The organism is Sinorhizobium garamanticum (assembly GCF_029892065.1).
Lineage (GTDB): Bacteria > Pseudomonadota > Alphaproteobacteria > Rhizobiales > Rhizobiaceae > Sinorhizobium > Sinorhizobium garamanticum.
In genome coordinates this window covers 517,494-574,119 of the sequence record NZ_CP120375.1, presented here as the reverse complement: position 1 = coordinate 574,119, position 56,626 = coordinate 517,494, and the positions used below count along the sequence as shown (strand labels likewise).

52 protein-coding genes and 9 pseudogenes (2 of these 61 only partly in view) are annotated in these 56,626 nt (G+C 58.6%); 30 read left to right on the top strand and 31 right to left on the bottom strand.

Annotated elements, in window-relative coordinates; all coding sequences use genetic code 11:
* The 3 genes in view from PZN02_RS31915 to PZN02_RS31905 are tightly spaced (at most 37 nt apart) and all read right to left on the bottom strand, a layout consistent with a single transcriptional unit that may run on beyond the window.
* On the bottom strand, positions 1-842 hold the beginning of the coding sequence (locus tag PZN02_RS31915) for an ABC transporter permease (protein ID WP_280663518.1). 865 nt of this gene lie to the left of the window's left edge; only the first 842 of its 1,707 coding nucleotides appear in the window; it begins with the start codon at positions 840-842; the stop codon falls past the left edge of the window.
* A complete protein-coding gene (locus tag PZN02_RS31910) occupies positions 839-1,843 on the bottom strand; it encodes an ABC transporter ATP-binding protein (protein ID WP_280663517.1) in 1,005 nt (334 codons plus the stop codon). Before PZN02_RS31910 ends, PZN02_RS31915 begins: the two co-directional genes overlap by 4 nt.
* A 37-nt stretch (positions 1,844-1,880) precedes the next feature.
* On the bottom strand, positions 1,881-2,882 hold the full coding sequence (locus PZN02_RS31905; protein ID WP_280663516.1) for an extracellular solute-binding protein: 1,002 nt from the start codon (positions 2,880-2,882) through the stop codon (positions 1,881-1,883).
* Between the two features lie 125 nt (positions 2,883-3,007).
* On the opposite strand from PZN02_RS31905, the gene PZN02_RS31900 reads away from it, so the two are divergent.
* A complete protein-coding gene (locus PZN02_RS31900; RefSeq protein WP_280663515.1) occupies positions 3,008-4,165 on the top strand; it encodes an ROK family transcriptional regulator in 1,158 nt (385 codons plus the stop codon).
* A gap of 85 nt (positions 4,166-4,250) precedes the next feature.
* On the opposite strand, the gene PZN02_RS31895 is transcribed toward PZN02_RS31900, so the two are convergent.
* The gene (locus tag PZN02_RS31895; RefSeq protein ID WP_425336378.1) at positions 4,251-5,321 is read right to left on the bottom strand and encodes a hypothetical protein; all 1,071 of its coding nucleotides are present in this window, start codon (positions 5,319-5,321) and stop codon (positions 4,251-4,253) included.
* 29 nt (positions 5,322-5,350) lie between these two features.
* A complete protein-coding gene (locus tag PZN02_RS31890; protein ID WP_280663514.1) occupies positions 5,351-6,478 on the bottom strand; it encodes a glycerophosphodiester phosphodiesterase family protein in 1,128 nt (375 codons plus the stop codon).
* Between the two features lie 820 nt (positions 6,479-7,298).
* On the opposite strand from PZN02_RS31890, the gene icmT reads away from it, so the two are divergent.
* The 7 genes from icmT to PZN02_RS31855 all read left to right on the top strand — a co-directional run bounded on the left by icmT (position 7,299) and on the right by PZN02_RS31855 (position 9,940).
* Positions 7,299-7,649, top strand: a complete 351-nt coding sequence (icmT, locus tag PZN02_RS31885; protein WP_280663513.1) for an IcmT/TraK family protein — start codon at positions 7,299-7,301, stop codon at positions 7,647-7,649.
* Complete coding sequence (locus PZN02_RS31880) at positions 7,631-8,080, top strand: ParA family protein (RefSeq protein ID WP_342394744.1); 450 nt, start codon at positions 7,631-7,633, stop codon at positions 8,078-8,080. The genes icmT and PZN02_RS31880 overlap by 19 nt, the downstream gene beginning before the upstream one ends.
* The gene (locus PZN02_RS31875; protein WP_280663512.1) at positions 8,035-8,289 is read left to right on the top strand and encodes a hypothetical protein; all 255 of its coding nucleotides are present in this window, start codon (positions 8,035-8,037) and stop codon (positions 8,287-8,289) included. Before PZN02_RS31880 ends, PZN02_RS31875 begins: the two co-directional genes overlap by 46 nt.
* A complete protein-coding gene (locus PZN02_RS31870; protein ID WP_280663511.1) occupies positions 8,286-8,714 on the top strand; it encodes a hypothetical protein in 429 nt (142 codons plus the stop codon). Before PZN02_RS31875 ends, PZN02_RS31870 begins: the two co-directional genes overlap by 4 nt.
* Before the next feature lie 110 nt (positions 8,715-8,824).
* On the top strand, positions 8,825-8,977 hold the full coding sequence (locus tag PZN02_RS31865) for a hypothetical protein (RefSeq protein ID WP_280663510.1): 153 nt from the start codon (positions 8,825-8,827) through the stop codon (positions 8,975-8,977).
* 439 nt (positions 8,978-9,416) lie between these two features.
* Entirely contained in the window at positions 9,417-9,665 is a 249-nt protein-coding gene (locus PZN02_RS31860; RefSeq protein WP_280663509.1) for a hypothetical protein, read from the top strand.
* 74 nt (positions 9,666-9,739) lie between these two features.
* Positions 9,740-9,940 (top strand): hypothetical protein, encoded by a 201-nt coding sequence (locus PZN02_RS31855; RefSeq protein ID WP_280663508.1) that lies wholly within the window; start codon positions 9,740-9,742, stop codon positions 9,938-9,940.
* 991 nt (positions 9,941-10,931) lie between these two features.
* On the opposite strand, the pseudogene PZN02_RS31840 reads toward PZN02_RS31855, so the two are convergent.
* From PZN02_RS31840 to PZN02_RS31830, 3 genes and pseudogenes are all read right to left on the bottom strand, one after another.
* Positions 10,932-11,170 (bottom strand): annotated as a pseudogene (locus PZN02_RS31840) (restriction endonuclease); the annotation flags it as partial.
* Between the two features lie 63 nt (positions 11,171-11,233).
* Positions 11,234-12,271: a nucleotidyl transferase AbiEii/AbiGii toxin family protein gene (locus PZN02_RS31835; protein WP_280663507.1), complete on the bottom strand. Its 1,038-nt coding sequence runs from the start codon at positions 12,269-12,271 to the stop codon at positions 11,234-11,236.
* Complete coding sequence (locus PZN02_RS31830) at positions 12,264-12,857, bottom strand: DUF6088 family protein (protein WP_280663506.1); 594 nt, start codon at positions 12,855-12,857, stop codon at positions 12,264-12,266. The genes PZN02_RS31835 and PZN02_RS31830 overlap by 8 nt, the downstream gene beginning before the upstream one ends.
* A 368-nt stretch (positions 12,858-13,225) precedes the next feature.
* Between PZN02_RS31830 and PZN02_RS31825 the strand changes: the two genes are divergently transcribed.
* From PZN02_RS31825 to PZN02_RS31795, 7 genes are all read left to right on the top strand, one after another.
* Positions 13,226-13,570 carry a WGR domain-containing protein gene (locus tag PZN02_RS31825; protein ID WP_342394743.1) on the top strand — a complete coding sequence of 115 codons (345 nt, stop codon included), beginning with the start codon at positions 13,226-13,228 and terminating at the stop codon, positions 13,568-13,570.
* 500 nt (positions 13,571-14,070) lie between these two features.
* Entirely contained in the window at positions 14,071-14,715 is a 645-nt protein-coding gene (locus PZN02_RS31820) for a hypothetical protein (protein ID WP_280663505.1), read from the top strand.
* Positions 14,716-14,728: 13 nt separating this feature from the next.
* Positions 14,729-16,078, top strand: coding sequence for an adenine nucleotide alpha hydrolase family protein (locus tag PZN02_RS31815; RefSeq protein ID WP_280663504.1), 1,350 nt, complete (start codon positions 14,729-14,731; stop codon positions 16,076-16,078).
* A complete protein-coding gene (locus PZN02_RS31810) occupies positions 16,062-17,252 on the top strand; it encodes a helix-turn-helix domain-containing protein (protein WP_280663503.1) in 1,191 nt (396 codons plus the stop codon). Before PZN02_RS31815 ends, PZN02_RS31810 begins: the two co-directional genes overlap by 17 nt.
* A complete protein-coding gene (locus PZN02_RS31805; protein ID WP_483414602.1) occupies positions 17,227-17,871 on the top strand; it encodes a PIN domain-containing protein in 645 nt (214 codons plus the stop codon). Before PZN02_RS31810 ends, PZN02_RS31805 begins: the two co-directional genes overlap by 26 nt.
* 186 nt (positions 17,872-18,057) lie before the next feature.
* Entirely contained in the window at positions 18,058-18,495 is a 438-nt protein-coding gene (locus PZN02_RS31800; protein ID WP_280663501.1) for an ASCH domain-containing protein, read from the top strand.
* A 1-nt stretch (position 18,496) separates the two neighbouring features.
* Positions 18,497-19,999: a GNAT family N-acetyltransferase gene (locus tag PZN02_RS31795; protein ID WP_280663500.1), complete on the top strand. Its 1,503-nt coding sequence runs from the start codon at positions 18,497-18,499 to the stop codon at positions 19,997-19,999.
* Positions 20,000-20,016: 17 nt separating this feature from the next.
* Here PZN02_RS31795 and PZN02_RS31790 read toward each other — a convergent pair whose 3' ends face one another.
* Positions 20,017-20,511, bottom strand: a complete 495-nt coding sequence (locus PZN02_RS31790) for an ASCH domain-containing protein (protein ID WP_280663792.1) — start codon at positions 20,509-20,511, stop codon at positions 20,017-20,019.
* A gap of 5 nt (positions 20,512-20,516) precedes the next feature.
* Between PZN02_RS31790 and PZN02_RS31785 the strand changes: the two genes are divergently transcribed.
* Positions 20,517-21,185: an ATP-binding protein gene (locus PZN02_RS31785; RefSeq protein ID WP_280663499.1), complete on the top strand. Its 669-nt coding sequence runs from the start codon at positions 20,517-20,519 to the stop codon at positions 21,183-21,185.
* A gap of 22 nt (positions 21,186-21,207) precedes the next feature.
* Positions 21,208-21,705 (top strand): hypothetical protein, encoded by a 498-nt coding sequence (locus tag PZN02_RS31780; RefSeq protein ID WP_280663498.1) that lies wholly within the window; start codon positions 21,208-21,210, stop codon positions 21,703-21,705.
* A 254-nt stretch (positions 21,706-21,959) separates the two neighbouring features.
* On the opposite strand, the pseudogene PZN02_RS31775 reads toward PZN02_RS31780, so the two are convergent.
* A pseudogene (locus PZN02_RS31775) lies at positions 21,960-22,925 on the bottom strand (ISNCY family transposase); the annotation flags it as partial.
* A gap of 121 nt (positions 22,926-23,046) precedes the next feature.
* On the opposite strand from PZN02_RS31775, the gene PZN02_RS31770 reads away from it, so the two are divergent.
* The gene (locus PZN02_RS31770) at positions 23,047-24,078 is read left to right on the top strand and encodes an IS110 family RNA-guided transposase (protein WP_280663497.1); all 1,032 of its coding nucleotides are present in this window, start codon (positions 23,047-23,049) and stop codon (positions 24,076-24,078) included.
* Positions 24,079-24,377: 299 nt separating this feature from the next.
* On the opposite strand, the pseudogene PZN02_RS31765 reads toward PZN02_RS31770, so the two are convergent.
* The 4 genes and pseudogenes from PZN02_RS31765 to PZN02_RS31750 all read right to left on the bottom strand — a co-directional run.
* A pseudogene (locus PZN02_RS31765) lies at positions 24,378-24,872 on the bottom strand (helix-turn-helix domain-containing protein); the annotation flags it as partial.
* Positions 24,873-25,242: 370 nt separating this feature from the next.
* Positions 25,243-25,473: a hypothetical protein gene (locus tag PZN02_RS31760; RefSeq protein ID WP_280663496.1), complete on the bottom strand. Its 231-nt coding sequence runs from the start codon at positions 25,471-25,473 to the stop codon at positions 25,243-25,245.
* A gap of 90 nt (positions 25,474-25,563) precedes the next feature.
* The gene (locus PZN02_RS31755; RefSeq protein WP_280663495.1) at positions 25,564-26,937 is read right to left on the bottom strand and encodes an ISNCY family transposase; all 1,374 of its coding nucleotides are present in this window, start codon (positions 26,935-26,937) and stop codon (positions 25,564-25,566) included.
* Positions 26,938-27,063: 126 nt separating this feature from the next.
* Positions 27,064-28,065, bottom strand: a complete 1,002-nt coding sequence (locus PZN02_RS31750; RefSeq protein ID WP_013851102.1) for an IS30 family transposase — start codon at positions 28,063-28,065, stop codon at positions 27,064-27,066.
* A 372-nt stretch (positions 28,066-28,437) separates the two neighbouring features.
* On the opposite strand from PZN02_RS31750, the gene PZN02_RS31745 reads away from it, so the two are divergent.
* From PZN02_RS31745 to PZN02_RS31715, 7 genes and pseudogenes are all read left to right on the top strand, one after another.
* Positions 28,438-28,686, top strand: coding sequence for a type II toxin-antitoxin system VapB family antitoxin (locus tag PZN02_RS31745; RefSeq protein WP_280663494.1), 249 nt, complete (start codon positions 28,438-28,440; stop codon positions 28,684-28,686).
* Positions 28,686-29,123: a type II toxin-antitoxin system VapC family toxin gene (locus PZN02_RS31740; RefSeq protein WP_280663493.1), complete on the top strand. Its 438-nt coding sequence runs from the start codon at positions 28,686-28,688 to the stop codon at positions 29,121-29,123. The genes PZN02_RS31745 and PZN02_RS31740 overlap by 1 nt, the downstream gene beginning before the upstream one ends.
* Before the next feature lie 646 nt (positions 29,124-29,769).
* Complete coding sequence (locus tag PZN02_RS31735; protein ID WP_280663492.1) at positions 29,770-31,002, top strand: cytochrome P450 family protein; 1,233 nt, start codon at positions 29,770-29,772, stop codon at positions 31,000-31,002.
* Positions 30,969-31,233 (top strand): annotated as a pseudogene (locus PZN02_RS31730) (cytochrome P450); the annotation flags it as partial. The gene PZN02_RS31735 and the pseudogene PZN02_RS31730, both read left to right, overlap by 34 nt.
* Positions 31,234-31,235: 2 nt before the next feature.
* Positions 31,236-31,475, top strand: a complete 240-nt coding sequence (locus PZN02_RS31725; RefSeq protein WP_280663491.1) for a DUF4158 domain-containing protein — start codon at positions 31,236-31,238, stop codon at positions 31,473-31,475.
* Entirely contained in the window at positions 31,472-31,861 is a 390-nt protein-coding gene (locus PZN02_RS31720; protein ID WP_280663490.1) for a hypothetical protein, read from the top strand. Before PZN02_RS31725 ends, PZN02_RS31720 begins: the two co-directional genes overlap by 4 nt.
* Positions 31,862-32,363: 502 nt before the next feature.
* Positions 32,364-32,633, top strand: coding sequence for a hypothetical protein (locus PZN02_RS31715; protein ID WP_342394742.1), 270 nt, complete (start codon positions 32,364-32,366; stop codon positions 32,631-32,633).
* Between the two features lie 67 nt (positions 32,634-32,700).
* Here PZN02_RS31715 and PZN02_RS32195 read toward each other — a convergent pair.
* A pseudogene (locus PZN02_RS32195) lies at positions 32,701-32,913 on the bottom strand (hypothetical protein).
* A 282-nt stretch (positions 32,914-33,195) separates the two neighbouring features.
* Positions 33,196-35,310 (bottom strand): carbamoyltransferase family protein, encoded by a 2,115-nt coding sequence (locus PZN02_RS31710; RefSeq protein ID WP_280663489.1) that lies wholly within the window; start codon positions 35,308-35,310, stop codon positions 33,196-33,198.
* Between the two features lie 986 nt (positions 35,311-36,296).
* Here PZN02_RS31710 and PZN02_RS31705 point away from each other — a divergent pair.
* The 3 genes and pseudogenes from PZN02_RS31705 to PZN02_RS31690 form a co-directional block, all read left to right on the top strand.
* Positions 36,297-37,151: pseudogene (locus tag PZN02_RS31705) on the top strand (IS630 family transposase); the annotation flags it as partial.
* A gap of 433 nt (positions 37,152-37,584) precedes the next feature.
* Positions 37,585-38,379: a calcium-binding protein gene (locus tag PZN02_RS31695; protein WP_280663488.1), complete on the top strand. Its 795-nt coding sequence runs from the start codon at positions 37,585-37,587 to the stop codon at positions 38,377-38,379.
* A 225-nt stretch (positions 38,380-38,604) separates the two neighbouring features.
* A pseudogene (locus PZN02_RS31690) lies at positions 38,605-40,249 on the top strand (type I secretion system permease/ATPase).
* A gap of 111 nt (positions 40,250-40,360) precedes the next feature.
* On the opposite strand, the gene PZN02_RS32190 reads toward PZN02_RS31690, so the two are convergent.
* The gene (locus PZN02_RS32190; protein ID WP_342394741.1) at positions 40,361-40,828 is read right to left on the bottom strand and encodes a PLP-dependent transferase; all 468 of its coding nucleotides are present in this window, start codon (positions 40,826-40,828) and stop codon (positions 40,361-40,363) included.
* A gap of 754 nt (positions 40,829-41,582) precedes the next feature.
* Here PZN02_RS32190 and PZN02_RS31680 point away from each other — a divergent pair.
* The gene (locus tag PZN02_RS31680; RefSeq protein WP_280663487.1) at positions 41,583-41,789 is read left to right on the top strand and encodes a hypothetical protein; all 207 of its coding nucleotides are present in this window, start codon (positions 41,583-41,585) and stop codon (positions 41,787-41,789) included.
* Positions 41,790-41,938: 149 nt separating this feature from the next.
* Here PZN02_RS31680 and PZN02_RS31675 read toward each other — a convergent pair whose 3' ends face one another.
* From PZN02_RS31675 to PZN02_RS31640, 8 genes are all read right to left on the bottom strand, one after another.
* Positions 41,939-42,523: a hypothetical protein gene (locus PZN02_RS31675; protein ID WP_280663486.1), complete on the bottom strand. Its 585-nt coding sequence runs from the start codon at positions 42,521-42,523 to the stop codon at positions 41,939-41,941.
* Between the two features lie 387 nt (positions 42,524-42,910).
* Complete coding sequence (gene panD / locus PZN02_RS31670) at positions 42,911-43,363, bottom strand: aspartate 1-decarboxylase (RefSeq protein WP_280663485.1); 453 nt, start codon at positions 43,361-43,363, stop codon at positions 42,911-42,913.
* 221 nt (positions 43,364-43,584) lie between these two features.
* Positions 43,585-44,574 (bottom strand): beta-ketoacyl-ACP synthase III, encoded by a 990-nt coding sequence (locus PZN02_RS31665; RefSeq protein ID WP_280663484.1) that lies wholly within the window; start codon positions 44,572-44,574, stop codon positions 43,585-43,587.
* Positions 44,571-45,839: an adenosylmethionine--8-amino-7-oxononanoate transaminase gene (locus PZN02_RS31660; protein WP_280663483.1), complete on the bottom strand. Its 1,269-nt coding sequence runs from the start codon at positions 45,837-45,839 to the stop codon at positions 44,571-44,573. Before PZN02_RS31660 ends, PZN02_RS31665 begins: the two co-directional genes overlap by 4 nt.
* Complete coding sequence (gene bioD / locus PZN02_RS31655; protein ID WP_280663482.1) at positions 45,836-46,474, bottom strand: dethiobiotin synthase; 639 nt, start codon at positions 46,472-46,474, stop codon at positions 45,836-45,838. Before bioD ends, PZN02_RS31660 begins: the two co-directional genes overlap by 4 nt.
* A complete protein-coding gene (locus tag PZN02_RS31650; protein ID WP_280663481.1) occupies positions 46,471-47,616 on the bottom strand; it encodes an 8-amino-7-oxononanoate synthase in 1,146 nt (381 codons plus the stop codon). The genes bioD and PZN02_RS31650 overlap by 4 nt, the downstream gene beginning before the upstream one ends.
* Positions 47,613-48,629, bottom strand: a complete 1,017-nt coding sequence (bioB, locus tag PZN02_RS31645; RefSeq protein WP_280663480.1) for a biotin synthase BioB — start codon at positions 48,627-48,629, stop codon at positions 47,613-47,615. The genes PZN02_RS31650 and bioB overlap by 4 nt, the downstream gene beginning before the upstream one ends.
* Positions 48,630-48,839: 210 nt before the next feature.
* Positions 48,840-49,496: a GntR family transcriptional regulator gene (locus PZN02_RS31640; protein ID WP_280663479.1), complete on the bottom strand. Its 657-nt coding sequence runs from the start codon at positions 49,494-49,496 to the stop codon at positions 48,840-48,842.
* 407 nt (positions 49,497-49,903) lie between these two features.
* On the opposite strand from PZN02_RS31640, the gene PZN02_RS31635 reads away from it, so the two are divergent.
* Positions 49,904-52,222, top strand: a complete 2,319-nt coding sequence (locus PZN02_RS31635) for a PAS domain S-box protein (RefSeq protein WP_342394740.1) — start codon at positions 49,904-49,906, stop codon at positions 52,220-52,222.
* Positions 52,223-52,311: 89 nt separating this feature from the next.
* Here PZN02_RS31635 and PZN02_RS31630 read toward each other — a convergent pair whose 3' ends face one another.
* The 6 genes and pseudogenes from PZN02_RS31630 to PZN02_RS31610 form a co-directional block, all read right to left on the bottom strand.
* The gene (locus PZN02_RS31630; protein ID WP_280663478.1) at positions 52,312-53,463 is read right to left on the bottom strand and encodes an EAL domain-containing response regulator; all 1,152 of its coding nucleotides are present in this window, start codon (positions 53,461-53,463) and stop codon (positions 52,312-52,314) included.
* Positions 53,464-53,474: 11 nt separating this feature from the next.
* A complete protein-coding gene (locus PZN02_RS31625) occupies positions 53,475-54,209 on the bottom strand; it encodes a response regulator transcription factor (RefSeq protein ID WP_280663477.1) in 735 nt (244 codons plus the stop codon).
* A gap of 964 nt (positions 54,210-55,173) precedes the next feature.
* Entirely contained in the window at positions 55,174-55,389 is a 216-nt protein-coding gene (locus PZN02_RS31620) for a hypothetical protein (protein WP_280663476.1), read from the bottom strand.
* A gap of 699 nt (positions 55,390-56,088) precedes the next feature.
* Positions 56,089-56,253: pseudogene (locus PZN02_RS31615) on the bottom strand (hypothetical protein); the annotation flags it as partial.
* Positions 56,238-56,324, bottom strand: a pseudogene (locus tag PZN02_RS32400) (hypothetical protein); the annotation flags it as partial. The pseudogenes PZN02_RS32400 and PZN02_RS31615, both read right to left, overlap by 16 nt.
* A protein-coding gene (locus PZN02_RS31610; RefSeq protein ID WP_280663475.1) for a two-component system VirA-like sensor kinase crosses the window boundary here: on the bottom strand, positions 56,324-56,626 show its final stretch. It continues 1,470 nt past the right edge of the window; only the last 303 of its 1,773 coding nucleotides appear in the window; the start codon falls outside the window, past its right edge — the gene reads right to left on this strand; the stop codon is at positions 56,324-56,326. The gene PZN02_RS31610 and the pseudogene PZN02_RS32400, both read right to left, overlap by 1 nt.

Sequence of the window (56,626 nt, the reverse complement as noted above, 5' to 3'; positions counted from 1 at the left end):
TTGGCGCCGGCCGAGTAGAAGCCTTTGCCTTCGAAATGTTGCGAGAGCAGGATCAGTGCCATCAGCAGCAGCCCCATCAGTAGCGCCAGCAGCGCCGCCATGTCGGACCGCCGCAAGCTCTGCAGCGTCAGCACCATCTGGCTCAGCATATGAAAGTCGCGGCCGCCGAGTACTTGCGGAGCGGCGAAGGAGGCAATGGAGGTGTAAATCGTCAGCAGCGTCACCGCGAGTACCGTCGGCATGATGACCGGCAGCACGACGCGGCGCAGGACCGTGAGCTCGCTTGCGCCCATGCTGCGCGCCGCTTCGATCGTGGCATAGTCGACGCGGTGCATGGCTGCGCGGAGGAAAAGGAAATGGAAGCTGGTCAACAAGAAGGTGTGGACGACCAGCACGCCAAGCCATCCAATGAACCAGTCGCGCGGAAGGGTAGGAATCGCCCACGTGAGCGCCGCCGTCACAGCACCGCCGGGGCCATACGTGAAATTGTAGCCGGCGGCGGCGACAACCCCACCGAATATGAGTGGCGTGGCGTAGGCGATCTTGAGCAGCCAACGGCCGCGCACATGGAAATATTCGAGCACGGCGATCTGGAAGATACCGACAATGGTGACGGTGACAATCGAAGCAGCGGTCATCCATGTCGTGTTCCAGACGGCGGTTCTGACCCGTTTCGAGGCCGCGAGCTGGCCGATCGTTTCAGCGAGCGTCAATGCGCCATCCTTGAAGAGAGCGGTATGGATTGCCGCCGCCAACGGCGCGACAATGAAGCCAGCGACCGCCCAGACCACGACGGTCAAGGCCAAGCAGTAAAGCGCGCGCTCAATTCTGCCGCGGGTCATTGGCGGGCCCCGCCGAAGACATGAACCGCGCCGGGGCGAATGCTCACCCGGACCTCGCTGCCGACGTCGGGCAGACCGTCACCAAGCAGCATGGCGGAGATCGTGTCACCCTCGACGTTCAGGTCGATGCGGCTGTGCGAGCCGAGAAACTCGATATGGCTGACAGTGGCACGCGTCCCCTCGCGGCCATTTTCAGCAATAAGCACGTCCTCGAGGCGCACGAACGATCGGCCGTCGCCTTGCGCGCCGAGGAGCCGCCTCGCGACCGGCGGCGGAAGCTCGTTGGACGCGCCGATGAACTGGCAGATGAACGGTGTGGCCGGTTGGCGGTAGAGCGTGCGTCCATCGCCGATCTGCTCGACGCGGCCGCCATTCAAGACCACGATCCGGTCCGACATGGTCAGTGCATCTTCCTGGTCGTGGGTCACGAAAATCGCTGTGAAGCCGAGTTCCCGCTGCATCCGCTTGATCTCACGGCGCATCGTCACCCGAACCTTTGCGTCGAGATTGGAAAGCGGCTCGTCGAACAGAAGCACGCGCGATCCCGTGACCAGGGCGCGTGCGATGGCAACCCGCTGCTGCTGGCCGCCGGACATCTCGGCCGGGTTCTTGGTCAGTTGCTCGTCAATGCCCGACAGCATCGCCATATCGCGAACGCGTTTGTCGACCTCTGCTTGCGGTCGCTTCGCCACCCGCAAGGCGAAGGCAATGTTCTCGAAGGCGGTCATCGTCGGGAACAGCGCGTAGTTCTGGAAGACGATCCCGACATTGCGGCCCTCCGGCGTTTCGCCGGTGATGTCTCTACCTTCCAGGAGGATGCGCCCACGCATCGCCGGTAAAAAACCGGCGATGGCACGCAAAACGCTCGACTTGCCGCTGCCGGACGGGCCAAGCAACGAGACGAACTCGCCAGCGGCGACATCGAGGCTGAACTCTCGGACCACGGCCTTCCTGCCGTATCCTACTTCCAGCTTTTGTAACGACAGGACTGCGTTAGACATCTTGGATCTCCGGGCGCCCTGGGTCGCCAGCCGCGCTTTAGCGAATCTCAAGCTCAATCTTCTGCAGCCAGCCGTCCAGTTTCGGCGCGATCTCATCCCAGTCGAGCGGCTGCGCCTTCACCAGCTTGGCATTCTCCTGAACCTTGGCCGGCGACTTGGCAAGCGCCGCAGGATGCGCAGGCGTCTGGCCGAACTTCTCCGCATAAGCCGCCATCACTTCCGGCGATCCCCACCAGTCGACAAACGCCTTCGCCTGATCGATCTGATCGGTGTCAGCCATGATCGCAATGCCTTCGGCGATAACCGGCGTGCCGTCTTCGGTATCGATGATCTTGAAGTTCGCGCCGAGATCCTTGCTCATCTTGGCGACCCCACCAAACCAATCAGGACTGATCGACGCGCCGCCAGCCTTAAAGGCTTCGAGCCGCGCGTCCCCATCACTGACTACGGTGGCATTGGCAAAAAGCTTGCCCATGAAGTCCCAGCCTTCCTGGGTGACTTCGCCATTACCGTCGACGAAGCGCGCGAGGATCCCGGCGAGGTAGACGCGCGTGGTCTGCCAGGCAGTGCTACCGATCACATATTTGCCCTTGTACTCATCCCTGGTGAGGTCGAGCCAACCCTTCGGCGCCTGTGCGTCGGGCAGCTTGGCGGGATCATAGGAGAGCACGATCGGTGTCTGCCAGAATTTGTGAACGATGCCTTCCTTGTCCTTGTACTGAGCCGGCAAATCCGCCGCCCACGATGGCGAGTAGGCTTGGAACACCCCCTCCTTCTTCAGCAAGGCCATCGAGGAGTCGACGATGCCCAACACGACGTCGGCCTGGGGATTGTTCTTCTCGGCGATCAATCGGTCGAACAACTCACCGCCGCCTGCGTTCAAAAGCTTGATGTCGTGGCCGCCGGCTTTCGCCTGCTCGGCGATCCAGACTCCGCGCTCCTCACCCTGCGGCGAATAGACGGTCAGGCTCTCCGCCAAAGCCGATCCGGTCATGACGAGTGCGAGGGCCGCAGGTGCCAAAAAGCGCGTGGATTTCATGAGACGTTCTCCCAAACGGAAATTGCGATGCCGCTTCTTACGATGGCTTTGTGACGGGTTAATTACATTGCGCAATTTAATGCGCTTTGCAATAAGGCTTTCGAAGTCGCCTTGGAATCGAACCGATGATGTCTATCCCAACCCTTTCTCTCAACGAGCGACGACTGATCGAGATGATCTTCACGGGAGGCGAGATCGCACGGGTGGATCTGGCCCAGCGCTCCGGCATGGCCGGCGCGTCGGTCACGCGTCTGACGGCCGGCCTGATTGAGATGGGGCTTTTGTCGGAGGAACCCGAACGCACTGGTGCACAAGGCCAGCCTCGCCGGCTGTTACGGCTGCGGGCCGACCGCTTCATCGCTGCGGGCGTGACCTTTTCGCTGTCGCGCATGGAGGTCGCCGTCGTGAACCTAGCGGGCTCAGTGCTGGCGTCGAGCTCGCTCAGCGTCGACGCCGCGACAGCGTCAGGCGTGGCCACGGGCGCTCAGGCAGCGGTTCAATCGATGGTCGCCGATCTGTCGATCGACCAAAGCCGGCTGGTGGGTATCGGCTTCTCGGTGCCGGGGAATTTCGGTACAGTATCGCACCTCCTTAAGGCGCATCCGTTTTTCCCGGCGTTCGAAGACACTGGGGCTCTCGAGGCATTTCGTGGCTCGTTCGACATCCCCTGCTACGTCGAAAACGATGGCGCGGCGGCCGCTCTCGGCGAGTATGTATTCGGGCGCGGAGGCGAAGCCGACGACCCGCTCCTCTTCATTCATATCGGCCACGGTGTCGGCGGCGGCGTAATCATCGATGGCCGACTCTATAGGGGCGCACACGGGAATGCTTGCCTGCCGGGCGTTCTCTACCCCTACGACCTGCCGCGTCCCTCCGGACAGGATTTGCTCGCATGCCTTTCCCGAGCGGGATTTCCTGTCACTGATTTCGATGGGATCCCGGGATTGCCTGACGATGCCCGGCCGGATCTTGACGCTTGGGTCAAGCGTGCGGCCGCGCAATTGCGCCAAGCTGTCCGCGTTGCGACGGGATTTTTCGACCCTGCGCTGATTGTCATCGGTGGTCGCCTTCCGTTGGATCTGAACGAGCGGCTGGCCGCCGCTATCCTCGCTGAACCGATGGAAGGACCGTCGCGTGGACTGCCGGTGGCGCCGGTCGTCGCGTCACGGCTCGGCGTCCAGGCCGGCGCAATCGGTGCCGCCTGCATACCACTGTTCGCTACATTCTTCTCCGGGGCTGTCTCCGACGGCGGCAGCACCCACATCAACGGGCGGCGGCGATAAGTGCTATAGGCAATTTTCGGCATCAGCAAGAATACCGTCGCGGATGTTGTCCTTCCCGGCAGATCATAGCTCTCGTCCGCCCATCTTATTTGTTGGTGCTGTTGCCATCCTGAGCGACAGAGCTTACGTTCGACGGAGGATTGCCAGGACCAGCCGTACCGCAGGGAGTTCTAATCTGGTGGGAAAGATACTGGCCGCTGTTGCAGGGCAGCATACTGACGTCGAGAAAATTACTTCCCTTCAGAGACTTCTGATAAGCTACGACTTCTTTCATCGACAGTGGAGCCGAGAATATCGTCACTCCCTCAAAGCCGGGCAACGCCTCTATCGGCTCGAGCATCGACGACGTTTGCCCGGGCACATTGGCAGCGCCAATAAGCCATGGCCCGACCGATCCGAAAATGACGGACCTCGGCCGGTCTGTCGGCGTACCAGAATTGAAGGGAAAATGCGGAAAGCCACTGTCGAGCACTGCCTCATCCCACTGGTAGGCGGTAAACGCCAGAAGATAAGTATACGGCGCAAAACGGTCGATGCGAACCTTGCCGTCTGGACTGAAGGTATAATAGATCCACTCGGTTCCGGAGAAGTCGCCTGTTGGTCCCAGGAGTTTCATATCCCACGGCTTCTGCCAATAAGCTGATTGCGCCATCTTGCTTTGAAGCAAGCTTTTCACAACAGACCACTTTTGCCCACTCGGACTAGGCTTGGCTCCCAAAGCGAATGACAAGTAAGCGTCATTGGCATTGGAACTCAACAGCGATAATGCACTACCGCCATTGGGAGCGGTATTATCGCGGGTCTTTTCGACCAAAAGGACTGTGAAGCCAGTGGTCGGGCTGATCGATGCGATCTGCCTGGTCTCGATTGACGAGCTAGGTGGAAAGTTAAAAGACGTCTTATTGGTATAGAAGTCAAATGCCTGCTTGGTACCATCAGGCACCGGATAATCCGCCTCTGCCGCAGAGTCGTGTATATACAGCTTTGGGTAATCGCCGAAAACGGGCACGACCTTGGGGGTGAGTGTCTGAGACACCTTCGCCGACGCGCTTTTAAGGCAGTCAGCATGATTGGCGCATGACCCGGCGTGGCTTGCGCCAGCAAAGAGATACACTGTTATAAAGAATGGCAGGGACATTATTTTTGCAATTTTCATGGGACGATCCTTTGAAGCGCAGGTTTGCTTTAGCGGGTCAGTTCGCTGGTATTGCGGCGCCCTAACTCGCGCAGCATTTCGCCAACCACGTCGGGCCAGTCAGTGGTGATCAGATTGGTACGGTTGACGATCGCCATTTCCGGATCTCCGCGATAGTCCGGCACAATGCCTCCTGGAGCGGTCGATGTGGGATCGGTGTTGTGCCCGAAGCAGCATTTCCCAGCGCTGTTAGCTACGCCCTCCGGATAGTAGTTGCTTTCATGATAGGTGGCGAACCCCTGCTTTTGATCGGCATAGTCAAAATACGCCTGAAGACCGTCACCTTTGTAGAATTGGTTCATTTCGAACTGAACGGGGAACGGCGCCACATTCCACTGATCGTAGATCGTGTCCTGGTGAGGATCATGGCTTGAATCCTCAACGTCCTTGTCGTCCGGGTTTTCAACTATGATCAACCCGCCGATGATACTGGGATCGTAGGTGGTCCGGTTCAGAAACGTTCCAATATCCACCGCATCCTTCGCTTTCAGCTTGAATACCACAGCCTTGCTGAGCTGCGGATTTTGCTTGGCCGCGAGGATGTCAAGGCAGCGTTGCGTGAGTTCGATAGGATCAGTGGGATCCTGATCGTCCACCGCCCCTTTCACGTCGACGATCATCACATAACCATGCCCATCATCGGTGACATATCCGGCGAGCAGATCAAGCGCCGCGGAAAACGTCAGGAACTTGGCCAAGCGCCCTTGCGAGTCCTTGAACACGCGCCCATGACGGTCGCGTAGATTGGCCTGCTGTACTTGCGAATAGTTCTGATTGTACAACAAGCCGCGTCCAGTGGATTCCCGCTCAATCCTGTAATCGTGAGATAGAATGACTTCTTTGTCGGCGGTAAAGCGGACATCCACCTCCACGCTCTCGATCTGTGAATTCCAGGCATCTTGCAGGGCGTAGGCTGAATTCTCGGGATAGACCTCCCAAGATCCGCGATGGGCGGATAGTAGAACCAAGTCCTGGTCGGGTTTTGGCAATCTAAACATGTTTCTCGTGATGGCACCGACGAGATATGGTGAAGGCTTCACTGGAAGTACCGCCTCTGCCCCGGCATAGGATGAGCAACACAAGGCAAAAATGGAAGTATAAATAAGTGACGCACGCATATGCAATTTCCAGAACACGATGCCTAGAAGACAACCGAAACGCGAAGAACATTGTGAACTGATGATAACAAGTTTTCTACGCATAATCATACCTGTTTGGGTGACGGGATTGAACTAAGGCGAGGACGACTCGACGCTGGCGCTGCTGTAACAAGCGGCGCTTTAACGCTCGCCTGTACGTTCAGGGCGAATCGGGACCGGCAACAGCTCAGGTGCTGGCGAACGGTCCTAGTTTTGCGCATCCGCCGTCAGCGCCCCTGGCCGGGTTGGACGATTGCGGAATTGGCGTCCGTGCGAGGACAACCCCCGCAAAGCGCCCGTGCAGCTTCGGCTCGACTATCCTTGGCGGGTACGGCCTCTTCCTTCTTCTACATTTGGATCGTCCGCCTGTAGGACGACCGGACCTAGGCTCCGGTAGAGAGCATTGTGCTGAAACATTTCGACATCTCCGCGCGATCATCGTTGGCGTGACGCGTCTGCGAATGACCCAATGCAATATTCGCGCCAAAGGAAAACTCTTAATCGATACAACGCGATCGATCGAAGTGGTTGTGTCGCATGTCCAACATTTGTCGTAGATCAGCCAATGCCAAGCGACATTGACGTTGAGCTCGCCTTGGGAGCATGAACATCACCACCGTCGTCAATCGGAGGCAGAGCTAAAGGATGCCCTCTATGCCGGCGCCGGTCGTGTCGGCGACCAACTCGCCAGCGAGATCGAGATATGCCCCCCGCGGGCCGCTCGTGAAACTCGGAAGCGGCTACACGATCGGCGTCCTGTTCATGCAGGGCGTTCCAGCGCTGCAAGGCCCGCAAACCGATGACCGAGCCAGAAGCAGACGAAGGCAACCGCTTCAAGAAGAGGAACCATTGGCGCGAATCCATGCGTGGGCCGCGCCTTATGATCTTTGATGCCCGGTTGGTGTTCTTCTTCCTGCTGCTGACCGTTCATCTGGCGGTCTGGACTGCCCTCTTGCTGCTTGCGGCCATTGGCGTTTTCTGGCTAGCCGAACGAGCCGGATATCGCCTGCCGGGCGCATTGAGGACCGTACGGGCCACCATCGCAGGCGTCCGACGGCCGGCCTTCTACCAACGGCGCGCCTTCGGGATGGAATCCCAACCGATAATCCATTGCATACGAAAGCTGATTGAATGGCAGTCGTTTCGATGATGACCCCTAAAGGCGGCGCCGGCAAAACGACCGGTACGCTGATCCTGGGAATCGTTCTTGCCGAGCAGGGCGCCTCTGTCTGCCTGATAGACGCAGACCCCAATCAGCCGCTTATGAAGTGGGCCAAGGACGCCAACATCCCGCCATCAATGTCCATCATCGGTGACGTTACGGAGGAAAACATCATCGAGACGATCGGGGAGCAGTCGGCAAAAAACAGCTTCGTGATCGTGGATCTCGAAGGATCGGCGAACCTATCCACAGGCTACGCGATCACGTCCAGCGATCTCATTCTGATCCCGCCGCAACCGTCAAGCTCGATGCCGACGAGGCCGCCAAGACCCTCAAATTCATCGTCCGCCAAGGCAGGAGCAGCGGCAAGGAAATGCCCGCCCGCGTCTTCTGGTCGCGCGTTCCCGCGGCCTATGTGACGCGAAGCGCCCGCGATATCGGCACGCAGTTCGAAGAAGCCGGCATCCAGTTCCTCGGAGCGCGCATCGTCGAACGCGGGGCGTTCAACTTCGGTGAGACGCTCGGAAAGCTCGCGGACGATCAGGTTCCAAGCCTGGAAAACGCCCGGGCAAACGCCGCCACGTTCGTCGCCGAAGTCATCGCACTGTTGAAGGAGCTGCGCCAATGACCAAGGCGCGTCTGACCATCGACCTCGATGAGTTCAAGCCAGGCCCAAGAAGGTCGATCCGCAAACAAAGGCAGCCGTCGAAAAGGTCGCCGAAAATAACGGCTTCAAGACCCGCCATGCACCCGAACCGGCTGCGCGCAAGGCGCCAGCGGTTGCCAAACCTGCGCCAGCAAACGCGCCGGCCGAGACAGAAGGCGAGGGCGAGCCTCGCCGGCGCGGCCGCAAGCACCACCAATCGCAATACGCCATTCGCCGTAAAGCTCAAGGTCGAGACCAACAACATGATCTACGACTATGCCGATCGGCTCGAATGCTCCGCGATCGCCGAAGTCATCGAACTTGCTCTTGGCGCGCTGCAAAAGGAGCTCGATGAAGGTATCGACCCGCGCGCTCGCGCAGCCGCGCAAGTCGCCGCCAAGCGGTGATGGCGGCGTCAAGGGCAGGGGAGGGATGACAAACGCTGTACCGCGCTCTGATATCGCCCCCGCTTTCGCGGCGAATCTATGCCCGGCGCGCTGCGCTCGCCGAGCTCCTTATGGCCGCGACGCTGTTCTTTGTTCGCATTCAAGGTCATTTCGGCCGATCGCTCATCACGCCGATCGCGATCGCCATGCTCTGCTTTGCGGCGCTGTTCACCGGCCAAATCACAACCATCTTGGCCGCATGGATGCGAAAACCCTTCATCTGATCTAGGACAGGCTATTGCCTCATCTTTCCGCTCGCCCTTATCTTTTCCCCTCTGCTCGCCCCGGCAATCCTTTGCGGGTTCCGCCGTCCAATTCCTCCGAGCGTCGGGCTAGTGAGGAGGGTCGAAGGACAGTCGAACGAAAGCGGCGGAAAGCAGAAGGATGACAAAGCTGGCACAGGCAAGAGAGCAGGGGGGAGAAGTCATGAAGGCAAGGATTGCAGGGACTATCGGAGGGGCGCTGGTTGGTTTCTTGATCGGCGCAGGGACGGGGATAGTCGGTGGCATCTTCGGTGGTGTCGCAGGCGTGTCCATCTTTACGGTGGTCGGCGCAGCTTGGGGCTTTAGCGCCGGGCCTGACTTTGCCAACGCAATTCGCCGCTGGCGGACTGGGTAGGAAGCCCGGCCGCGCGGTTCCCGAAGAAACCGAGGTACAGTAGCGATGGATTCCACCACAATCAGAGAACTGCCGGCGATGACAACGGACGCGACTGAGCAGGCGCAAGAGGACATGGCTCTGATCGCACGCGGCGAAGAAATCGATCTTCCGTGGCGCAGGCTCCGCGTTCTTCTCGATCATCGCCTGGTGGAGATCACCAGCCGGGTTCTCCTCGGTGGCCCGCTCGCGGGAAGCCATACGTCCATCTCTTGGACCGATGAGGGAATGCGTTTCATGCGCCAAACCAGCTAAGGAACGGATATTGTGAAGACCCGGAGCGAGGCACGCGCACGTCAGAGCTCGAGGCGCCATGAGAGCGTGATCAAATGAAAAGCGTCTTTGCAGGCAATTTCGATCCAGAGAGGGCGATAGAGGTTGCAATTGAGCTCTATGGAAAGGACGCGACGACTGCCGTGGCGTATTGCGCGCTTGATGCGTATACCGATCGTCGAGAGGCCGACTACCGGTTCTGGTTCGCCATTTTCGCTCACCTAAGGGGCATTCCACTGTCCGACAGCAAGCATTGACGACCTCGGAACGCGGGCGGACGCACTTGCCTTGATGGCTCCATGCTCGCAACGGATCTGGCGGCAGCCTGATGTGCACTTCACAGCAATCGACAAAACAGCACGAAATGGCGTACGGTGCGATACTTCCCGAATTGCAAATAAGGAAGCAGACCGTCGTCTCTGAATTTGGAAATAGAAGACGGCGGCTCCTGGCGTTCTTTAGTGTCTGCTCTTGGCATCGCGTCCTAGCTGCAGGTTCAACCGGCTCCCCGCGACCTTGGCGGGATGCCTGGGTTCCTGAAATTCAAGTCCAGTTGGTAGAGGTGGCTCAGAACGCTAAGCTCGAACTTCCGGCCGCATTCGTCGCTCGGATGCCGGACCCCGGCAGCCTATGCCGGGACCATCGCCGCAACCGGCTCCAACGCTTCAGAGGATGAAGGCCACCGTTCCCGCCGGTTGCTCCCCGCCGCGCCAATTGGCGTAAACGAAAACCGCCGAGGCTCTATTCGCCGCTGCAATCGCGGCGAGCAGGAGCTACCTCGTCGCTTTTACCGCGTTGACCCTGAGGATGCAATGAAGCGATGTTACAGAGCTGCAGTGCCCGAACGGTTGGCCTTCAGCCCCGATGAGACCCGCCTTTATGTGGCTGATACCGGACGAATGTTTGGCTCCGAGCCGCAACATATTTGTGTCTTTGACATAGGCTCGAAGGGAAAATTGCCTGGCGGAGAGGTATTTCATGCCATCAACTCCGGCTGCGCCGACGCTTTCGCACAGATCGCGATGGCGAACCTATGGTCCTCGGCACATTTGTATTGCGCCTGATGGGCAAAATTTTGTTCCGGAACTCGTCACGAATCTCTGCTTCGGAGGGCGCGCAAAACATCGACTCTTCATCACCGCGACAACTAGCATCTACGCGCTCTCGCTCAATCGGCGCGGTATGCAACACCCGAGCTTTTGCTTTCGCTGCCAATCATCGAGATGAAGGCTCGACAAAAGGTTACTTGCCGGTGCGGGCCAGATATTCGGCACGATATTCCCACAGGGCTTGAAGGGTTCGCGTCGCCTTGGCGTCGTCGACCTTCTGGGAAGCAGCGACCGTTTGCCTTTCGAGCCGCCGTGCTCGGGATAGATCGGATCGTCAATGTCGACGTCCAGCTCAGATGCGAAGAATTCCGAGAAACTCGCATCCGAAAACTCCAGGACGTAACCACGCCCTCGAACGAAGTCGACGAGGTCGTCGATCAGGCGCAGGTCGATGGGTCGTAGTGAGCTAATGGCCTTTCCTCCCCAGCGGATCGCCTTGTACTATTTGTTCGTTGTTTCTTCGAGCGCCGCGATTGTCGCAAGTATCTCGTCGAACGATGGCGGCCTGTCATCGAACATCATGGGGGCCATCGCCCTGTAGTCAGCGCGGAGATCCTTGATCCGGTGCTCGCCCGGCAACAGCCGGAGCGTGCCGGGACAAGCGGTGTCGTAACTGGCCCAGCCGGAACGGAAGAACGTGGCCTTGTGCTTGGCGACCTGCGCAAGAAGCTCGAAATCGGCTTCGGCTGCTTTGCCTTCATCCGTGGCAATCAGCATGGCGAGATCATAATAGTGCCGCGAAAAATATTGTGGGGTCGGAGAGTCGGCAGGGCGATTGGCCTCCGCATGCAATGCCGTCGCCTTCTCCCAGAAGGTGCGGCGGGCGGAGAGGACGACGACGGTGGTATCGGGTTCCTCGAAGAAGCCAGGATAGTCGTCCGCCGCATAGGGCCGGATCACCCGTTTCTCTGTCGGCCAGGGGTCTCCGCGGGCGCCAAGTTCGAGTTTCACCCGTGGGGTGATGTACCCCATGCTCTCGTATTCGGCTGCGGGGAGCGCGGCGGGATAGTGGAAGTTCACCGTCTGCGCGTCAGCGGCATCGATTTCTAGCGACCACTCGCCTTTGGTCGGCTCGCCGAGTTGCTCGGCGATCGCTGATCGAAGAGCCGGAAACAGCTTCTCGGCAATATGCTGCTCGACATCGCTCACAAGGGCTTCGATGAGTTTGTTCGCCTGTTTCTTGCTGATGCCTTCTTTTTCGGGATCGCGGTCACCGGTGTAGCCGAGATCCGCTCGGTCGAAAGAGAGATCGATATCTTCGGAAAACCGGCGGATGGCGCCAAACGCCTTGGAGAGGGAGGTGCCACCCTTGAAGACAGGGGTAGCCGCATCTTTCTGCTGCAGTCCGAAAAGCCGCATCAATGTCCAGCAGACCCAGAAGTCCTTTTCGATGATCGTATTGGCGACTCCTCGGCCAGCCCCCGTTTCGCCAAACAGGGCCGCCCGGTCGCCGGCTGAAAGAAGAGCGACCTTATCCATCGATCTCACCCGACGCTGCGTTCGCGATCGAAACAAGCGTCGGCCGCATCCAGGCAGGCGCTTGGACCGCAGTGGATGCGAGTATCTTCTTGTCGCTGGCCGACAGACGAGGCGCCGCGATCCGAGCAACGTCGCGGGCACGAACCGCCCCCACGTGACGGAGGGCCTGAACGACTGTGCCAGCCGCGCTGCCCGGAGCTATCAGATGCTTGGGCGAGGCGTGACGCAGATCGACCACGCGCTTGCCCAACACGACACGGCGAGAGGGCCCATCGGTCAGATAGACGCTCTTTGCCGGAACTTGTGTTGAAAGACCGAGCGCGTTCGCTGCCCGCGCACCCGCAATCTGTACGTGGGATCCAGTCTCCCGCGCCAATGCCTGTGCGACGTCGTCGGGGGTTGGCGAAAGCGGACCCAACTGCGGATGGACCTTGGGGAAGTCGTAAAGGCCTCGCGCCAAGCGCCGGAGCTTGCCACCTTTGACTAGCCGCGAGAGTGCCTGGTCGACTGCCGCCCGTGCGGCGATGTCCAGGAAATCACTGGGCGTGAAAACGCCACCGCGTCCGCCAGCGCGGGCGCGCCTCATGATCTTATCCGGTACCGATGTCGCAACGTTAGTCATGCGTCAGAAAATAGTGTATCTTTTTCTGACATTCAAGACTGTCAGCGCAAGCTAGCAGGCAAAGCGATCTCGAGCTGCTACGAAATTGTTTGAGCTCGTCGTTCATGCACTCGGTACTGTGGCATGCGCGCCGGTTCGCGCGCCACTCCGGCGGAGAGGGCTGAACTGGAAGGTGGCCGCATTCGGCCTTGTTCTTCAGTGGCCGAAAAGCCGCTCCGGGCTGGCCGGGCCAGCGCGACGTCCGCAACACATCAAGCACGTGAATCGATCCTCTGCAAACGATTCACAAATGTCGTTGGACGATCAAGGCCAGATCTTCGAATGTGCGGGCTATGGTCTCGCAGCCTTACCATCTTTACGTCGAACGGAGTTACGCCTCGAAGAACATGGCGCGCTTTTACGCGCTGGAGATATCGAGCACCCTATTTGGGGAAACGTGCCTGACCAGGCGTTGGGGACGAATTGGCAGCCGCGGTCAGAGCAAGGCCCATCACTTTGCTATGGAGCGGACGCAGTCGAGCTCTTCCTCAAGCTCACGCGGAAAAAAAGACAACGAGGATACCGGGCGAGGGCGGTTCGTTGAGTGTCAGACCATGCCCGGCATCACATCACGGATCGAATGCCTGCAGAAAAAACCCGCATTCATCTTGCGGTCGCCGGCTTATAGCAGGAATTGAATGAGAACCTTTCTGCAGTTCCATCAATCCGGATACCCTCAGGTTTTCAGGGTTGTAACCTTCAAATCGGAAAAGACTGTCCGTGGGGGAGAGCTGGTCAGCCTACATCAGCCGAACGACCTGGTGCATCGTGATGCGGGATGTGCCTTCAACGGCAACGTCCGGCATTCCAAGCAGGCGGTAGTGGGCTTGAGAGAAGCTCTCCTTGTTCTGCTGTCTGGAATATGAGCGACGATACCAAGCCTCGGGTGATAGTGCAGGAGCTTCGGCCGTTGATCTAGTGTTCTACATCTAACACTTGGGTGCATGAGCGAAAGCGAGGCCGCCTGATTGCCGCCTTTCCGCCGCGCGATCCCGCAGATTTCTCCCCGAATCCGACGCCATCGCAGATAGCGGGTTAGCGGCCGAGTCACAGCTTTAAAATCACTCCCCCGCACGAAACCGAAAATACTCGGCGGCTGCCTGCCACCGTGCCAACCGCTCGCGCGATCGGCAATGTCATGTTTCTTTTGCTATTTATTGACTTTGTCAGCTTTTGCTTCTATCTATTCGAACATAAGGGGGCAATGATGACTGACGGGCCGTTCAGAAATGCACCATTGTCGAGCAGCTGGAAGAGGTACGGGCAAGATCTTGTCAGCGATGCCGTTTCAAACGACGACCGCGTCAAGCAGGCGTGCCACAGCATGCTGCAGGGCGCCGATGTGAACGCGTTCCACCGCCTATTTTCGGAACTCAACGAAAAGGTTTCGCGGGATCAGCTAGATCTCGATTGTTTAGCGTCGACCGAAGCGATCTTCGATAACCACAAAGGCTCGTGCCTCTCCGAGCCCCTGAAGGCGAATATGCTCTGTAACCTTCGAGAGGGCCAAACGGAGCGCGATGCGTTGAGTTCGGCACTTGCGAGCACTGTGCTCGATTGGATCGATACGACCAAGAACCGCTTGGATGAGGAGTGCATTCGAGCGAAGGCCGTCGGTGACATGAGCCACTCCGACTACAACAAAGGCATGAAGCGAAATGGTGAAACTTTCGCGTCGATAGACGCGGCGCAGCTCCATAACGCGCTCGCTGAGTCGAACAAAAACGCATTCAAGCCTAGAGCGCGAAGCAACGTGGACGAGGGCCCTGACGATGCGCCGTAACGACGATACGCCGATGACCTATGACAAACATCTTATCGTCGTCGAGAAAGGCAAAGGGGAGGGCACCGGCGGCGATATCGCAATTATTAACGAGCATATTCGGTTCAGGCCCGAGGTTTTGGACAGCTTCAACGTCAAGGGGTTTTCTCCGAAGCACTACGACTTGATGGTCCTGTGCGCTGCCATCGAGCTCGCAGACCGTCGATGGAAAAGACCCGCAGGTTGGCACCGCGATCTTCATGTCACAATTCCGGCCACCGACGTGGATACTTGGCTCCGGCCGGCTGTCTCTCAGAGTCTTCGAAGTGTCATGAATCATCTGACCGGAGATAGCTGGCATTTCTCCTTCGTTGGAGCGAGCAACGTAACTCCGATTGGGTCGAGGCAGCTCCCTCTGATCTTCGACCAGAATAAAACTTTCGCGATAGCCTACAGCGAGGGGTTGGATTCACGCGCAGTATCGGCCTTGAGCGGAACTAAGGACGAAGCCCTATGCATCCGGGTGGCCGGCAAGCGTCAGCGCCGGCGCGAAGGCGACAGCTTCTTCACTCAGATTCCATTCAAGGTGCGTGGGTTTAAGGCAAAAGAAAGTAGCTTTAGATCGCGCGGCTTCCAGTTCGCCGCAATGACGGCAATTGCCGCACATCTTTCTAGGATCACCCGCATCGTCGTACCGGAAAGCGGGCAGGGTGCCCTTGGACCGGCGCTGGCACCGCTGCACAATATCTATGTAGACTATCGCAATTTCCCGACCTTCTTTCGAAAGATGGAAAAGTTCATCCGCGCAATCTTCGATGTAAGCCTGCGCTATGAACAGCCCCGGCTGTGGTCGACGAAGGGGCAGACGCTTTCCGCCTACCTTGCATTGCCCGGGAAGGAACAGAAGCATCTCGCGAACACCAAATCGTGCTGGCAGTCGCGTCGCGTAGTGAACGACGGCAAACGCAGACAGTGCGGTTTGTGCGCTGCATGCCTGCTTCGTAGACAGAGCATGTTTGCTGCGGGGGTCGTCGAGCCGCCTGAGACGTATGTAGTATCAGACCTCTCCACAGGTAACCTGGATGTGGCCCTATCGCGCATTCGAGGCAAGGCCGACCGTGATATAATGATCGAATATGGGAGCGTCGGGGCTCGACATCTGCAGCATCTTGCTGATCTCGCTGCTTTGCCCGATACGGCGCTTCGAATACACGCTTCGCAGATCGGTGCAGCAACTGCGCAGAGTTATCATGACACGCTGCAGAAACTGAAAATGATGTTGATGACGCATGCACAGGAATGGCGGACTTTCTTGTCCGCGCAGGGAGAACAGAGCTTTCTGAGGGGTTGGATGGACGGAGGGCGCTATGGCCGCTTTGAATGAGCTCAGCGCCCAGGAAATTGGAAGACGGCTTCGGATCGCTCGCGAGAATGCCCGCGTCAGGCAAGCCGACGCCGCCCAGGTCATCGGCGTATCCAGGCCGACTTTGGTATCGATCGAGCAGGGCGTACGCCGGGTTCGGATCCAGGAGATCCAGATGCTCGCGCGCCACTATGGGGTCTCGGTGAACGGTCTGCTTCGTCGCGAGGCGGTTCATATCGACTTAGTACCGCGCTTCAGGAAGCTGCGTGAGACCGAAGACGAGCATACGCTCGAGGCGGTTCGCCTTCTTAACGATTTGATCAAAGCGGATGTCGAACTCGAAAACGTGCTCGGAATCCAGCGACGGCGCAATTACCCTCCTGAACGAGGCATCAACGAAGGCGATGTTACGGTCCTTGGTGAGGCGCATGCCACCGAATTGCGAGAATGGCTCGGGCTGGGGCAGGGGCCGATCAGCGATATCTTCTCGATTGTCGAGCATGGTTTGGGCATCAGGCTTTATCAACGGCGCCTCTCATCGCGGTCGCGGATCGCTGGTCTGTTTACCTACGACGAGAACGTTGGGGCCTGCATACTTTTGAATGCAAATCACCCGCTTCCAAGGCGCATTCAGACGGCCGCACATGAAACCGGCCATTTTTACAGCACCCGGCAAATGCCGGAAATTTTGGAAGTCGACGAGAGATTTTTGTCGCGTGACGAAAGATACGCAAATGCCTTCGGCAGAGCTTTTGTTGCGCCGGCAGAAAGTTTCACGCAGAGCTTTCTCGAACTAAAGGAAATCACTGGGAAGACGACGAGGCGACTTATCATTCTTCTTGCAGAAAGATACAATATTTCGCGGCAGGCGTGTGTCCTGAGACTGGAAGAGTTGGGGCTAGTAAAAAAGGGCACTTGGGCGTGGTTCGAAAACAATGGCGGCATTACTGATGAACATGTTCGGGAGGTTCTCGGCGGCCTGCCAGAACGACAGGATTCGGGAAAGGCCGATGCTGACCGGCTGGTATCCCATCGCATGAGCCTCATGGCCCACGCTGCATGGAAGCGGGAATTGATGTCTGAGGGCCAACTCGCTGAACTCTTGAAAGTCAGCCGGGTAGAGCTTCGCGGAATCATCGACCAGATCGAGCTTGGGGATAGAGAGACGGATGACCTGCTCAAGCTCGCTGAGTGACATCAAAGACGCTCTTGTGCTCGATACCAGCGTGCTGATCAATCTCCACGCGTGCCGGTACGGCGAGCAAATCCTTGCGGCAATTCCGAACGATATCATCGTCACGCAAATCGTGGCGGGTGAGCTCGAGCACGAAACGAGCCGTCGCAACGGCGAACATAGTTTTCTGGAATCGCTGGTTGCCTCCCGGGGAGTGACCTTGACCCAGTTAACTGACAGCGAGTTCGAGACTTTCTTCGAACTGACGTCATCTGTTCCTGTGCTGGATGATGGTGAGGCCGCCACTCTCGCTGTCGCGGCAGCGAGAGGCTGTTTTCCGATCATCGACGAGAAGCGAGGACGTGGGCGCGCGAGCACGCTCCTTCCGGGATGCCAGCCGGGCTGGTCGTTGGAGCTTTTTCGGCACCCGGCGACGCTAGACACGCTGGGCGACGACGTCGCCCGAGAGGCGCTGTTTCTTGCGCTGCGCGACGGGCGGATGCGAATTCCGGCGATGTCAATTGAGGACGTGATCGCCTTGATTGGCGAAGAGAGAGCTCGCGCCTGCACCTGCCTTCCCGGCTACAAGCTTCGCTTTGGCCCGCGAATCGAGGTCGGCGTCCGGGCCGACGTCGCCTAGATGTTTGTCGCGTCTGTGACTGACAGGAAGGGTCGGACTCGTTGGTTCCTCGTCACGAGGACGCCAGACCCGGGCCTTGCTTCGCACCAGAAATACTTGTTCGGCGACAGTATGGACCTAGGCAATTCAAGGTAGTATGAGCAAAGCGACGCTGCATCTCCGCGTGATTCTAAGTTCGATTATAGTATGACAAATCTGGATCTTTTCAAGCAGGACTTCGTCCTCAGCATCAAGCCTGAATATGCGACCCGGATCGTGGATGGACTGAAAAAGGTCGAACTGCGGCGTCGTTTCCCGTATGGGACCGCCACTGATGCCAAGCTGTTCATCTACGCGACCGTGCCCCTTCAAGCGGTCTTGGGGTATGCCACGATCGAGGAAGTGAAGAGATTGCCGGTCCACGAAATCTGGCGGCAGTATCATGAGGTCGCCTATATCGATAAGCCTGCATTTGATGAATATTACGGGGATCTCGGCGAAGGATATGTTCTCGTTCTGCGCGATCCGGTCAAACTTGACGTACCCGTGCCGCTCGACGAGCTAAAGGCAAAGCTGAAATTCACCCCGCCGCAGTCGTTCACTTATGCAGACGACGCTTTCCGCAAGATCATTTACGGTCACTAAGATGAAGTTTCTCATCGATACGAACGTCGTCATCCAGCTTGAAGATGACGGAGAAATCAAAGCGAATTTTGCCGATCTACTTCGTAGGTGCCATGAAAATGGCATCAAGGTTTTCGTTCACGAAGCTTCGATTGAGGACATCAATCGCGATGCCAACGAAGCCCGAAAAAAGGCTACGCTCAGCAAGCTTAACAAATTTCCGCAACTGAAAAAGATTGCATCTCCTTCTGTTGATGATTTGAAGGCTCGCTACGGTGAGCTTCCGAAACCTAACGACGTCGTCGACGCGAAGCTTTTGCATGCCGTATCGATTACAGTCGCGGATTTCCTGATCACCGAAGACGACGGCCTGCATCGCCGCGCTCGAAAGGCCCATTTGGCCGATCGCGTTATGACAGTTGCTGACGCTTTGGTCTGGTTGAAGCAGAGCTTCGAGCCAGACATCGTCTTCCTGCCAGCGGTAGAAGAAGTCAAAGCCCATGAGATTGACTTTGCAGATCCGATTTTCGAAGGGCTCCGCAGTGATTACGGCGCGTATTTCGACAAATGGACGGCCAAGTGCATTAATGAGCACCGTGATTGCTGGATCATAAAAGACGATGGTGCGCTCGCGGCGGTCGTTATTCGTAAGAATGAGACGCGCGCTGAAGCCGGGATCACCAAACCTGGCGAGCAGATCCTTAAAATTTGCACGTTCAAAGTCTCTGAGGATCACAGGGGACAAAAGCTTGGTGAGCAACTGCTCAAACAGATTTTCTGGCATGCACAGCGCAACGGTTACGATGTCATGTACCTTACCGCCAAGGCAAAGCAGGTCTCGCTGATCCGTCTTCTTGAAGAGTACGGTTTCGAGCAGACTGGCGATCAGGCAGACGGCGATGGCGTATTTGAAAAAGTCGTAGGAAAAGGGAAGGTCGCCCTTCCGGCTGGCGAAACCGCAATCGGCGTGGCGCGTAAAAACTATCCACGCTTCTATGACGGCCCCAAGGCGAACAAGTTCGTTATCCCGATCCGGCCGGCCTATCACGCGAAGCTCTTTCCGGAAGTGGAAATGCTCCCACAGAACGTGGCGACGACCCCTGGCGCCATCCCGGGAAACACCATCCGCAAAGTCTATATCTGTCATTCTCGCAACAACGCTATCGGCGCTGGCGATGTGATATTTTTCTATCAGACAAAGAAGCCCGGCTCTCCTCGTTCTCAGTCGATGACCTCGATTGGCATCGTTGAAAACGTGCGTCACACTCAGGACGTGGATGAGGTGAGACGTTGGACTGCAAAGCGATCCGTGTTTTCAGATGCGGAGTTGACATCCTGGGTAAGCGGCTCTTCGCCGCTGAAGGTTATCGACTTCCTGCTGATCGGTCACATCGTACCGCCGCTTCCGCTGGGTGCTCTAACGTCGAATAGCGTTCTTAGCAGCTGGCCACAATCCATCACACGGATTTCTGAACAGAGCTATCGTCGGCTCAAGCCAATGTTGAATCTCGGCTTTGTCTTTTGAAGCAAGTAGCAGGCAGCTTAGGCGGCCGGCGAATGCTCGTGTGCGGGCGTGAGCGAAGTGGGCCTTCGTCGATTGCTGAGCGTAAACTCGAAGACGGACAGGACGTCGCTGGACTGAATGTCGCCGTAAAACCTTTTCAGCGCGTCGACCAGATCCGCCTTGGATGCAAAACCGTCCTTATGCGCGTCGGTTTCATTCAGTTCGGCAAGCGTCTTGTAGCAGACGGCGCCAATGTGGAGCGCACCGATACAGGTTGGCGCGGCTTTCTCGCGATGATCGCCGACCACGAATAACGGCAACTCCTGTGCTGAAGGGTATTCGACCGCGCCCTTTGAAAAGCGAATCGTTGACGACTTTTTCGCGGAAAAGATCAGTTCTGCGAGGTCGGCAACCATCACAAACCGATGCCGCTCGACAGCATCAAGATCAGGAAACTCGCAGCTCAGGTGCGCCTTGAGGTCCGATGGGACAAGACTTCCTTGATTGATCGGCTTCGCGTGATGGAATGCCACCTTCAATGTTGTCTCTCCTTTCGGAACTTACCGTCGATATCCGGTATAACTCAGCCGTTGATAGTCCCCAAGCCTTGCTTGAAGCCGTCCCCAGAAAGCTGATAGGGATAACTATCGTGGGGTGGGCAATGAAAACAATACTCGTATTCGGCGTCTCGGGCGTAGGCAAATCCTGGCTTTGCCGCCAAGCTGCGGCATCCTTAGGATTGCGTCACGTGAGTGGCAGCGAACTGATCCGCGCCGAGAAAGAACGCCTGACGTCGCAAATCGTTTCGGCTGACGAGCTGCGGACCGACCGCGTGGTCGACAATCAGGAGCTCCTGCTCGCCGGGTTTCGCACCTATGCGGCGCAAGACAGCACATCGATACTGTTCGACGGACATAATGTCGTCGATACCAATGACGGCCTGGTGAGGATCCCGTTTGAGGTGATTGCTGGGTTGCGGCCGGCTGGTATCGCGATGGTTGTCGACGCTCCGGCCGCTATTGTCGCCCGGCGAACCGCCGATTCCACCCGTGGGCGACCACAACGGACCGCAGAAGCCTTGTCGACCTACCAAGACCTCTGTCTTGAGCTTGCGAGAGACCATGCGACGTCGCTCTCGATCCCGATGGAAACAATAACGTCGGGCGAAACCGATGCGTTTGTCGCCTTCCTGCGACCGTTGCTTTGAGGCGATTCGACCGGGAAAAACAATGGCGCAGACGGCTTGGAACATCGTGGTGGAAACTCTCGAAGCGGAAATGGACCAAGCCCCAATCCGGTTTTTTTCCACCTTCTCTCGTTTGGAATGGGCATTCGGGCAGGAGGGCGTGACATACACTCTCAAGCCGCCTCGTGTCGGTATCAACTGGGATCTCGTTGGCCAGGCATTCGGCGGCCAATTCTACAAGCGGATAAAAGAGGATCCAATTGCCCGACGGCTCATCGATGATCCGCCGCAGGTGATCACCAACGAGCCTGGCGTTGGCCTCCATTTCGATGCAGAGCCTCCAGAATGCGGCGACTCATCTGCAGTTTTCAATGCGCTTGCACGCATTCGAAACAACTTCTTCCATGGATGGAAGCGCGGTCTGGAGGCTGATGACCGTCGACATATCGACGATGGCAACGCTGTGCTGAGGATAGCATACGAGTTCTGCGACGGTCATCCCAAATTGGGCATCGTTGCTCACCGCTTAATCTATGCGTGACATCTAGTGGGTGGCCTATTGTAAATTAGTTGATAAAATCAATGGCTGTGTCACAGCTATTTAAAGAAGAGACAACGTAGTCAACTTAGAAATGCGACATCATCCTATTCCTTATTACTGCGTTTGCAAGTTGCTATATTTATAAAGTACGTAGACGCAAGCCGCCGGCCGGGTGGAGCTGGTCGGGGTTGCGCAGCCCGGGCGGCGACGGATGGCTCCAGCTGCGAGATAAACTTTAGCTTTGACACCCTCGATCACTCCGCCGCCTTCAGCTGCGCAAGGGCTTGCTGGCGGCGGGCGATGACCACCGGATCCTTGGTGAAATCCGTCTTCCGGCCAGGCTTCGTGCCGCGCTTTTGATAGCCATTGCTCTGACTGCCGTCGCGAATGCCGAACATATGATCCGTCTGGCCGGTGCGGCGCGGTCCGCCCTTGCTGCGCTGTTGCTCTCGTCCGGCCTGCATCTCGGCCACCACCGCCAGCATGTCATCAAGGCGCTTGTTCTCAACCACCTCGGAGCGGTGCACCGAGCGCAGCGTGTCGAAGGTTCTGTAGGGCAGGGACGTCCCCTCATGGGTGACCTCGAGGCGACCATCGGGATAGTCGCAGACAATGACCTTCTTGCCGGCCAGCGCCGTGGCGAAATCGGTCGGATCGAGGATGAACATCACCTTGTCATAGCGCAGCGTCAGCGACTGCGACAGCTTGCGGATCTCCTTGCGGCACATCGCGCCATCGAGGTTCTCATGCGCGGCAAACGGCCGGTGCATGTCCTTCGGATTGCGCGGCGCCTTGCCAAAGCGGCGATTGAAGTCGGCCATGAACTCCGGCGCATAGGCATTGGCGGCCGCGATCGTGTCGATGCCGCGCAGCCGCAGTTCCTTGACGAGGCGATCCTGCAGCGTCTGGTTGGCGCGCTCGACACGGCCCTTGGCCTGCGGGGTGTTGGCGCAGATGATGTCGATGTTGAGCTCATAAAGCGCCCGCCCGAACTGCGTCAGGCCGCTGGTCCTGTCCTTCTTGGAAGCATGGGTGGTGCGGAAGATGCCATGCTTGTCGCTGTAGAAGGCGATCGGCTTGCCCCAGTGCTGTAGATAGGCCTTCGTCGCGTGCAGATAGTCGAAGGTGTTCTCCGAGGCCGCAAAGCGTAAGTGCAACTGCTTGCCGGTGGCATCGTCGATATAGACGAGCAGGGCGCATTTGGGGCCGCGGTTCTCGAACATGGAGTAATCGCGGCGCGACCGTCTCTGGTTTTTGGGCTGGTGAGGGTGGTTGCCCCCGATAGGATGGAAAAACGGGCTCTCGATTGGAACCGGGGCCAAACATCGGATGGAGGCAACCTTGAACCAATATATTGGCCTTGATGTTTCATTGAAAGATACCGCAATTTCGATCCGGGAGGACGGGAAACGGATCTGGCGGGGGAAATGTCCTTCGGATCCCAATCTTCTCGCGCAGATGATCCGCAAAAAAGCTCCGCGCGCGCGGCGCGTCGTATTCGAAACGGGACCGCTGTCGACGTGGTTCTATCACGCGCTGACGAGCGAGGGGTTGCCGGCGGTCTGCATTGAAGCGCGGCACGCGCAAAAGGTATTGAACGAAACGCTCAACAAAACCGATGCCAACGATGCGGACGGTTTAGCTCAACTCGCTGAAGCAGGCTTTTACAAAGCGGTTCGCGTCAAGTCGTTTGACGCTATGATGGCCCGCACGTTGGTGGCTGCCCGCGAACAGCTTCTGAACATCTCAACACAACTTGGCAATCAAATCCGCGGTCTGATGAAGACCTTCGGTCTGATCATCCCAAAAGGGAAGGGTCGGGTGTTTGATGGCGATGTGCGGAAGCTTTTAGATGGGAACGTCGAGCTTGCGAAGATTATCTTGCCTCTTTTGGAGGCGTGGTACGATATCCGCAAGCGCGCAGCCGATCTTGGTCGCCAGCTGCTTATAGTGGCCCGTCGGAGCGAAGCCACGAAGCTATTGATGACGATTCCGGGAATCGGCGCGGTCACGGCGGTGTCCTACGTTACAGCAATTGAAAATCCAGAAAACTTTCGAACGTCGCGCTCGGTGGGCGCCTGGCTTGGGCTGACAACCCGGCGTTATCAGTCAGGCGAGGTCGACTATGACGGCCATATCTCGCGAAGGGGTGACAATCGTTTACGTGGGTTGCTTTATGAAGCAGCGACAGTGCTTCTGACGAGAACCAGTGCCAGGACGGAGAGCAGTCTCAAGCGTTGGGGACTTAAGCTGCGCGAGCGACTTGGCTTCAAACGGGCCGCCGTGGCCGTCGCCCGGAAACTCGCGGTCATCATGCACAGCATGCTCAAGACGGGAGAAGTGTTCAACGCATCGGCTGGCGCGACCATATAGGAGACGTTTAGCCTTCCTCCCTCAGCGCGCCATCTAACTTTGGGTGCTGAGCGTCCCTGCTGCGGACGTGGGCAGGATCATTCCGCTTCTGGTGGCTGCAGCTCGTTGAGACTGCGCCTCGAACATCAGGAAGATCCCACCTGCGAAAACCATTGTGCGGCGACATTTGTCGACCGCGGAGACAACCCTGCTCCCAGCATTGGATAGCTCCGAAGGACACGGCCGGTGAGGGCGGATCCAGCCAATCAGTTCAGCCGGTTTGCCTGTCCCGCAAGCCGGAAAGGGTCGCTGAATGCTCAAACCAGCTTGACGGATGGACTGCGATTAGACAACCACCAATGAAGCGACCCATCGATCTGGACGAGTTCGCCGAAACAATCGCGCCGGCCGCGCGGCTGGAAGACCCGCTTCTTGCGCTCGCGTCGCGACACCCAGATGCCGGCTTCCATCATCCACTGACGCAGCGTCTCCTTGCTGATGGCAATCCGGTGGCGTTCGAGCAGCTTCTCAGCCGCCAACGTTGGTCCGAAATCCCCATAATGCTCACGCACCAGGTCGAGCACCAGGTTGCGGAACTCCTCGCTGTGACGCCGGTTGCTCGGCCGGCCGCGCTTCTTCGAGACGAGACCGTCGGCGCCGGCCAGGTCATAGGCCTGCAACAGCCGGTGGACCTGACTGCGGCTAAGACGAAGCAACGCGGCCGCCTCGACGACGGTCAGGCTGCGCCCGCGAACCCGCTGGATGAGTTCAAGACGATGCAATTCCTTCTGCGACATGGTGATCAAACAAGACATGACGACTCCGAACGCTCATGGTCTCAACCACGCTTCACGTCGCCAGTCTTCCTTCCAAACATTGACGTTTGACCAGCATCCCAAGAGGCGACGACTGTCGCATCTCTAACTGGCTCATGTGTCGCATCTCTAAAATGCCGCTACACGACTGTGGCGGCCAGGTTGAAATGTCCTTTGCGGCGCAAAGTTAAAATGTCACTTTGAGGCGCCACACGGCACGACGACCAGCCCCGATCTGACCGGCTGGTCCGGGTTGCAAGGGAAGATCGGGGCGGGTTAGGGGCACGCATCGGCTTTAGCTTTGAGAGCGGACGCCCTGTTACCTTTTTTCTTACTGATGACAGAGCCTCTTATGCGTCATTGACAGCGGTCACAAACCGATGAGGGTGAATATGGTGATGAAGAGTACCACGTTGAACAGGCTCAAAGTGATCAGCAATCTTGCGTGGGTTTTCCGCTGAGAAAAGAAAAATGACATATAGTTCGAATCGCGTCGCATCAAAGGAAAGTCTTTAATGACGAGGTGTCCAATAATCCCAATGAAGACGCCCGCACCTAAAAAAAGACAAATACCGATGATGTTGATTAACGCTACCTCCACGCAAATCTCCCATTCGCTGCAGAAACCTCATATGGAGTTCATCTATATATAACTTATTTGAAGAATACTCTACTTAACCGTAGAGCTTGATCACTCCGCGGCATCAAGATGGGAAAGTGACTGCCGCCGCCGAGCGATGACCGCTGGATCGTTCATGAAATCCGTCCGCTTGCCCGGCTTTCGACCCCGCGGCGTGTAGCGATTCTTCTGGTTGTTGGTCTTCACCTTCGGCGCCGGCAACTGATCCTGTCGCTCCTTGATGTAGGCCAGCACATCGGAAAGCCGCTTGTTCTCGGTGATCGCCGCATGCGTCACCCGCTGGTCCTTGTCGAACACCCGGTAGGGCAGGGAATGCCCCTTCCAGCGCACATCCAGCCGGCCATCGGCAAGGGCGTAGGTCTCGACATAGCGACCGACCAGTCCGCGCGTCACCTCCGTCTCTTCCAGCATGATCCGCTGGCGCTCGTAGGAGAACGTCAACTGGGCACCGACATAACGCTGCTCACGTTTGCACAGGACGTCGCGCAGCCGATCCTGGGCAAGATTCAGCGACCGATGCAGATCATCAGGTCGGGCAGGGGCAATGGCAAATTGCCGGTTATAGCGCTCCATGAACCGAGGCAGGAAAGCGTTGCCGTCGTCCATGCCGCAGATGCCCTCCAGGCGCAGATCCTTAATCAAACGGTCCTGTAGCGTCCGGTTCATCCGCTCGACCCGACCCTTGGCTTGGCTCGAGTTTGCGCAAAGAATCTCGATGTTTAGCTCGCAAAGCGCACGCCCGAACTGGGTCATGCCCTGGCCGCCCTTGGCGTCTTTCTTCGACACCCGGAACACCGAATGCTTGTCGGAATAGAAGGCGACCGGAGCACCATGCGCCTGCAGATAGAGCTCCAGCGCCTCGAAATACGTAAACGCGCTTTCCGATCGTACGAAGCGCAACTGCATCAGCTTGCCGGTCGCATCGTCGATGAACACCAGCAGCGAACATGGGTCACCGCGATCCTCGAACCAGCGATGCTCGCTGCCATCGATCTGCACCAGCTCGCCATAGGCCTCGCGGCGCAGCCGCGGCTGGTGGAACGTGCGGCGCTGCTTGCGCGACAGCCACAGGCCGGCCTCCGACATCCATTTGCGCAAGGTCTCGCGCGACACCGTCAGGCCGTCGCGCTCGGCGAGCTTCTCGGCGGCCAGCGTCGGGCCGAAATCGGCATAGCGCTCGCGCACGATCGCTACGGTATAGTCACGCACGCCGTCGCTGATCCGGTTGTTCGACGGTCGGCCGATCGTTCTGTGCCGGATCGATGCCGCACCATCCGTCCGGATCCGCTCCAAGAGCCGGCGAACCTGACGCGTGCTCAAGCCCAGGACATGCGCCGCCGAAACCATCGTCATGCGGCCGTCGACCACCTTCGACAAAACCTCGATCCGCTGCAGATCGCGCTCGCTCATCGCAATCAATCCCATCCGCAATCTCCCACGTCATTGAAAACGCGGCGAGAGTGACATTCTTACTTTGCAGGAACAGGACACTTTAACTTTGCGGTGGAGAATCTAATCCAAGTGCAACAATGACGAGTGGAGGGTAGGGGATTACCCGCAATCGCGCAAATGGGCCATGAAGACCTCGGCGGGCGTGCGGTAACCAAGGCACTTCCTGGGCAGTGAATTGAGATGGTGGGCGAGGGCGACCAGTTGCGGCTGGCTGACGGCGGACAGGTCCGTATCGCTCGGCACAAAGCGACGGATGCGCTTGTTGGTGTTCTCGACCGCGCCTTTCTGCCACGGTGAATTCGGATCGCAAAACCAGCTCCTGGCGCCGAGTCCATCTTCCAAAGCCTTGAAACCGCGAAACTCGGTACCACGGTCGAAGGTGAAGCTCTGCCGGGCAAAGGCGGGTAGCGGTGAGAAGGCATCGATGATCTTGTCGATGAGCGGACGAGAGTGACGGCTGCCATTCTTGATCATCACCGTGTAGCGGCTCTTGCGCTCGACCAGCGAGGTGACATTGGCTTCACCAAGGTCGCGCCGGAAGATCAGGAGATCACCCTCCCAGTGGCCGAACTGAGAGCGATCGGCAATGAAATCAGGGCGTTGGCTGATCCTGCAGTCCAACGGGATCGAGCCGTCACGGGGTTTGCGGGAGCGGCGTGGGCGGCGCTTACGACGGCCTTCCGGCAGATGCTGATAGAGCTCCAGCGCATAATCTTCCTTGCTATAGATGAAGCGATAGATCGTCTCGGTGCAGACGCGGACGGCGCTCACACCATCGGCAAGCAGACGGCCGGCGATCTGCTCCGGCGACCAAAGTGCCTTCAGCTGCTCGATGACCAGTTCGCGTAATTGCGCGTGGCGGCTGAGCTTGCGCAGCCGTCGCCGACGCTCCTTCGAGATGTCGTTGGCGATACCGCTGTAATAGCCGCTGTATTCCGGAAACTCGGCATCATGAAAGGTATTGCGCTTCAGTTCACGATAGATCGTCGATCGATGCCGACCGAGTTGGCGGGCGATCTCAGCAATCGGCACCTTGCGTTCGAGAAGCTGATGCACGCGTCGGCGATCGGGAAGGGTGAGCTGCAAATAGCACTGCGACATCCAAAAATCTCCAGGGCGAAGCCTTTGTTTTTATTGGCATGTCGCACTTGGAAATAGAATGTACCCCGGCTGCACGAGCCGATCGCATAATATGTATTATGGAACTATGGCGTTGATATTGTTTCTCAAATATCTAATCTTGAAACTTATGTTCCTGCTTGGCGTTCCGGAATGCGATAGTCGTGCCGTTCACACATCCCAGGTTCGGCCCAAACCGCGTGTTCAGACGGCGGTTGGTTTCTCTCCTTCCGAACTGCCCAGAGGGCGTGCTTGGCTATCGCTAGGTGCGCCCTAACCTTGCAAATCCCGTATATTCCAGCTAGATATATTCGTATATTCCCAAATGGGATATCCGTCCCCAGGAGAAACCCGATGTCTCTCTACATTCGCGATGATGCGGTTGACGAACTGGCGAAGCAGGTCCAGCAGGTCATCAAGGCTCCCAACAAGACCGAGGCGGTGCGTACAGCGCTGCTCAACGAGCTGGAACGCGCCCAGAAAGCTATACCATTGAAAGAACGTATTAAAAAGATTCAGGATGATGTTCGTGCTGCTATGGGTCCGGATGACCCGAATTTCGATATGAAGAAATTCACTGATGAACAGTGGGGCGGCATCTGATGTTTCTGGACGCCTCCGCCATCGTTGCTATCGTGGGCAACGAGGAAGACGCAGATTTTCTGATCTCCAGAATCGAAAATTCGAAAAATCAGATCTACTACTCATCGATTTCGATTTACGAGGCCGTCATCAGCCTTGCTCGCAAAAAGCGGGACGCGGCATTCGGCAACCAAGTGCCGATCCCGCCTCATTTGATTGATCTGGCGCAGAAACACATTGACGCATTCCTTGAGGCGATCGGCGCGAAAGAAATGGCTATCGGCAGTGCTATGCATCGCAAGGCGGTCGAAGCCTGTCGTACCTATGGGGGCGTTGTCGCCCATCCGGCAAGGCTCAATTTCGGAGACTGCTTCTCCTATGCGTGCGCGAAAGCGTACCGCATCCCCCTGCTCTTCAAAGGCGACGATTTCTCAAAAACAGACATCGAGGCGGCCTAGGCTTGCCGCAAGCGTGTTGGGACGGGGAACGGCTCCCTTTCCAGCGCTTCCCCCTGACCCCTAAACAGCTGATCGTTTCTGCACGCCGACCCCGTTTGTACGGCGTTTAACGTCTTTTCGCGGCCGCGCTTCTCTCCGGGATCGGCCTCAGCCCTCCCACAATGGGGTCCAGTAGATGATGTGGTCCAATCTATGGCGTACGCCGCTCTCGCCTAAATCGGGCCTGAAAGCCGCCGGGCCAGCGCTCGCGCGATGCGCAGCCGCTACACCCTCTTGCGCATGCGCTTACGGCGAGGCACCAGGCCGTACATCGTCATCAGGTTTTCCTTGTCAAAATTGCCATCCGCACGGCCGTTGAACGACACACTTTCACGCGCAGCGTGGAATGGGTCTCAATCGCTGTCCTTTCTCGGCATCAAAGGCGGCCGAGCGCCAATTTCGCGCTGTTCTTGTTCCGACGTTCCGTGTCTGGCGACGTCTGATATGCTACATGGCACGGCTAGATCCATGATTGTTTTAAAAGACTTTTCTTCTTTGGCACGGTAGGTGCAAGGGTGTCCGCGAACGCCTCGCTCATGTAGGAGAGAAGTTTGTCGGAAAATGATTTGCAATGGCTGTCGGGAGCGTTCTTTAAGGAGTTGTTGGCATGCGCGTAGAAAACGATCATTGCGATGTGATCGGTGTGCCGGCCGCTCCCACTGAACTTGATAATCTGTCTTCTGCGATTCTGCAGCAGGGGGGGATGGCGCGAGTGTCGCTGCCAGGCGATGTGGTGACCTGGGCGGCAGGTCGTCACCAGACGCTCAGGCGGATGCTTTCCGACCAGCGTTTCAACAGGGACTGGCGTCAGTGGCGGGCGCTGCAGGACGGCGAGATTCCCGAGGATCATCCGCTGATCGGGATGTGCAAAGTGGACAACATGGTCACGGCGCATGGCGCCGATCACCGGCGCTTGCGCGGCCTGCTGTCCAGGAGCTTCGTGCCCGGTCGTATCGCCTTGCTGGCGCCACGTATCGAACAATGCGTCGATCGACTCCTGGCCGAGATGGCGCAGCGCGGCGGCAGTGCCGATCTGATGAGCGAGTTCGCCGTTCCGCTGCCCACCAACGTGATCGCCGAGCTGTTCGGTTTGCCGTACGAACAGCGCGAGGAGATCGTCGCGCTCACCTACAGCCTGGCCAACACCTCCGCCACAGCCGCAGAGGTGCGACAGACGCGGCAGCGCATCCCGGAGTTCTTCCGTCGCTTGATCGCGCTCAAGCGGGGCCAGCTCGGCGACGATCTGGCTTCGGCCCTGATCGTCGCGCGCGACAACGGCGAGCTCGTTTCCGACACCGAGCTCATCGACATGCTATTCATGGTGCTCTCTGCGGGCTTCGTAACCACCACCGGCGTCATCGGCAATGGCGTGCTTGCTTTGCTGACGCATCCGCAGCAACTGCACCTGGTGCGCAGCGGCCAAGTTCCGTGGTCACAGGCGATCGAGGAGATCCTGCGCTGGGGCAGCGCAGTGGCCAATCTGCCGTTCCGCTATGCCACCCAGGACGTGGAGATCGACGGATGCATGGTCCGCCGCGGCGACGCCGTCCTGATGGCGTTCCATGCGGCGAACCGGGACGAAAAGGCCTTCGGTCCCGGCGCCGACAGGTTCGATGTCACCCGGCGGCAAAACCCGCACCTGTCGTTCGGCGAAGGACCGCATTCATGCCTGGGCGCTGCGCTGGCGCGCCTGGAATTGCGCTGCGCCTTCCCCGCGCTGTTCGGGCGGCTGGAGGATCTGGCGCTGACCATCGCCGCGGAGGACGTCGTCTACATGCCGTCTTACGTCATTCGCTGCCCGCAGCGCCTGCCGGTCACCTTCCGCCCTTCCATCGCTTAGAGAGTGCGGCATTCACCCCGAATTCGGTGATTCTCGGTTCGCCGGGATTGCTGGTCTCGCACGATCGTGGCGCCGGCCTTCAGCAACCGCAGGGTGAAGCTGCTTGCGCAGCAGGTCGAGGCGATCGCCGCGCAGTTGTTCGAGACGATGGCGGCCCAGCCCCAGCCCGCCAACCTGCGGCGCCACCTCTCCTTTCCGCTTCCGGCCATGGTCATCAGCGCGCTGATGGGCGAATGCGCAAGCACGAACTGCTGAGCGAAGCCGAGCGGGAACAACTACTGGGATTCCCGGCGGATTGTGACGACCTGGCCCGACTTTACACCTTTGAGCCCGGCGACCTCGATCTGACCCGGCGTCGCCGAGAGGGCCCCAATCGCCTCGGCGTTGCCCTTCAGCTTGCGCTGTTTCGCCGCCCGGGCATGCCCCTCGCTCAAATTCTTCAGAGCTACGGCGGGCCGAAGGAGATAGCATGAGGAAACAAAAGCAAACCCCGCTCTTGACCGACGCGCGAAACGCCGAAATCAATACCAATGAACATCAACCAGGCGGGCGAAAGTCGATCCGGCGAGCTGTACTGTCCGGCATTTGCCGGATTCGATTCGAAGCTTTTGTTGTCAATGAGGGGTTTAAGGCCGTCGATAACGCAACGCTGGAAGAGTTCGCTGAGGCGTCGGAAAAGTCCTCTCGAGCTGAACTATGTGCATCCTTTTTGGGAGGAAAACGGAAGGGCTCAGGAGGCGTTCGTTTCGCGGCTACGTCGCCACTACGGGCTCGAAATCGAACCAAACCGCGCATGATCGAGGGCTCGATCGAGACCACGAACAACCCCTCCAGTCCGGGTGACGCAGCGCGTCATTAGGACGCGATGAACCCGGCCCGCAACGAGGCCATCCGATCGGCATTCGACTTGCGCGCGGTCGGCGAGGAGCCCCTGTACCATCATGTTCGCACTGCCCGCGCTGGGGAAGAAATTACCGGCCAGGTCTCTCGGCCACGATAATCGCGTTTGCGAGCCTTGTGACCGATCCGGGGATTGTCGCAGCCAATCGCGCGGACCTGCCGGAGAAGTTGCCGGACGACAAGGAAATCACCTTCACTGCCCGGTCGGACTTTCCCCGCCTTGGCGAGAGCAGTCGGGCCAGGAGGCGCAAATGACGGCACAGCGCAGTCGTGAGAGTACGATGACGATCGGGCCGTAACGGGCGCGGCTTTTAAGCTCAAAAAGCCATCCATACCCCGGAAGGGCGCCAACCTTCTGAGCGCCAGTTCGTCGATTTTCAGAAGAGTCATAGTTGAAGGAAGTGCGCTGAGGCGGTTTTTGCACCCGACCGCTACGGCGAAACTTGTCGATAGGAGCAGCCATGAACGGCAATGAAGCGGGCGCGCATCTGGACGAGTCCGATCTGCTACGCGCCCACATGGACTCGGGAATAGCGCTGGCCAAGGCCGGCAGAGCGCGCCTTAGGCTGGCCCTACCCCATCATCGCGATCTCGTGGTTAGCAACCACAGTCTGGCATTTAGAACCCTGTGCATCGCCTACGAGGTCGCCGCGTTGACGAAGACCTCCGCAAGGAAATCCCCCGCCGCGAGGAACTTCTGGCGGAACATGAAAAACTATGCCGCGGCATAGAGGTCGACGCGGTCGCAATGTTGGATGGTGAGACAAGCAATCGGTGGCCCTAGGCCGACCTAGTTGCTCACTCATCCATCGTGAGACTCCCCTTCGTTAGCATTTGCATCAAAGCCAGTTCGCTTCGAACTCTGCTGATACAAGTGAAAGAGCATTCTGCCCAATTCTGTGCCCCCGTCGCTGTCGGGCTCCAGATCATTTGCTCCGCATGCATAGAAATGCACCTTCGAAGCATCTTTATTTCTTCGTCGCCAATCCCCATGTCCGACGGATCTTTCATGACGCTCATCTGCAGTCGCTGAAATCAGAGCGGCCGCAAGCTTTTCGTTGGATAGTGCAAAGACAGGCCAGAAACCGCGATAACAACAATGGCGCTCTCTGGCCGCGCGGATTTTCCCAGGTATCCGGCGTCGAGTTCGCCATCCATCGTTCAATGCCTGCCAAGCTCGGAGAGAGTGAATATCTCTTCGCGGTTCTCAACGGCCCACATCGGCACCTTCCCTCTCGAACCGGTGTCAGGTAAGGAATCGCAACCGATTCCGACCCCGCAACCCCAAATCAGCTAACCGATTTCTGCCGATTCAGAAAGTCCCCGGACGGACTTAGTCCGGCGTTTTATCGCAGTTTGCTGGACGCGAGCAGCTTGTGAGGGGTGCAACCGAACGAGGCGCTGCTCCCACAGTCGTCGCAGGCCCTCCATCAGACCTTCACGCTTACCCTGATCCGGCCCAATTGCATCGAGGAGCTCTCCCAGGACGGATTCGCCCTCAATCCGCATCAGCAGTTCAAACAAGTCATGTGAAATTCGCACACTGTCACTGTTGGAGTGGGTCGTACGGATCTCGCAGACTGTCTCCTGACGATCTCCCGCTGTGTAAACGCGGGCTTGATGGAGCGACGTATAAGGCGGCAATGAAACCGCGAGCGCAGTCCAATCCTGCAGCGTTGCAGCCCGCTTTTTGACTAGGAACGGCCCGACCACAAGTCCATCCAGCTCTGTCGTCAAAAATGTGGCAATCGCGTCTGCAACCGAATCCACGATCGGCTCGGCATTGTTGTTAAAGGACGTATTGAGCAGAATTGGGGTGCCTGTCCGCTTCTTGAATGCATTGATGAGCTCCCAGTACGCGGGATTGGCCTTGCGCGATACTGTTTGCAGGCGAGCGGTACCGTCCACGTGCGTGATAGCGCCTAGCAAGGCGCGCTTTGAGTCACGCACACGAACGACGAAATTCATGAATGGAAATTCGTGCCTGCCATCCGGAAGGTCGAAAAATTCGCTCGCGTCTTCTTCCAGCACAGATGGTGCGAACGGCCGATAGCCTTCGCGCTTCTTGACCATCGCATTGATCCGGTCCTTGTTTGCGGCGGGTCGAGGGTCGGCAAGAATGCTACGGTTGCCCAGCGCACGTGGCCCGAACTCCGAACGACCCTGCACCCAGCCGATCACGGCGCCGTTGGCGATCCAGTCGGCTGCACTGCTTGCCACGTCATCAGAGCGTTCAAACTCGAGATGTCCGGCCCATGCATTCAGTTCCTGCTGCACGGCGCAGTCGCTGCCGAGATCAGGCCCCCAATAGACGTCCTGCAGTCGCTCACGGCGCGCGGGACGGCCCAGCTCGTTAGACACGATCAGCGCAGCGCCCAACGCGCAACCGGCGTCGTGAGACGCAGGCTGCACGAAGATGTCTTCGAAAAGCCCTGAATACAGCAGCTTACCGTTCATCGTGCAGTTGTGGGCAACGCCCCCAGCCAGGCACAACCGCTTCATGCCGGTGGTCTCACGGTGATGCCGGACAATGTGGAACACGATCCGCTCCAGCGCTTCCTGCAGTGATGCACTCACATCTCGATGCTGCTGGGTGAACGGCATTCCCTTTCGCCTGACCTCGAGGTTGCGGAGCAACGCCGGACCGATGCGGTCGAGGTAAACACGGTAGCCACCGTTGGCGGAGAGCTCGTAAAAGCGTTCGAAGATCTCGCGATAGGGAGCGGGATCGCCGTAGGGGGCGAGTCCCATGACCTTATATTCATCGAACATGCCGTAGCCGAGATACCGGATTGTCTCGAGATAAAACAGCCCAAGGGAATTGTTCTCGGGGAAGGCCTCGAGTTGTGTAATTTCTGTGCCAGACCCAACGGCCAAGAGGCCCGACAGGAAATCCCCACAGCCATCAATCGCTAGAATAAGACTTCGTTCGAAGCCCGACATTGCAAAAGCGCTCACGGCGTGCGCCTGGTGATGACTTACGAATGAAATACGCGAACTGTCCAACTCCGAACCGAATTCACGGGCTAACAGATGCTGCACCAGCACCTTAGCACCCAGAGGAATGGAGGCGTCAGCAGTTGTGACCATCGATCCTGACCCAGCCGACTGTTGCAATCGAGCGGACATACCGTCAAGCAAGGCGTTGGCATAGGGCTCGCTGGCGTAGACGGCGACACGATCAATGTCGCTGAGCTGAACCCCCGCCGTTGAAAGACAGTATTGAATCGCACGACTTGGGAACTTGTTGGAGTGTTTGATCCGATTGAGGCGTTCCTCTTCTACGGCCGCTATCACCTGTCCGTCTCGGACGAGCACCGCGGCGCCATCGTGCATAAAGGCGTTCGGAAGCTCGGACCGGTTTTCATGGACTTGGTCAAGTCCGCCGCTAATTCCTAGACACAGCATTTTGTTCCTCATACGGTGACGGCAACCTAAATTGGCCCGCCATCTAAATAGGCGGCATTTTCTCCTTAGCGGCGCGCGTAAGGTGCTTTTGTCCATGCAACATTTCGGAAGAGTGATGAAATCGTTTGTTTCGATCAAACCCATCCACGTTATGGATGACTGCCGGACATGCGCTTCAAAGGGCTTCAGGCGCCAAGCTTGACTGCCGTGTGGCGCGCCGGCCTGTCGAAGGCGACATCGGTCTCATCGTCGTTCATCATTTGGCCGCCGGGGTTGCGCGCCAAGTTCTGCGTGCTCCAATCGTCGTTACCTACCTCGTGGTGCATGCCTACGCAGCGTCGCCGAGCGCGCCGATCTTGCGAAGCCGTCCGATTCGGTCGGGGATTGTTTCCGGGCACACTCGTCGATGAGTTCATGAAGCAGCGGCGGGTGAATCGAGTGGCGAGGTATATTCCCTTGTGCTCGGACATAACGCTTCCCGCCGCGCGTCACGCTATGAGACAGGAATGGCGCTGCCGACTCGTGTATCGTTAGACGCTGCATCCGGAAGCGACAAGCGAGTCGCGGTTGCGACAATACAGTGCGGCTTTCCTACACGGCCTCCCAACAGCCCCCAAACACCCCTTGAATTCAAATATATCTGACTGGCACGTGTCCTGCCTAGAAGTGAGGCGAAGCGGTTAGTTTCAACCGCTTCGGATACGTTCATCGAGGCTTTCGAAGGGGCAAGCCATGGATTTAGAAGCCTGTGCATCGCATACGAGGTCGCCGCGTTGACCGTCGAAGACCTCCGGACGGAAATCCCCCGCCGCAAGGAAGCTGCTGGCGGAGTGTGAAAAACTATGCCGCGACATAGAGGCCGACGCGGTCGCAATGTTGGATGATGAGAGAAGCAATCGGTGGCCCTAGGCCGGCTTAGTGGATTGATCGAGACAAAAGAGTCCAATTTGGATTCCGATGCGTTCTCGAATGTGCGACGATCCGCCATGCGCTCCGGGATTACATTTGACGTGACCGCCGCCGACAGGGTTCGGCTCGAAGCCATCGTTGCGAACCGCGGTTCGCCGCAGAAACACGTGTGAGCGCGCTAAGATCATCCTGATGAGCGACGACGGCCTGGGAACGGTGGCGATCATGGCGGCAACCGGCAAGTCGAAAACCTGTGTGTGGCGATGGCAGGAGCGTTTCATAGCCGAGGGCGTCGATGGTATTCTGCGCGACAAAAGCCGGCCACCCGGCATCGCGCCCCTCGACCCGGAACTGGTTGATCAGGTCGTCGCGCTGACGCTGGAAACGCCCAGGCAGGAGGCCTCGCACTGGAACGTGCGTGCGATGCCCAAGGCCGTCGGGATCGCGGCCTCTTCGGTCGTCAAGATCTGGCACGAGTACGGCCTTGCGTCGCACCGCTGGCGCAGCTTCAAACTGTCGAATGACAAGGCCTTTGCCGAGAAACTGCATGACGTCGTGGACGCTACGTCTGCCCTCCAGCCCATGCCATTGTCCTGTCCGTCGACGAAAAGAGCCAGATCCAAGCGCTGGACCGGACACAGCCGGGACTCCCGTTAAAGAAGGGTCGTGGTGGCACGATGACCCATGATTACAAGCGCCATGGCACCACCATCCTGTTTGCCGCCCTCAATGTTCTCGATGGCTCCATCATCGGCCGCAACATGCAGCGTCATCGGCATCGGGAATTCATCCGTTTCCTCAATGCCATCGAGGCCGAACTGCCGAAGGATAAGGCCGTCCACGTCATCCTTGATAACTATGCGACACACAAACAGCCGAACGTTCGCGCCTGGCTGGCAAGACATCCGCGATGGACGTTCCAAACCGTGCCCTAACTGTGCCGAGCGCATATTGCATAGCCCTGCCACTCGGCATCGCGTCGGTGAAGTAGTGACGACAGCGGTAATCGCTGCCGACGAAACTGGTCGGTTCGCCGGCGTTGCTCGCGGCAACCGCATGCCCTCAGGATTGATGACGTAGATCATAGAAGAGGCGGCATCACGCGCGATGGCGCGAAGCTTGTCATCGAGCGCCGCTTGCTTGGCAGAGCTGGCACTGCAAAGCATCTCCTGAACCGGCGCCGCTTTGCCTGTGGATCTACCGCGTCGACAAGCGCGGCCGCTGACTGGCGCCCGCGAATCTCCCGTGAATGCATCCATTCCGCAAATGTCGCTCATCAAAGCAATCGATTACCCAAATTTTTCGATGAGGAATATGAAGGCGTCGCATGGTGGTGGTTGGGTTGCATCATAAGGAGTAACTGCGATGGTAAACATAATCGAGGGTAGGTCCTCGCGTCCCGAAAGCCTCATCGGCACCGATCTCGAGGATTGGATGGGGGGTTACCAGGGCAATGACCGGCTTGAGGGTCGTCGCGGCAATGACCAGATCGACGGTGGTGATGGCTATGATCACGCCATCGGCGGCGAGGGAAATGACGGAATCTGGGGCGGAACGGGCGACGACTATCTTCGCGGCGACAACGGCCGCTTCCAACCGCGCATCGTCGGTGAGGATAATGACAAGCTCTTCGGCGGTCCCGGCAATGATGTCCTCTACGTGGGTGACGGCAACGACAATTTGACTGGGGCGGCCGGCAATGACACCTTCCTGTTCCAGTTCCACAATCCGATCCCTGGGGTCCTGGGGACGGCGTCGGACATTACCACTATCCTCGATTTCAACGCTAAGGAGGACACTTTCGTCTTCGATGCGGTGGGCCTCGGCGACGACGGTTTTGGCGCGAACTTCGTCAACAACGCCGCCGGACCGTCTGGCAGCCCGGTGAGCAGCTTCTACAGCGGTCCAGGAGCGGGTGCAAAGGGCGAGCATGTCGTGGTGATCACTGACGAATCTTTTGAGACTGCCTCTGCCGCAGCGCGTGAGATTTCCGGCGAGAAATCCGGCGACATTATCGCCTACCACGACGGCCTGAGCAAAATGGCGAAGCTGGCGTATGTCACCGGCGAGAACCAGGCGCATGACTTCGTCAATATAAATGGTGTGCCGGACTTTACCGCCATGGCCGGTCTGACCGCGTGGGACTTCACCTACATTTAATCCGGAAAACCCATATGGAACCCGCGCCCCGCCACCCCCGGCGGGCGCTTTCCTTTCCGATACTTGCCGCTGGCCCTAGGTCCGGGAGCGGGCGCAGAGTACTTAAAGCGTGTGGGTCGCGCCGGAATCCTCCCTGAGGCTGACATAGTCGAGGCGGTAAGGCCGTTCTGGCCTGCTGCCATATGCCGGGATGGACATGTTAGGCGCGGAGCACTGGCCCTGTTCATGCTGCAGGTCTACGACCGCGTTCTGGCAAGTGGCAGCGTACCGACGCTGGTGGGGCTCGTCGTGCTTGCTGCGGGACTTTTTGCGTTCCCATGCCTGCTTGACATTCTTCGCGGCCGCGTGCTGCTGCGGATCGGCGAGCGTTTCGATGGACAGTTTTCCGGACGTGTTCACGATGCGATCGTTCGCCTTCCGCATTCAACGCGCATGCCTGGCGACGGGTTACAGCCGCTACGCGATCTCGACAATGTTCGTGCATTCTTAGGTGGAAACGGTCCGACGGCGTTCTTCGATCTGCCGTGGGTGCTGTTTTATCTTGGCATTTGCTTCCTCTTTCACTTCTGGATTGGCATGACGGCGCTTATCGGGGCGATCGTCCTCATATCTCTGGCACTTCTTGCCAACGCTCTCTCGCGACGGGCGATACATGATACGATTGCCCTCGTACGCAACGGTCTACTGGAAGCAGCGCGCCGCAATGCCGAGGTCGTGGAAGCTCTCCGTCTCGGAAAGAGGATCACTGCCCGATGGCACAGGGCCAATACCAAGTATCTGGCCGCCAACCGGGAAAGCCGAGGACGTGGCAGGTGGGCTCGGTGGCATTTCGAGATCGCTGCGCGTGATGCTGCAATCGGCCATTCTTGCCGTCGGTGCGTATCTTGTCATTAGGCAGGAGGCTACGGCCGGGATCATGATCGCCAGCTCGATCATGATGGGGCGTGCGCTGGCTCCGGTCGCTCAGACCATTTCAAGCTGGAAACCCTTCCTCGTGGCGCGACAGGGTTGGGCGCGGCTGGAGGACCTCCTGGCAAAGCTTCCTCAAACCGCTCCTGGCATGCCACTACCTGCACCTGAACGCGAATTGCGCGTCGAAGGCGTGACAATCTTTCCGCCCGGCGAAAGCAAGTCAACCGTGACCGGCCTTGCGTTTGCCGTTCAGGCGGGAAGCGCACTCGGGGTCATCGGTGCATCGGGTTCCGGCAAGTCGACACTCTCGCTCGCCATCGTCGGCGCATGGGCGCCCGTCGCCGGAAAGGTTCGTATCGACAGCGCAGGCTTCGATCAATGGGACCGGGAAGCACTAGGCCGTCATATTGGCTATCTGCCGCAAGGCGTTGAACTGTTCGACGGAACCATTGCCGAAAACATCGCTCGTTTTGAAGATGATCCTGACCCTGAGGCTATTGTCGCGGCGGCGAAGGCTGCGGGCACGCACGACTGCTACGAAACTCCGATCGGTGAGGCCGGCTCGGCACTTTCCGCCGGGCAGCGCCAGCGTATCGGTCTGGCCCGTGCTCTTTATCGCGACCCTTGCCTTGTTGTGCTCGATGAACCTAATGCCAATCTCGATGCGGAAGGCGAGGCCGCCGTCGTTAAGGCGATCGCCTCCGTGCGCGAGCGCAAGGGCATTGCGGTTGTGGTCGCCCATCGGCCGAGCGCCATTCGCGCCGTGGATTACGTGCTGGTGATGGAAGGTGGGCGGCAGCGAGCATTCGGTCCGCGTGACAATGCGCTTTCCAAGGTCCTGAAGGGGGCAGCGGTGGCACCGGGCGCTGAGGTCAAGGCGATCGAGTGCACACAGGTTAACAAGAGAGAGCGCGCTCGTGGACAGGAGTTCGATGGTCGGCATTCATCAGAACAATGACATTTCCCAACTCCATTCACCGCCACCTGGCGGGCCTTTTGGCGAGCGTGATCTTTGTCGGAGGTGCCGGAGCCTGGGGGGCCGTCACGAAGCGACTGGAGACGCCGCTGACTAACAGCGACACTCATCGCTCACCGCGAGCGGCCGCATAGTAGGCCGCCCGAACGTTGCGCCAGAACTCGACGAACCGGCTCGCCATTGCTCGCCGCCGCCGTCACGCGGTGTGACATAGTCAATTTCGTCGAGGCGAGGACTACGGTGCGGTCGAATTGACCGAGTGACCGAGTGCTGCCTGGAATTGACGCGCGGCCTCGGCAAGTGATGGGGCAGAAAGGCTCGCATCCACCTCGGCGTAAGCGCGGCCGGATGCTTTGAGGCAAGGAGGGAGAGAGTGATGGAGTGGAGCAGTCCCGCTGCATCCACGCCAAAAACGTCGTCCGGTTGGCAGTCGATGAACAGCGCGACGGCATTGAGTACGCTGTACCACGAAGGGCTTTGGCGCAGGTCGGCAATTAGATCGTTTACGTCCTCCAGGCCCACCGAAAGCCGGACAAGGTCTTCCCCAACGCCCGAGACCATGAGGGCATCTTTTCGATCGTTCGCCGCGCTCGAGTGATGCTGGCCGGATGATAAATCAGGCAATCAGGCTGTCCGTGTCGCCCAGGCTCACCGCGCGTGTCAGCAACTTCAAGCGGTTCAGCATTGTTCATGCACCATCGAAGCCCGCATGAAGGCCGAAGGCCAGCATGCCGGACCCCTGGGCCATCTGCCTGCGGGCTATTGCATGATCGGCATGCGATTCCAGGAAACGGTAGCTCACGCCGATTTCTGCGAGGGCGACCGGTATCGCAGTATGATGCCACCCGGCACCACCTTTCAGAAATCACGCCCGCCGTCACGGCCAACGCGGTCGTCATGCTTCAATGCCTGGCCGGCTCTACTTGTCATCTCCTACCGACACCCGTTGGACGCGCAGTATAAATGTCGGGTACGAAATTCCCTTAAAAGTAATACTTGAAAATAGACTCGACCGAAAGGTCGTTCTCTGGTTCTATCCTGGCGTACTGGTACCGAGTAGCAAGGGCGTAGCAAATGGCTTACGATTGGGATGGAAAGCGCACGCGTCGGCTCCAAATGCTCAGGTTCATGGGAGCTCTGGCTATACCTGCTCTGCTATTCGGCTCCGCCGTTGCGGCACTGCAGTGGAGCGATACGGACGGTCCGGCCGTTAGGGCTCAACTTCGATAGATCTGCGGCGAAGCTGCACCAAATCAGACTGAAACACAGGGGCACAAAGGGTCTCCCGTCGCAACCGGGCGGCGGAGGGAGGGGAATGATGAGTTCAGCGCAAACGACTTTCGATCCAATTGGGCCTGACGAGTTGGAGATGATCGGAAAGGCCTTCCAAGACGAGCTACAAAGGCGAGCTTTGTCACGCAAGTCTGAAGAAGCTGAAGCGCTCGCCGCAAAACTGATCAACGCATATCAGACAGGGATTCGCGACGACCTGGGCTTGAGTATTATCGCTGGGCTGTCCTGAGGCGCAGCGCGCGCATCGGCGAATACAGACTGAGCCGATTGGTGGCTGCGTGCTCAACAGGCTCTCGCACTCATTCAATTGAGTGCCGGCGAGAGCTTCGCGCCAACCAAAGATGACGCAAGTGCGTGCTTATAGGAGCGCCGCCAAGCTCACGAAACTTCAAATCGCTCAAGCATCCTCTTAAGCTGAAGGTTCTGCAGATGAAGCTTTTCAGCGAGTTGGCTCCTCAGCATTTTGATTTCTTCGTCGAGCGTTGCCAGTTCATGGAAAAACAAGTCTCGTGAAGACGAGGGTTGCAAGCCTTGATCATGCTTTTGGGCGACAACGCTCTGCGCAGCCACGTGGGCGTTGGCTCTCTTTTCACGTTCTCGACGCTCGATCTGCGGTTTGCTTTGCGACTTTGTGCTTGCCGCGCTTTTCGGAACCAACGAATTCGCTTCGGCACCCGAATGGTCGTCTTCATGACGCGCAGTTGTTTGAGCCTCTTCAGCATCGGTCGGCGGTGTTAATGCCTGTGCGCCATCGCCTTCCGCCTCATCCGAGGCGACCGACCCTTGATCAACGGAGACGTCCTCAGGTGGGCTGGCAGCGAACGTCGAACTGGGCGGAAGTGCGGACGTATGCTCCACTTCGCTCTCGAGAGCTCCGGTGTCATTCCCGATCGAACTCTCTTGCGCTCCCGCCGATGGCCGCCGGGACATCAATTGGGCAACAAATTTCCACGGTGTTTTCATAGTCTTCCCATCTTGAGCAAGCCGGAAAGCGATTGTTGAGCTACTAATCCCTCACCCCCCATCTGTGATGCGGCTGAGACAGGTTCGACAGCAATCTTCTTCTTTGTCTCCGGTGTCTTTTCCGTGGCGATCGCCTCGACAATCCGGCAATTGGGAACTCTTCTCTTCAGCCATCAGATGATCCCCTTCTGGAAGCGGAAGGCTGTTTTCGACCGAGCGAAAGACCGAGTCAAAAAGCTCTCCTATCTACAGAGACGCCCGCAATCTTGGGCAGAGCTTGGCCGTCTGAGATTTCCGCGATCCCCAACTCTCCGACGAAGCGTCCAATCTTGCTTCATTTAAGGCGCAAGACGGCCTGTTAAAAGCGCGCGGGCGCTTAATGAGCTGTTATGTACCACACACCAACACAGGTACAGGCAACACGGTGTTTGCCTCGTCGAGGATATCGAACGTGTATTTTCCCTCCGGATTGATGTCAACTGAATAGCTCAGGCGATCGCGTATATGATTGCTTTCGTCGAACGTGAGCACCTTCGGCTTCAACGACGTAATCCGGCTTTCGTCGAGATAGACCGAGTTGCAAATGATGATCTGGTCACCGGGCTGGCAGGTGCGCGCTGCGGCTCCGTTGAGAACGCAGCACCGCGACCCGCGTTCACCAAGAATGACGTATGTTGAGATTCGGGCGCCGGAATTCCTGTTCCAGATCTCGACAAACTCCATGGGCAGGATACCAGCTTCCTCGCAATGGTCCGGGTCCAAAGTAATTGATCCATGATAGTTGAGGTTTGCCTCAGTCACGTAGATACCATGCAGTTTGCCTGCGACAAGCTTTCTCATGTTCCCTCACCGTTACTTTCGTCGTGCCTTTATTAGAGGAAAGCCTGCCAGACCGGAAGGCACTCGTATGCCAGACTGTCAGGCACCAGGTGGAGGTTACCGATCGATAGCAGCATGCCGCCGCCTTAAGAGATTCGAACATTCGACCCACAACATGCCATTGCCATGTCTCACCTCGTTTCCTCCTCTCGCCTCAGATAGCCGGCGAGGTTCCGAGTCCCCTAAATGCTGAGGAGCACAGCCCCTCCGGTCATCCCTGCGCCGGCCGCCGCCAGCAACAGCTTCTCCCCAGGCACGAAGGACCTGGCCTTGTGCGCAAGCGACAGCGAGAGCGGGATCGTCGCTGCCGACGAATTGCCGTGCTCCTCGATGGTGCGCACGGTCTTTGACGGATCGATGCCGAGATTGTCGCAAACCGCATCGAAGATCCGGACATTCGCCTGATGCGGCACAAAACGGCTGACGTCCGCGGCGCCAAGACCGGCATTGGCGAGCGCACGCTTTGCGCAAACCGTCATCATTTCCACGGCCCGGACGAAAACTTCCCGCCCGTCGCGCATGGTCATCAGGACATCCTCCGCTGCCATGCCTGACGCAAAGGGACGGCTGCTGCCGCCGGCTTGAATCGTGATCAGGTCGTAGCCGCTCCCGTCCGATGAAAGATCGACGCCGATGAGCCCCTTGCCCTGAACGTCGCAAGGCGCGACGACGACGGCGCCGGCCGCATCGGCGAAGAGCACGGCGCTCGCGCTTTCCGCCGGATTGATCCTGCGGCTGAGGATATTGGCCGCAACGACAAGGACCGCTCTCCCCTGCGCGCGGACGAAACCATCGGCAAGCGTCAGCGCGTAAAGAAAACCCGAGCAGGCGCCGGCAAGGTCGATTGCACCGGAATTGGCAAGCCCGAGCCGATGGGCGAGCAGCGGCGCGGATGGCGGCAGCAGGTGATCGGGCGTCGAGGTCGCAAGCAGCGTCAAGGCGATGTCACCCGGTGAGATGCCCGAGTCCCGAAGCGCCGCCTCCCCCGCTTTTGCCGCAAGTCCGCTCAGCGTATCTCCCGTTTCCACCCAGCGTCGCGCACGGATGCCCGTCCGCCGCTCGATCCAACCCGGCTCGAGCCCGAGCTTCGTTTCGATCTCCGCATTTTCAACGCGCCGCGCCGGCACGAAATGGCCGAAACCGGCAAGGCGGCATGACCGGACGGTGCTCATAGCCGCCCCGCCGCGAAGGCCGATGCCGCCTCGTCGATCGCATCATAGGCCCGGTCGAGATCGGCATCGGTGACGCAATAGGGCGGCATCAGATAGATGATATTGCCGAGCGGGCGGATGAGGAGCTTACGCTCGCGGAAGAAGGCCCGAAGTCGCGGTCCGACGTCCGAGAGATAGCCGCCCGCCGGCACGGCGAGATCGAGTGCGGCGATGGTGCCGGCCTGACGCAGGTTGCGAAAACGCGGGTTGCCTTCGAAGCGGCGCAGGCGGCGGCGCTGCTTGGCCGCAAGCGCCTCAATGCGCGCGCCGACTGGCTCCGTCTTCCAGATGCCGAGATTGGCGAGGGCGGCCGCGCAGGCGATGGCGTTGGCCGTATAGGAGCTCGAATGAAAGAACGTCCTGCGGCGGTCCGTCGAAAGATGCGCGTCGAATACAGCGGCGGTGCACAGGGTCGCCGCCAGCGGCAGCGCGCCGCCGGTGAGCCCCTTCGAAGTGCAGAGGATGTCGGGCGCGATCCCCGCCTGTTCGCAGGCAAAAAGAGTGCCCGTCCGGCCCCATCCGGTCATCACCTCGTCGGCGATCAACAGGCTGCCGTACCGCTCGGCGATCCGCTTCAGTTCGGCAAGGACGGAAGCCGTGTAGATCTTCATTCCGCCGGCGCCGAGCACCAGCGGCTCGACGAGCAACGCCGCGACCTGACCGGAGGCGCAAAATGCCTCGAAGGCGTCGAGCGTCTGCTGCTCGCGGCCGGCTTCGGGAAACGGCAGGCGGTCGACGGCGAAGAGAAGCGGCTCATAGGCTGCATTGAAGACACCGCGTTCGCCGGCCGACATCGTGCCGATCGTGTCGCCATGGTAGCCGTGCTCCACGACGCAGATGCGGCCGCGCGGCGCGCCGATATTGTGGAAGTACCCAAGCGCCATCTTCAGCGCCACTTCCACCGCAGTCGAGCCACTGTCGGAATAGAAGACGTGCTTGAGGCCAGCGGGCGCGATCTCGATCAGGCCCCTGGCAAGCTCCTCCGCCGGCGCGTGGGTGTATTCGGCGAAGATGATCTGGTCATAGGTCTCCGAGGCGCGCCGGATCGCTTCCATGATCGCCGGGTGCCGGTGACCATGGGTGATCACCCACCAGGACGAGATCGCGTCGAGGATCCGCGCGCCGTCCTCGTCGATGAGGTAGGCACCCTGGGTGCCGACAACCCGTTTCATCGGCGCTTCGAGCGCATGCTGGGTAAAGGGATGCCAGACGGGAGAGCTTTTCATGCTGGCACCTCGCGGAAGCGGTCGACATCGAAGTTCATGCGAAAGGCTTGCCGCAGGGCATCCGGCGTCAACGGGTTGAGCCGCGGCAATCGCCCGAGCACGCTGACCTGCCCGAGCGCGGCGATGGTGCCTTGAGTGTCCGCCTCGTCATCGCCGATGAAGGCGACGCCAATGACCGGGATCGAGCGGGCGCGGAGCGCTTCGAGCGATAACAGCGTGTGATTGATCGTCCCGAGCCCGGTGCGCGCGCAAAGGACAACGGGGATCCGCCAGCGCGCGAAGACGTCGGCAAAGATCGTCTGGTCCGTCAGCGGCACCATGAGTCCGCCCGCCCCTTCTATGACGAGCGGCGCGTCAATCGCAGGTGGCGAAAGGCTGTCTGGCCGGATCGTGACGCTGTCGATCCTGGCGGCGAGATGCGGCGACGCGGGTGTCGTAAGCCTATAAGCCTCCGGCAGGATATGGTGGGCCGCTATCTGACCGAGCCGCCTGACGGTCTCGCTGTCCCTCTCGCCCTCGAGCCCGGACTGCACCGGCTTCCAGTAGTATCCCGAAAGCGCATCGGTGAGTGCTGCGGCAAAAACCGTCTTGCCGACGTCGGTATCGGTGCCGGTGATCACCAGGCGAAGCGTCATGGCTGCTCCTCCGCCATCGCGATCCTCAGTCTTTCCAGCATCTCGGCGATTGCCGACCGATCGACATTCAGCGTTATCGCGATCCTGAGCCGTGCCGTGCCTTCGGGAACGGTCGGCGGACGGATCGCGCGGATATCGAAGCCTTCAGCGCGCAGGTGGGCCGCGATCCTCACCGCCCGGGCATTGTCGCCGATCTTCACCGGCAGGATCTGCGATCCGCTGCCCTCGATGCCGAGTGTTGTGGCAAGCGCCTCATTGGCGAAGGCCCTGAGCTCATCGATAGCCGCTCGGCGCTGCGGCTCATCCGCGAGTATCCGCAACGCCTCGCGAACGGCGGCTGCTGTCAGCGGCGATGGCGCGGTCGAATAGATGAAGCCGCGGGCGCGGTTGACGAGGTAGTCACAAAGGATCGCATTCGCCCCCAGCAACGCGCCCGAAACCCCGAGTGCCTTGCCGCAGGTATGCAGTACGACGATATTTTCCCGGTCTTCCAGCGAAGCTGAAAACCCGCGGCCGCCGGGGCCGAAGACGCCGGTCGCATGCGCCTCGTCGATCACCAGAAAGCCGTCGTGCCGGTCCGCGAGCGCCGCGATTTCGGCAAGCGGCGCCCGGTCGCCGTCCATCGAATAAAGACTTTCGACGGCAATCCACGGATGCCCCGTTCCGCCGGCGTCGCGCCACCTGCGAATCGCGTCGGCAAAGGCATCCACATCGTTGTGCCGCACCGCTACCCTCGGCGCCTTGCTAGCCGCAATGCCCTCATGGGCGCTCGCATGAATCAGCTCGTCGTGGACGATGATGTCGTCACGCTGCGGCAGGGTCGAGAAAAGCGCGACATTGGCCGCATAACCGCTGCCGAAAAAGAGTGTCCGCTCCGTGCCGAAGAATTCGGCTGCCTCCGCCTCCAGCGCCTCATGCTCCGGATGGTTGCCGCGCAAGAGGCGCGATCCGCCGGCGCCGACCGGCACGCCTTGGTCGATCGCCGCGGCAATGGCAGCCTTGAGGCGCGGCGACCGGGCAAGCGCCAGATAATCGTTCGAGGTGAAATCGACCCCATGCTGCGGCGCAAGCGCCCGGCGCCGCCCCTTGCGCTCGAGCCCCGCCAGCGTCCTTTCGTAACGGACGAGAGTGTCCAATGTCATTCGGCCGGCTCCGGTTCGGCCGGCTGCAATGCCATCGGCTTCAGTCCGAGGCGGCGGAACAGCGCCGCATCGTGGTCCTCGCCGGGATTGTCGGCGGTCAGCAGCGTCTCGCCCACGAAGATGGAATTGGCGCCGGCGAAAAAACAGAGCGCCTGCATCTCGTCGCTCATATCAGTGCGGCCGGCCGAGAGGCGGACATGGGATCGCGGCATGACGATGCGGGCGAGCGCGATCGTACGGACGAAGTCGATCGGATCGACCGGCGGCTGATCGGCAAGCTTCGATCCGGGGATGGGGATCAGCATGTTGATCGGAACGCTTTCCGGGGCGGTCGGCAGATTCGCAAGCGTCAGCAGCATGGAGATACGGTCGTCGACCGTCTCGCCCATGCCAAGAATGCCGCCGGCGCAGACCTTGATCCCCGCCTCGCGCACATTGGCAAGCGTCTCCAACCGGTCGGCGAAGGTCCGGGTGGTAATGACCTCGCTGTAGAAGCGCTCCGAGGTATCGATGTTGTGGTTGTAGTAATCGAGACCGGCATTCGCCAGCCGCTCCGATTGCGCCGGCGTCAGCATGCCGAGGGTCATGCAGGTTTCCATGCCGAGCACCTTGACACCCTCAACCATGGCGACGATCGTTTCCATGTCGCGTTCCTTCGGGCTGCGCCAGGCGGCCCCCATACAGTAGCGCGTCGCCCCGCCCTTCTTGGCCTTGCGGGCCTCCGCGACGACCCGCTCGACCTCCATCAGCTTCGAGGCCTTGAGCCCGGTCGGGTAATGCGCCGACTGGCTGCAATAGCCGCAATCCTCCGCGCAGCCGCCGGTCTTGATCGACAAGAGCCGGCTCATCTGCACGGCGTTGGGATCGAAATGCGCGCGATGGACACACTGAGCGCGGAAGAGCAGGTCGTTGAAGGGCAAATTATAGATTTTTTCCGCATCGCCGAGAATCCAACGCTCTGCGGCGTTGGACTTGGTCGAGTCTCCGTCCCGTGAAGCGTGTATATTCAGCATATTCAGCAATCCCTCCGCCTTCGATCCGAATATATAGATAGAATCCAATATTATCTATAATTTCTTCCCAACGACGGAGACGCAACCATCCGCCCGGAGAGCTGCTGCGAACTTTCAACCATTACGGGATACCAGATCACACGGCCGGCGATGACGACGCCCCGCTCGGAACCAGAAAATGCTGCAAAAGCAATCGACTGAACGGGGCAATCAGCCGACGATCGCGAAGGCACCGCCGGAAGCGCTTTTCATCGGCTTTTGCCCGATCCTCTGGACGTGGCGCTCAAGCACGGCGACGGCGTTCTCGGTCCTGCCTTGGCGAAGGAAAGCCAGGATCGCCCGGTGGTCGTGGACTGGCCTGACCTCCCAGTCCGACCGCCAGGTTGCAAAGAGGAAGCGGGCGCTGACCGCATGCAGATCGTCAATGGCCGCAAGCAGGCGCGGCATGCCGCAAGGCGTCAGAAGCAACCGATGGAAGCGACGGTTCGCCTCCTCCCAAGAGCGCACATTGTGGGCATTGTCGGCTTCGACGGTCGCCCGCTCCGCCTGGTCGAGGATAGCAGACGTAAGATGCGGCGCCGCATGACGCAGCGCCAGCACTTCGAGCGCTGCCCGTATTTCGGCAACCTCGCGAACGTCCTCGAGGCCGAACGAGGCGACCCGTACGCCGCGGCGTGGCTCGCTGACAGCGAGACCCTGCGCTTCAAGCCTGCGCAAGGCTTCGCGCACGGGGACATGGCTTGTGCCGAATTCCTCGGCGATGTGATCCTGCCGGAGCTTGGTGCCCGGCTCCAGTTCACCCGCCACGATCCGTTCCGCGAGAATGCGGCAGATGCGGTTGGCAATCGTGTCTTCATTCGTGGTCATTTTTTATAGATAATTTGCGCAAGGCTCGGTGTCGAGCCGGACGATCGTGCGCGGTGTCCTTAGCAAACTCTTGAGATCGGAGTGGAGCCCACGAGTCAGACTCCGGTACGGTGGTCAGACCAAAGTTCTGTCGGCGGCAGCGCCTCATAGGCTTTTGACGATTCTATCAATGAGGCGACAGTATTCAGGCAGGAAGCATTTCGATCCTTTCGACCTGGCTCGCCGGCAAGGCGCCTTAGGTCCTCGCGCAAGTCAATGACTGCGGCCCTTTGCTCTTCGTAAGTTTCGCTCCTCTGTCATCGACCCTATCGATGCGGGACCAGCGGAAAAAAGACCGAATTCGCCGAAAATAGCGCCTTATCAAGAAGCCCTGAGCCAAGCTATCGTCTTGGTCTTCGACGATCGCGATGGTACAACCCCCGATGATGACCCATGATAGTCGCAGCGCCCCGCTACAAAGTGAATCACACTACGTACAGCTATTCGATTCTCACCCACAACCAATGTGGGTGTACGACACCGAAACGCTCCGTTTCCTCATGGTAAACAACGCTGCCGTTGCCCACTACGGCTACTCTCGGCAGGATTTCCTTAAGATGACCATCAGGGACATTCGTCCCCGCGAAGACGTGCCAGACTTGTTGGAAAGTGTAGCCAAGGGCTGCCTTGGCGTCGAGCAGCCAAGCGTCTTCCGGCATTGTCTCAAGGACGGCCGGATCATCTTCGTAGAGATATCGTCCCATGCCTTCGACTTCGAAGGTCGAAATGCAAGGCTGATTATGGCCCTAGATGTAACTCAGCGCCTGGCTGCTGAACAGAAGATTCGTGAAAGCGAGGAGTTGTTTCGCGCAGTCTCAAACGTAACTGCTGACGTGATTTGGGATTGGAACATTGTTACGGACACCATGTGGTGGAGCGAGGGCCTCAAGGTAGTATTTTGCCACTCTCCTGAAGAGAGTCGTCGCAATCTGGAGTTTTGGAAGACACATGTTCACCCGGACGACCTAGAGCGTGTGTTGCGTTCCACGCAATCGGCGCTCGATTCGAGGGAACAAACATGGGAGGATCAATACAGATTCTTTCGTGGCGATGGCTCGATCGCGTATGTTGAGGATTCTGGATACATCATCTACGACCGCCAGGGAAAGCCGGTTCGATGTGTCGGTGGCATGACTGACGTTACGGCACGCAAGGAAGCGGAAGATAAGCTTGCCCATCAGGCGGCGCTTCTCGACATGGCCCGGGATGCGATTATCGTTCATGGTATCGACCATAGGATTCTGTTTTGGAATAAGGGGGCAGAGCGAATCTACGGGTGGACGGCGGAAGAAGCACTCGGCCAATCGGTTGGACCGCTGCTTTATGGCGATGACTTCAATTCCCTCGCTTACGCCGCCGCTGTCGTGGATACTGGGGAATGGACTGGCGAGATCGCGCAACGGCGCAGGGATGGGAGCTGCATTACAGTGGAGGCCCGCTGTTCCCTGATGCGGGACAGTACTGCTAGTCCGCATTCCATTCTCTCGATTAACTCGGACATAACGAGACGGCTTGCGATAGAGGAGCAACTGAGGCAAGCCCAAAAGCTTGAGGCAGTGGGACGGCTGACGGGGGGCATCGCGCATGACTTCAATAATCTTCTAACGGTCATCTTGGGCAACGCGGAGGTCCTCGCCGAACGGCTGAGCGAGGACAAGAGCCTTCGCCACCTTGCAGAGATGACATCAGCGGCCGCTCAACGAGGTGCTGATCTCGTTCACCGCCTGCTCGCCTTCGCCCGCCGGCAGGCTCTCGAGCCGCAAGTGGTCGATCTTAATTCGCTGCTGAAGGATATGGACGGTCTGCTGCGGCGGGCGCTTTCCGCGGAAATAGAAATCGAATTCATCCAATCAGCCGACCTCTGGAATGCCCTTGTCGATCCCTCCGGACTCGAGACTGCGATCCTGAACCTTTGCCTCAATGCGCGCGATGCGATGCCTCGCGGCGGGCGACTGACGATCGAAACCGGAAATCTCTCTCTCAATCAAAACTATGCAGATTGTGGCGCAGAGATTGCTCCCGGCCAATACGTAGTAGTGACCATCTCCGACACGGGGATTGGGATGCAACCCCAAATCCTCGCGCGCGCCTTCGAGCCGTTCTTTACAACCAAGGAAACTGGGAAGGGCAGCGGCCTCGGACTCAGCATGGTCTTTGGTTTTGCCAAGCAGTCGAATGGACACGTCAAGATCTACTCGGAGCCCGGCCGGGGAACGACAGTCAAGATTTATCTTCCAAGAGCTGTTCGGGGCGAGGAGGAGACGAGATCGAGCCCGGAAAAGGCCGTCGTGCCTCAAGGAACGGAGAAAATTCTTCTGGTGGAGGACAATGGGCTGGTCTTGAGCTATGTAGCCGCGCAGCTCGAAAATTTTGGCTACCGGATCATTGCCGCCGGGAACGGTCAAGAGGCTTCGGACATTCTGAGAGAGGTCTCTGACATCGACCTTCTGTTCACCGACGTAATCATGCCAGGTGGTCTGAATGGAGGTCAATTGGCGGAGGAAGCTCGTCGGATTCGACCGGAGATACCCATTTTATTTACTTCCGGATACACAGAGGACTTCATAACTCATCAAGGTGGGCTCGATCCTGGGCTCCACTTTCTCAAAAAGCCTTATCGACCAAGGGAACTGGCTGCCAAGATTCGCCTGATACTCGATGGCAAGAGAGGACGGGACAGTTTATGAACGCAGTTCGGACTTGCGCTCACCAATATCATCGGGAGCAGGTGGTACAGCTTAGGACTTGAGTGAATACTTTGGTCCTGTAACGGGCTTCATGGGGCTCGAACGTATGCCGCAAATTCCTTCAGAGGCAATGCGGGTGCAAAGAGATAACCTTGCGCTATGTCACAGCCGATGTCGGCAAGAACGGCGGCATCCTCCTGCGTCTCGACGCCTTCCGCAACTGCAAGTGCGTCAAAGCCGTGAGCCAACTGGATGGTCGCGACGCAGATATTTCTCAAACAGCGGTCGCCTGAACATCCATCTACGACAGATCGATCCAATTTAAGTTCAGAGAAGGGTGTGTGCCGCAGCCGTTCAAAGGTGGCGTAACCGCAGCCAAAATCATCGATTGAAATCTTGAAGCCATGCAAGACAGCGCGTGTCGCAAACGCTTGGCAAACGGAGCTATCACCGCCAAGATCGCTTTCGGTGATCTCCAGGACCAGGTCTACGGGCCTAACCGCACCGTCACGAATTCTCTTTAGTTGAAAAATCAACGCCGGCTGCTTCATGTTTCGGGTGGAAACGTTTATCGAGAATCGGAGCGGGACACCATCAAGTAAATCGAGTGCTGCGGCTTTTGCCGCGGCCTTCGCCGCCCTGATGGCGAGTTCATGAAGATCGTTGTCGTCAGCCGAGGGCAAGAACTGGCCGGGAAAGAGCAGACCTGCGGTCGGGTGTCTGATTCGAGCCAAGCACTCTGCCCCCTTTATGAGGCCAGTCTTGAGCTCAACCTTCGGCTGAAACCAGAATTCGATCCAATCCTTCTGAAGCCCCTCCCGCAAGAGCCCGTCGGGAACTATTTTCAACACGCGCGCCAGATTCGCCGCTGGGCCACTCCTCGCCTCGTCTAGAACACCTCTCAAATCTTGCAGCCGGAACGGCTTTTTCAGTGGTGCCTTTGCGTCCAAGCCCGCGCGGAGGGCTACGTCCCTCGCGTGACGAAGCACGATATCAGGATGACCGCTCACTATAACGAGAGCCCCCAAAAACCCGATATCCCGGAGCACATGAAAAACATCAATTCCGTCGGCATCGCCGAGAGACAAGTCGACAAACACAATGTCGGGGCTCTCCCGCTTCACAGTGTCGAGCACGTCGCTGGCTCTTGCAACCGCGCGCGCCTCGACTCCCAGGAGCTGCAGTTGGCATGCCAGAAGCTCGCAGATCTCCTCATCGTCATCAACAATCACCGCTTTCACTTCGAACCTCCTCACTTGAGTGTCGGCGTGTTTGGCGCACGATTGCTCTCCACTGACGTAAGTAGACGATATCCGACGCCACGGACCGTCTGCAGATACTCCACGCTCTTCGAATCCAACTCTCCGACCTTTCTTCTCAGTCTGGAGATATACACATCCACCGTCTTGTCGCCAGGGTCATATTCCCTGAAGCAGGCGTGCTTCGAAAGCTGCGATTTGCTACAGGCCCGTCCGCGGCTTCTGTTGAGTTCTGACAGCAGCCGTGCTTCGAGATCGGTAAGGGGCAACGTTTTGCCGCCGCACATTAAGGCTCTCCTGGCCAGATCACAGTTAACGCTTCCAATCGCCAACTCGCCCGGAGGAACATCGAAGCGCATGCTCCCTGATTTTGCCACAACGCGCGTAAGGCGCGCCTGAAGTTCACGAACCGAAAACGGCTTCATCACATAGTCGTCGGCGCCCGCATCCAAGGCGGTTGCCCGACTCTCCGGGCTTCCTGTCCCCGAAATCAAGATCAGAGGGATGTCCGAGTGCCTCCTGACTGTGCGGAGTATCTCCAGCCCGTTCCCGTCCGGCAAATTTACGTCAACGATCGCACCGTCGAAGAAGTCAATTTCAGCACTATGGATCGTCCGCAGGCATTGCTTGTAGCTTGAAAGCAAACGAATATTGTCTCCCGGCACCGGCCAGCAGTGGATGATCGTCTTTGCCACCAGATCGTCGTCTTCGATTAATAGGATATCCAATGCGTCAGGCTCCCAGTTAGGCCAAACCTGATAAAGCCCACATTTCCGGAAATGGTCCCTCACGTACGGAAAGCTGCCAGCCGCGCCTGGCGCCGCAACATCGGCTAAAGGTGAGGCGGAAGCGTATCAATTGGTCTCGAGAACCCTCTTCAGATCATGGATAGTCGCGAGTGGAAACTGGACACGCGAGAGAATGTTAACAAGTCGCGAAGGTTGCTCTTTGATGAACTCCACCTCAATTTCGTTCTTCGAACGGTGAAATACGGTCGCTCCGATAAAGTAGTCGTAGTTTCCAAGCACGATGTAAAAGTGATCCGGAACCACAGAATAGTTTGTTCTTATTCGGGCACCGCTTTCAGATATTTCGACAACGGCAGCCTTGACCACCGTCAGGTTCCGTAAAGCCCGGGCCGGATAGACTAGGCGCACCAAGAAATGGCAGCTTCTCTTTAGCCGCAGTCGTGTTCTGGCTTCGGCGGCCACTCGGGATAGGTAGGTCGAGTGAAGGCGGTTCCGAGGAGCGGCAACAACCATGAGCAGTAACCCGTTTTTGAGACAGTCGCTCTTCTCAGACGCCGTTAGCGAGAGAGAAGAGCTGGCCCGGTAGTGTCATGCCGGCGGTTAACTGGGGGCTTCGCAAATGTTAAAAAGGGTAAAAAGAAGTGAATTGGAGCTTACGCTGAGCGACGCGCTTGGTTTCCCGGCAAAAAATCCGCGTCAATCAGAGCCGATGTGGAGTGCGCCGCTCGAGGTGGACAGATCGGGATGAGGAATTGACCGGTCCACGGGGTTTTCGGAAGGAGAGACCCGGCGGCGTTCGTAGACGTCAAGTCGTGCTCTTTCGCTACAGGCTTCGCGGGCCGATCCAGCACCGCTGGCGCAAACATCGGAACGTCCTCGGCGACGGGCAAAGCATCGAGCGGTTTCCGAGCGAGCCGACGCCAGGTGAACAACTGCTGAGAGGTCAATCCATGACGCCGCCCACCGCGCAGACCGTGACGCCCGGCTCATAGCTTTCCGCAACAATCTGCGCCTTCCGGTCGTCGCTCAACTCGCGCCGTCGGCCGCTGCCCGTGAAAACCTCGAACCGGCGCACCGGCTCCTCATCTTTGGACCTAGGCGTAAGCTGTGAAATCGACATATGCCCAAGCCCTCGTTCGAGCTCAACATCGTCAATCACACCACGATCCGGAAGGTGCGGTCAAAAGTGAGTGCGAGCAACGGCCCACCTTTCCTTTGCTGACCCGGCTGACCGCTCAACCATCGGCAACGGCCTGCGCGCACCAGGCGGTATTCTTGGCGGTAACAGTGGTTGGCGACCGAACGCCTCAAGAGGGGCTCGCCGTCGGACGTCGCCCACGTTGTGAACCGGCATGCAAAAGTTCAGTGCCGATTGACACACCCCGCGCCACTTCGAGGCTCGGCAGAACAACGGGAAAGCCTGCCGACTGCTCCGGATCTATCACCCGCTTCGAGATCTCCGCAGCAGTCCCGGCCAGAGCACCCGCCTCTCGTGTGCTGGCGCAGAATAATGACCTGCGCCGGGAACTCTTTTCAAAATACGGCTGTATCGTGTTATCGCAGCCGATACTATTGCCTCGAGTTCATCATCGACGGCCGCCATAGGTCGGAGACTGGAACACTCCATGCGAACTGCTATCGATCTAACATCAATTGGATCCGCTGGATTAACCGCTGTTCCACCACTCTCGCGGTGCGGAGAATGCATAGCCAAAGCATGCCCGACCCCACTCCCCGTCTCTTCCGATTGGACCATAATTGCCAACGTCTTTGCGGGGGAGCTTCCTGCGACCAATTTGGAGGCGAGCATGTGAGCGTCGGTGCCAGAAGGGGAAACGATGACTTCCAGCCCTCGAATTTGGGTCACATACATGGTGTTCTCGTCCACCCAGGTCACCGACTGCTTGCCTTCGGGCAGGACGAAGCCCTCCTTTACGAATTCACCCTTGGCAACGTCGAATTCGCGCACAACATCTGCATCCTTACCGCCATCGGACAGGCTGATCAGGCATTCAGGACCGTCGTCACCGCCTGCTGGACGATCTTATCCTCTAGCGCAGCGATGCCGAGCGGTCTCAGTTTGCCATTCAATTTCAGGTCCTGATCATCGTACGAATTGCATGCGCCAGGACCCTAGATGACACTGGTTTAGTCAGCGCAAGGGCGGAAGCCGCGTCATCAGCCGCTAGTGGCATATTAAGGTTAGTTGCTCCCACGATGATAACGGGCACTGTCTTGAGGGGGGCGCGCACTTCGTCAGCGTGTTGTCGCCCGGGAAGTGACGAATGGTCCGCCACAATAAGATCGGCGGCTTTGCCCCCCAAGATCCAGTCGCAAAGACGTTCGAACGTCCTGAAGCCGACTGGCTCATAGCCCAACGCGGCAATCTTGTCCTC

Bases quoted from the DNA above. Each gene is read 5' to 3' on its own strand.
- PZN02_RS31910 (WP_280663517.1), bottom strand. From the start codon at position 1,843: ATGTCTAACGCAGTCCTGTCGTTACAAAAGCTGGAAGTAGGATACGGC.
- PZN02_RS31905 (WP_280663516.1), bottom strand. From the start codon at position 2,882: ATGAAATCCACGCGCTTTTTGGCACCTGCGGCCCTCGCACTCGTCATG.
- PZN02_RS31900 (WP_280663515.1), top strand. From the start codon at position 3,008: ATGATGTCTATCCCAACCCTTTCTCTCAACGAGCGACGACTGATCGAG.
- PZN02_RS31895 (WP_425336378.1), bottom strand. From the start codon at position 5,321: ATGAAAATTGCAAAAATAATGTCCCTGCCATTCTTTATAACAGTGTAT.
- PZN02_RS31890 (WP_280663514.1), bottom strand. From the start codon at position 6,478: ATGCGTGCGTCACTTATTTATACTTCCATTTTTGCCTTGTGTTGCTCA.
- icmT (WP_280663513.1), top strand. From the start codon at position 7,299: ATGACCGAGCCAGAAGCAGACGAAGGCAACCGCTTCAAGAAGAGGAAC.
- PZN02_RS31880 (WP_342394744.1), top strand. From the start codon at position 7,631: ATGGCAGTCGTTTCGATGATGACCCCTAAAGGCGGCGCCGGCAAAACG.
- PZN02_RS31875 (WP_280663512.1), top strand. From the start codon at position 8,035: ATGCCCGCCCGCGTCTTCTGGTCGCGCGTTCCCGCGGCCTATGTGACG.
- PZN02_RS31870 (WP_280663511.1), top strand. From the start codon at position 8,286: ATGACCAAGGCGCGTCTGACCATCGACCTCGATGAGTTCAAGCCAGGC.
- PZN02_RS31865 (WP_280663510.1), top strand. From the start codon at position 8,825: ATGGCCGCGACGCTGTTCTTTGTTCGCATTCAAGGTCATTTCGGCCGA.
- PZN02_RS31860 (WP_280663509.1), top strand. From the start codon at position 9,417: ATGGATTCCACCACAATCAGAGAACTGCCGGCGATGACAACGGACGCG.
- PZN02_RS31855 (WP_280663508.1), top strand. From the start codon at position 9,740: ATGAAAAGCGTCTTTGCAGGCAATTTCGATCCAGAGAGGGCGATAGAG.
- PZN02_RS31835 (WP_280663507.1), bottom strand. From the start codon at position 12,271: ATGGATAAGGTCGCTCTTCTTTCAGCCGGCGACCGGGCGGCCCTGTTT.
- PZN02_RS31830 (WP_280663506.1), bottom strand. From the start codon at position 12,857: ATGAGGCGCGCCCGCGCTGGCGGACGCGGTGGCGTTTTCACGCCCAGT.
- PZN02_RS31825 (WP_342394743.1), top strand. From the start codon at position 13,226: ATGGTCTCGCAGCCTTACCATCTTTACGTCGAACGGAGTTACGCCTCG.
- PZN02_RS31820 (WP_280663505.1), top strand. From the start codon at position 14,071: ATGTTTCTTTTGCTATTTATTGACTTTGTCAGCTTTTGCTTCTATCTA.
- PZN02_RS31815 (WP_280663504.1), top strand. From the start codon at position 14,729: ATGACCTATGACAAACATCTTATCGTCGTCGAGAAAGGCAAAGGGGAG.
- PZN02_RS31810 (WP_280663503.1), top strand. From the start codon at position 16,062: ATGGCCGCTTTGAATGAGCTCAGCGCCCAGGAAATTGGAAGACGGCTT.
- PZN02_RS31805 (WP_483414602.1), top strand. From the start codon at position 17,227: ATGACCTGCTCAAGCTCGCTGAGTGACATCAAAGACGCTCTTGTGCTC.
- PZN02_RS31800 (WP_280663501.1), top strand. From the start codon at position 18,058: ATGACAAATCTGGATCTTTTCAAGCAGGACTTCGTCCTCAGCATCAAG.
- PZN02_RS31795 (WP_280663500.1), top strand. From the start codon at position 18,497: ATGAAGTTTCTCATCGATACGAACGTCGTCATCCAGCTTGAAGATGAC.
- PZN02_RS31785 (WP_280663499.1), top strand. From the start codon at position 20,517: ATGTTGTCTCTCCTTTCGGAACTTACCGTCGATATCCGGTATAACTCA.
- PZN02_RS31780 (WP_280663498.1), top strand. From the start codon at position 21,208: ATGGCGCAGACGGCTTGGAACATCGTGGTGGAAACTCTCGAAGCGGAA.
- PZN02_RS31755 (WP_280663495.1), bottom strand. From the start codon at position 26,937: ATGGGATTGATTGCGATGAGCGAGCGCGATCTGCAGCGGATCGAGGTT.
- PZN02_RS31750 (WP_013851102.1), bottom strand. From the start codon at position 28,065: ATGTCGCAGTGCTATTTGCAGCTCACCCTTCCCGATCGCCGACGCGTG.
- PZN02_RS31745 (WP_280663494.1), top strand. From the start codon at position 28,438: ATGTCTCTCTACATTCGCGATGATGCGGTTGACGAACTGGCGAAGCAG.
- PZN02_RS31740 (WP_280663493.1), top strand. From the start codon at position 28,686: ATGTTTCTGGACGCCTCCGCCATCGTTGCTATCGTGGGCAACGAGGAA.
- PZN02_RS31735 (WP_280663492.1), top strand. From the start codon at position 29,770: ATGCGCGTAGAAAACGATCATTGCGATGTGATCGGTGTGCCGGCCGCT.
- PZN02_RS31725 (WP_280663491.1), top strand. From the start codon at position 31,236: ATGCGCAAGCACGAACTGCTGAGCGAAGCCGAGCGGGAACAACTACTG.
- PZN02_RS31720 (WP_280663490.1), top strand. From the start codon at position 31,472: ATGAGGAAACAAAAGCAAACCCCGCTCTTGACCGACGCGCGAAACGCC.
- PZN02_RS31715 (WP_342394742.1), top strand. From the start codon at position 32,364: ATGAACGGCAATGAAGCGGGCGCGCATCTGGACGAGTCCGATCTGCTA.
- PZN02_RS31710 (WP_280663489.1), bottom strand. From the start codon at position 35,310: ATGCTGTGTCTAGGAATTAGCGGCGGACTTGACCAAGTCCATGAAAAC.
- PZN02_RS31695 (WP_280663488.1), top strand. From the start codon at position 37,585: ATGGTAAACATAATCGAGGGTAGGTCCTCGCGTCCCGAAAGCCTCATC.
- PZN02_RS32190 (WP_342394741.1), bottom strand. From the start codon at position 40,828: ATGGTCTCGGGCGTTGGGGAAGACCTTGTCCGGCTTTCGGTGGGCCTG.
- PZN02_RS31680 (WP_280663487.1), top strand. From the start codon at position 41,583: ATGATGAGTTCAGCGCAAACGACTTTCGATCCAATTGGGCCTGACGAG.
- PZN02_RS31675 (WP_280663486.1), bottom strand. From the start codon at position 42,523: ATGAAAACACCGTGGAAATTTGTTGCCCAATTGATGTCCCGGCGGCCA.
- panD (WP_280663485.1), bottom strand. From the start codon at position 43,363: ATGAGAAAGCTTGTCGCAGGCAAACTGCATGGTATCTACGTGACTGAG.
- PZN02_RS31665 (WP_280663484.1), bottom strand. From the start codon at position 44,574: ATGAGCACCGTCCGGTCATGCCGCCTTGCCGGTTTCGGCCATTTCGTG.
- PZN02_RS31660 (WP_280663483.1), bottom strand. From the start codon at position 45,839: ATGAAAAGCTCTCCCGTCTGGCATCCCTTTACCCAGCATGCGCTCGAA.
- bioD (WP_280663482.1), bottom strand. From the start codon at position 46,474: ATGACGCTTCGCCTGGTGATCACCGGCACCGATACCGACGTCGGCAAG.
- PZN02_RS31650 (WP_280663481.1), bottom strand. From the start codon at position 47,616: ATGACATTGGACACTCTCGTCCGTTACGAAAGGACGCTGGCGGGGCTC.
- bioB (WP_280663480.1), bottom strand. From the start codon at position 48,629: ATGCTGAATATACACGCTTCACGGGACGGAGACTCGACCAAGTCCAAC.
- PZN02_RS31640 (WP_280663479.1), bottom strand. From the start codon at position 49,496: ATGACCACGAATGAAGACACGATTGCCAACCGCATCTGCCGCATTCTC.
- PZN02_RS31635 (WP_342394740.1), top strand. From the start codon at position 49,904: ATGGTACAACCCCCGATGATGACCCATGATAGTCGCAGCGCCCCGCTA.